Origin of the sequence: Streptomyces sp. NPDC006552, from assembly GCF_040611655.1 — a bacterium.
GTDB lineage: Bacteria > Actinomycetota > Actinomycetes > Streptomycetales > Streptomycetaceae > Streptomyces.
Map to the genome: position 1 here is coordinate 115344 of NZ_JBEXOS010000001.1, position 56433 is coordinate 171776.

The window sequence follows — 56433 nt, forward strand, 5'->3', positions numbered from 1 at the left end:
GAACGTGGGGGAGGAGTGGGCCGAGCGGGCCATGGCGCAGGCCCCCGCGGGGCCGTGGCGCGCGCTGCTCGCGCACGCCGCGACCGCCACGGCGGCCAGGCCCACAGCCGCGTGGGACAGGGCCGCGCGCGCCCTCGTCGAGCCGCTCGGCGCCGACGTCGTGCGGACGGCCGTGCTCGGCTGGCTCCCGCTCGTCGGCCGCCCCCGCACCTTCGCGTTCACCACCGCCCGGCACGGGCCCGACGCGAACCACACCTTCGACCCCTACAACGCCAACGCGCTGCGCGGCCTCACCTGGATCCTCGTCCTGCTCCCCGCGCACCCGGACACCGCCCGCGCGCTCGGGGCGCTCGTCGAGACCGCGCTGAAGAAGGTGCCGGGCCTCGGGCCGGTCAACCCGAAGGTGGCGAACGCGGGGGTGAACGCGCTGGCCCGCACCGACGGCGAGGCGGCCCTCGCCGAACTGGCCCGCCTGGCCGCCCGCGTCACGTACAAGGCCACCGTCAAACTCCTCGGGGCCGCCCTGGACACCCGCGCCGCGGCCCTCGGCCTGAGCCGCGAGGAGGTCGAGGAGCTGGCCGTGCCCGCCTACGGACTGACCGGGGCCGGCCACCGCGCGACACGGCTCGGGGACGCCACCGCCCTCCTGGAGATCCAGGGCGCCAGGGCCGTCCTGCGCTGGCGCTCGGCCACCGGCAAGGACCTCAAGTCCGTGCCCGCCGCCGTCAAGCGCGACCACCCCGGCGAGCTGAAAGAGCTGAAGGCCGCCGCCAAGGACATCGACAAGATGCTCGGCGCCCAGGTGGAGCGGCTCGACCGGCAGTTCCTCGCCCGCCGCACCTGGTCCTACGCCGCCTGGCGCGAGCGCTACCTGGACCACCCGCTCGTCGGCACGCTCGCCCGCCGCCTGCTGTGGACGGTCGACGGCACCCCGGCCGGCTACGCGGACGGCGCGCTGCGCACCCTCACCGACGACCCGGTCGAAGGCGGCACCGAGGTCGCCCTCTGGCACCCAGTCGGCCGTGCGCCCGCCGAGGTGCTCGCCTGGCGGGAGTGGCTGGAGCGGCACGCCGTCACCCAGCCCTTCAAGCAGGCCCACCGCGAGGTGTACCTGCTCACCGACGCCGAGCGGGCGACGGGCACGTACTCGAACCGGTTCGCGGCGCACATCGTCCGCCAGCACCAGTTCCACTCCCTGGCCGCGGTCCGCGGCTGGCGCAACAAGCTGCGCCTGTGCGTCGACGACGAGGCGCCGCCCGCCACCCGCGACCTCCCGCAGTGGGGGCTGCGCGCCGAGTACTGGATCGAGGGGGACGGCGAGGAGTACGGCGTCGACACCACCGAGTCGGGCAGCTACCTGCGGCTCCGCACCGACCAGGTCCGCTTCTATCCGATCGGCGCGCCGGAGAACTCGGCGCACTGCTACGGCGGCGAGTACCGCATGCGGCCGCGCGACGGCGCCGGGCCCGTCGAGCCGCTCCCGCTCACCGAGATCCCGCCGCTGGTCCTCTCCGAGATCCTGCGGGACGTCGACCTGTTCGTCGGCGTCGCCAGCGTCGGCAATGACCCGACGTGGCAGGACGGCGGCCCCGGCGGCCGGTTCCGCGCGTACTGGACGTCGTACGGCTTCGGCGAGCTGAACCAGAGCGCCGAGACGCGCCGCGTCCTGCTGGAGCGCCTCGTGCCGCGGCTGGCGATCGCCGACCGGTGCACGATCGAGGGCCGGTTCCTGCACGTCAAGGGCGAGCTGCGGACCTACAAGATCCACCTGGGTTCGGGGAACATCCTGATGACGCCCGACGAACAGTACCTGTGCATCGTCCCCAAGTCGGCCGCCACCCCCGCCGCGGGGACCGGCTACCTGCCCTACGAGGGCGACCGCACCCTCGCCGTCGTGCTCAGCAAGGCACTGCTGCTCGCCAGGGACACCGAGATCACCGACCCGACGATCCTCAGCCAGATACGCCGCTGAAACGGCCGCGGGCCCCGCTCCACCAGGGAGCGGGGCCCGCGGACGGCGGCCGACCGGAAGGTCAGTAGCGGCGCGTGATCAGCGCGCGCTTCACTTCCTGGATCGCCTTGGTGACCTCGATGCCACGCGGGCAGGCGTCCGTGCAGTTGAAGGTGGTGCGGCAGCGCCACACCCCGTCACGGTCGTTGAGGATCTCCAGACGCTGCTCCCCGGCCTCGTCACGCGAGTCGAAGATGAAGCGGTGGGCGTTGACGATCGCGGCCGGACCGAAGTACTGGCCGTCGTTCCAGAACACCGGGCACGACGACGTGCACGCCGCGCACAGGATGCACTTGGTCGTGTCGTCGAAGCGCTCGCGGTCCTCGGCGGACTGCAGCCGCTCACGCGTCGGCTCGTTGCCCGTCGTGACGAGGAACGGCATGACGTCGCGGTACGCCTGGAAGAACGGGTCCATGTCCACGACCAGGTCCTTCAGGACCGTCAGGCCCTTGATGGCCTCGACCGTGATCGGCTTCTGCGGGTTGATGTCCTTGATGAGCGTCTTGCAGGCAAGGCGGTTCTTGCCGTTGATACGCATCGCGTCGGACCCGCAGATGCCGTGCGCGCAGGAGCGGCGGAAGGTCAGCGACCCGTCCTGCTCCCACTTGATCTTGTGCAGCGCGTCGAGGACACGCTCCTTCGGGTCGATCTCCAGCTGGAAGTCGACCCAGCTCGCCTCCGCCGAGATCTCCGGGTTGAACCGGCGGATCCGGAAGGTGACGGTGATGTACGGGGAGTCGGCGAAGCCGGGCTCGGCCGTGCCGGCCGCCTCCGCCTTGTCCATGATCGGGGTTGCCATCAGTACTTACGCTCCATCGGCTGGTAGCGGGTCTGGACGACCGGCTTGTAGTCCAGACGGATGGACTCGGAGCCGTCGTCGCCGACCTCGCGGTACGCCATGGTGTGGCGCATGAAGTTGACGTCGTCGCGGTTCGGGAAGTCCTCGCGGTAGTGGCCGCCGCGGGACTCCTTGCGGGCCAGCGCGGAGGTCGCCATGACCTCGGCCAGGTCGAGCAGGTTGCCCAGCTCGATGGCCTCCAGGAGGTCGGTGTTGAACCGCTTGCCCTTGTCCTGGATCGAGACGTTCAGGTAACGCTCGCGCAGCTCGGCGATCTTCTCGACCGCCGTCTTGATCGTCTGCTCGGTGCGGAACACCATCACGTTGGCGTCCATGCACTCCTGCAGCTCGTTGCGGAGCACCGAGACGCGCTCGGTGCCCGTCGCGTTGCGAAGGCGCTCGACCTGCGCCTCGACCAGCGACGCCGGGTTCTCGGGAAGCTCCAGGAACTTCGCCGTGTGGGAGTACTCGGCGGCGGCGATGCCCGCTCGCTTGCCGAAGACGTTGATGTCCAGCAGCGAGTTCGTGCCGAGGCGGTTGGCGCCGTGCACGGAGACGCAGGCGACCTCACCCGCGGCGTACAGGCCCGGGACGACGGTGGTGTTGTCCGCGAGGACCTCACCGGCGACGTTGGTCGGGATGCCGCCCATGGCGTAGTGCGCGGTCGGCTGGATCGGGATCGGGTCCGTGTAGGGCTCGATGCCGAGGTAGGTCCGCGCGAACTCGGTGATGTCCGGGAGCTTGGCGTCGAGCTGCTCCGGCGGCAGGTGCGTGAGGTCGAGGTAGACGTGGTCGCCCTCGGGACCGCAGCCGCGGCCCTCACGGATCTCCGTGTAGATGGAGCGCGAGACGACGTCACGGGACGCGAGGTCCTTCATGACCGGCGCGTACTTCTCCATGAAGCGCTCGCCGTCCTTGTTGCGGAGGATGCCGCCCTCACCGCGGGCGCCCTCCGTGAGAAGGATGCCCATGCGCCAGATGCCGGTCGGGTGGAACTGGAAGAACTCCATGTCCTCCAGCGGGATCCCGCGCCGGTAGCAGGCGGCCTGGCCGTCGCCGGTCAGGGTGTGCGCGTTCGACGTCACCTTGAAGAACTTGCCGGTGCCGCCGGAGGCGTAGATGACCGACTTCGCCTGGAAGACGTGGATCTCACCGGTCGCCAGCTCGTAGGCGACGACACCGGCGGACTTCTTGACGCCGTCCTCCTCGACGATGAGCTGGTCCAGGACGTAGAACTCGTTGAAGAACTCCACGCCCTCCTTGACGCAGTTCTGGTAGAGCGTCTGGAGGATCATGTGGCCCGTGCGGTCCGCGGCGTAGCAGGACCGGCGGACCGGCGCCTCGCCGTGGTTGCGGGAGTGGCCGCCGAAGCGGCGCTGGTCGATGGTGCCGTCCGGGGTGCGGTTGAACGGCAGGCCCATCTTCTCCAGGTCGAGGACCGAGTCGATGGCCTCCTTCGCCAGGATCTCGGCGGCGTCCTGGTCGACCAGGTAGTCGCCGCCCTTGATCGTGTCGAAGGTGTGCCACTCCCAGTTGTCCTCCTCCACGTTGGCCAGCGCGGCGGCCATGCCGCCCTGCGCGGCGCCCGTGTGGGAGCGGGTGGGGTAGAGCTTGGTCAGCACGGCGGTGCGGCTGCGCTTGGTCGACTCGATGGCCGCGCGCATGCCCGCGCCACCGGCGCCGACGATGACGGTGTCGTACTTGTGAATCTTCACGGGTTCGCTCGCCTCGGCTTTAACGGATGTTCGGGTCGAAGGTGAAGATCACCAGCGTGCCGAGGAGGACAGTGAAGACTGTCGCGGCATAGAGGAGACCCTTCAACCACAGGCGGGTCTGGGGGCGCTCGGCGTAGTCGTTGATGACCGTGCGCAGGCCGTTGGCGCCGTGCAGCATCGCGAGCCACAGCATCAGCAGGTCCCAGCCCTGCCAGAACGGGGACGCCCAGCGGCCCGCGACGAACGCGAAGCCGATCTTGGAGACGCCGCCGTCGAGGACGAGCTGGATCAGCAGGTGGCCGAGGACGAGGACGACCAGGACGACGCCGGACAGGCGCATGAACAACCAGGCGGCCATCTCGAAGTTGCCGCGGCTGCCCTTGCCGGTCTTCGAGGTGCGCTTGCGCGGCGCCTCGATGAACGGGGCCGGGTTGTCGGCGTCGTAGCGCGAGGCGCCCTCGACGGGCCCGACGCCGGACGTGCCGTCCGTCTTGGTGAGGGTGGTGTCAGACATCTCTGGCCTCAGCTCCCGAAGAGTTCGCGGACGGCGTGGCCGAGGACGGGGTAGAGCGCCCCGATCATCAGGACGATCCAGATGCCCACGACGGTCCAGAGCATCTGCTTCTGGTAGCGGGGGCCCTTCGACCAGAAGTCGACGGCGATGACCCGCAGGCCGTTGAGCGCGTGGAAGAGGATGGCAGCGACGAGGCCGTACTCAAGGAGCGCGACGATCGGCGTCTTGTAAGTGGAAACGACGTCGTCGTACGACTCCGGGGAGACGCGGACGAGAGAGGTGTCCAGCACATGTACGAACAGGAAGAAGAAAATGAGGACACCGGTGACTCGATGAGCCACCCACGACCACATGCCTTCCCGGCCGCGGTACAGCGTTCCAGCCGGCACGGAAGAACCCTCCGGGAGCGGGGACTAGGGCCGCGCCGCCACGCCGCCAGGCAGTTTTGGATGCAGCGGTGTCGGTCGGGCCAGCCGGGTACGGTCCACCGGCCGCTCGTCATCGTATCGACGAGTTGTCGGCTCGTTCGCGCGGGGGCCCACCGGTGTGATCAAACAGGCAATCAAACAGGCACGTACGGGCTATCGCCCACGCTCTCCTGGCGTGCGGCGCCCGGTGCGCCGGGGCGCGGGGCGGGCAGGGCGCGGACGAGGCGGGTGATCCGGCCCCGGGCGAGTCGGCGCAGCTCCTCCGCGGCGACCACGCGCTCCTCCTCCGGGTCGTTGCCGAGGCGGTCGCGCAACCCGCTGAGCAGCTGGTCCAGCTCCTCGCCGGGGGCCACGTCGTCCAGGCAGATCACGAAGGAGTGCCCGAAGCGGCTCTCGTACGCGCTGTGCGCCGCGGCCAGCGCGGTGAACGCCGCCGAGTAGGCGGCCGCGCCCGGCACGGACGGCAGCTCCTCGCAGGCCAGGGCCTCGGTGACGGCGCCGGCGGGAAGGTCGTACGCCGCCTCGTCGGCCGCGGCGAGCAGGGCGTCGAGGTCCGGGTAGGGGCGGTGCGCGGTGAGCCGGCGCGCCCAGGCGCGGCTGGCGCAGCAGGCGTACAGGGCGTCCTCGGCGGCGTCGCGACCCAGCGCGTTGAAGTGGGCGAGCCCCCCGGGCGAGGCGGTCGTGGCCGGTATGGGCCGGCGGCCGGGGACGTGACGGGCGCGGTGCGCGGACAGCGGGTGCCTCCGGCTGGACGGGTGGGGGGGGAGTGTGTGGGGCGTGTGCGCGGGGCGCGTGGTGGTGCCGTAACGCTATCCGTGGCTGATTGCGGGTGTCCGACGGATGCGCGAATTTCACCCGGACGGGAGAGTTTGGCGCCGCGGGGTGGACGGGGACGCCGGTGGACGCCGCCCGGGCCGACGCGTCGTGGCCGGTCGCGCAGGTCCCCCCGCCCCCGGGGGGCGGCGGTTACGGTCGGCGGGGACGTGATCGTGAGCGGAGGCGCGTGTGGAGCGGGATCGGAAGGCGCTGTTGGCCGGTGGCGCGGCCGTCGTGGCGGGGGCCGTGGTGGCCGCGGTCGTGCTCTGGCCGGACGGGGGCGGCGGCTCCTCGGGCCGGGCCCCCTCGGACGGCAGGACCGGCGCGTCGAAGGTGTCGCCGTCGCCCTCGCCCAGCCGCTCGTACCCGCTGTCCACGCCCCCGCGGACGATCCCGGCGGTGCGTGACTTCACCCCGGCGCACGGCCCCGGCTGGAGGCCCGGCGGCGGCCGGGTCGTCGTCCGGGACAAGGGCCTGGCCGACGAGGGGCGGCTGATCGCCGGCGAGCTGGGGCTCACCTATGGGGGCGAGGACGCCGAGGCGGGTCCCGGCGACGTCGAACTGGCGCTCGGCGGCGCGCGCCGCGCGGACCAGGAGTCGTACCGGATGACCGTCCAGGGCGGGACCGTCCGGATCGTCGGGCCGAGCGAGGCCGGTGTGTTCTACGGCACGCGCACCCTGAAGCAGGAGGCGCACGGCGGCGCCACCGTGCCCGAGGGCGTGGTCGCGGACGAGCCGGCGAAGCCGCAGCGCGGGTTCATGATCGACATCGCGCGCAAGCACTTCACCTTCGACTGGATCAAGGACCGCGTCCGGGAGATCGGGGACCTGAAGTTCAACCAGCTGGGGCTGCACTTCTCCGACGACCAGTCCTTCCGGATCGAGTCCGACACGCACCCGGAGGTCGTCTCCGCCGAGCACCTGACCAAGGCGCAGGTGAAGGAGATCCTGGCGCTCGCCGCCGAGCGGCACGTGACGGTCGTGCCCGAGATCGACTCCCCGGGCCACCTCGGCGCCGTCATCGACGCCCACCCCGACCTCCAGCTGCGGGACGTGAACGGCGCCGCGCGGCGCGGCACTGTGGACATCTCCAAGCCGGGCGCCGCGAAGATCGTGGACGATCTGCTCAAGGAGTACGCAACGCTCTTCGAAGGCGCGTACTGGCATCTGGGCGCCGACGAATACCAGGCGCTGACGGTCAAGGACCCGCAGGCTTCCTACCCGCAGCTCGCCGCCGCGGCGCGCCGCGCGCACGGGCCGGACGCCCGGGTGCAGGACCTCGCCCAGTCCTGGCTCAACGACCGGGCGAAGACCATGGCCCCCTACGACCGCAGGCTCAAGGCGTGGAACGACGGGTTCTACGCGGGCGGCACCGTCGAGGCCGACAAGAAGCTGGAGGTCGCCTACTGGACCGGCAAGGAGATCGGGGCCCGCGAACCGGTCTCGTACCTGAGCGCCGGACGGAAGCTGACCAACTACAACGACGAGTTCCTGTACTACGTCCTCGGCCAGCCCAACACCTTCACGTACCCGACCGGCCGGCGCATCTACGAGAGCTGGACGCCGCGCGTCGTGCGCGGGACCTCGCCGGTGCCCGCGAAGTACGACGGGCAGATCCTCGGCGGCACCTTCGCCGTCTGGTGCGACCTCGCGCAGGCGCAGACCCAGGCCCAGGTGGCGCGGGGCGTGCGGATGCCGCTGCGGGCGACGGCGCAGAAGCTCTGGGACCCGGGGAAGCCGGAGCTGAGCTGGCCGCGGTTCGTCGCACTGGCCGACCGGCTGCAGAGCTGACCGGCCGACGCGCCGGGCCGGCCGTCCCCGACCGGTCACGGGACCCGAACAGTTGGCGCATTCGGTGGCCAGGGCCCGGGCCGCTGTGGTCTATTCGGCCCAGCCGCGAAGAGACCGGAACGGAGGCACGGAGATGGGCTACTGGGGCTACTACGTGGTGGCCAGGACCGGGCGTCCGCTGACGGAGTTCGACGCGCTGGACGGAGTGCGCGAGGAGCTCACGCTCCTGGAGGAGCGGGCCGGGCAGTGGCAGGTGTGGGAGTGCCCCGGCGGCAGCGGCGACCGCACGCGCGACATCGGCAGCATGAACGCCCTCGCGGCGCAGACCGGCGCGCCCGCCCTGTTCGCGTACGTCATGGACAGCAGGTGCGCGGTCATCGAGGCGGCGGCGCCGGACAGCGGGACGTGGACGGCCTGTCTGGGGCGCGCCGCGGCGGCCACCTTCATCGGCGGGGACGAGCGGGCCCTGGAGGACTACTTCCTGCCGCCGCGGGACGCGGCGGAGCGGGCCGTCACCTGGGCCGCGGAGGGCGGCCTCACGCGCGTGGCGAAGCCGCTCGCCGACGTGCTGGCGGCGCCGGCCGAGCCGTCGGCGGAGGAGCTGTTCTTCCGCTTCCTCGACCGGCTCGGCGTGATCGCGCGCTGAGGCGCTGCCCCCGTGACGTGGGTGCGGGCCGTGCGAGCGTCCGGCCCCCACGGCCCGCACCCACCTCGACCGGGAGCTACGGCGCCAGGTTGGTGCCCAGGCGCGCCGCCGCCGGCGTGCCGAGCGTGGCGTTGTTGAACGTCGTGGTCGACGTCAGCCCGAGGCCCGAGGAATTGCTCGGCACGTACATCAGGGTGCCGTTGCCCGCGTCCTCGCCCGCCGTGCCGATGACCAGGTCGGCGCGGCCGAAGCCGGAGAAGTCGCCGAGGGCGACCGCCGTGCCGAGGTTGTCGTTCGTCTCGGTCGCGCCCGGGACGCCGGAGGTGTCCTGGGTGATGGCGGTCGAGCCGGTGCCGGTCGGCCCGCTCGACGTGCCCTTCAGGAGCAGCGTCGTACCCGCGTCGGCCTGGTTCGAGGTGCGGGTGATGTCCTCGTTCGGGGCGCCGGTCAGGATGTCCGCGTACCCGTCGAGGTCGTAGTCGCCGACCGCGACCGACCAGCCCATCGCGTCGCCGGACTCGCCGGCGCCGGGCACGCCGGACGTGTCCTGGCTGATCGACTTGGCGCCCGTCGAGGTCAGGCCGCTGCCGGCCACGCCCTTGACGAAGGTGACCTGGCCACCCGCGGCCGCGCCGGACTCGGCGACGTAGGGCTGGCCGACGGCGATGTCGTCGACGCCGTCGCCGTTGATGTCACCCGCGGCGATGGAGCGGCCGCCCTTGACGGTCAGCGTGGCCGCCTTGCGCAGGCCGCTCGCACCGCCCTGGTACCAGGTGACGCGGCCGATGCCGGTGGCGTCGCGGTAGTTGAGGGCGACGTCCGCGTAGCCGTCCTGGTTGAAGTCGCCGGCCGCGGCGTCCGCGTAGGCCAGGTCCCCCTCGCCGGTGGTGATGGTGGAGTCGCTGTCCCAGCCGTCGCCGTAGCGGGCCATCCAGGTGCCGCCGAGGCCGGTGGAGGCGGCGAACACGTCGGCCGTGCCGTCCGCGTTGAAGTCGCCGACCGCCACGGCCGAGCCGAACCGGGCGCCGGTCAGGTCGTAGCTCGCGTCCATGTTGATGCCGATGCCGGTCGTGAAGGCCGGTCCGTACACGACCGTGGCCGCGCCGCGGTCCTTGTGGCCCGAGGTGTCGTCCTCGCCGGGCTGGCCGACGACGAGGTCCATGTACCCGTCGCCGTTGATGTCACCGGTCGCGGTGGCCGCGCCGAACTCGTCGCCGGACTCGGCCGCGCCGGGCACGTCCCCGGCCTGCGAGACGAGCTTCTTGCCGGTCGCGCCCGGCCCCGAGAGGGTGCCGGGGACGACGGCGACCTGGCCGCCGTCCGCGCCGCGGGGCACGCCCGCGACGATGTCGGCGGTGGCGTCGCCCGTGACGTTCTGCGAGACGAGGGCGTGCGAGATGCCCGGGGCCGCGGCGAGCGTGCGGATGCGGGAGAGCTTCGGGTACAGGTTCGCGCCCGGGCACAGCGTGGCGTTGGTGTCCTTGTGGCCGAAGACGCGGGGCAGCGTGATGGTCTTGCCCAGGGCGACCTTGTTGCCGTCGACGTTCAGGTCACCGTTGGACGTCAGGGTGACGTTGCTGGTCGCCTTGATGCCGTACTGGCCGAACTTCCAGGCCGCCACGCGGGCGATGGCGTCGAGCGCGGCCTTGGTGGGCTTGGCCGACTCGAAGTTGCCGATGTAGGAGATGCCGACCGTGTCCGTGTTGAACCCGTAGTCGTGGGCGCCGTGCACCGGCAGGTCCATGCCGCCGGTGCGGCCCTCGAAGATCTGGCCGCAGCGGTCGACGACGAAGTTGTAGCCGATGTCGTAGTAGCCCTTGGCGACGTGCTCCTGCTGGATCTGGCGCAGCCGCTCGGCGGACTTGGCGCAGGGGACCTGGTTGTCCACGTCGACGCCGGTGTGGTGGACGACGGCGGCCTTGATCTCCGTGTCGTAGGTCGGCGTCCCGTCGTGGCTGAGGCCGGGGCCCCAGACCGACTGCGGGATGATGACCGGCTTGACGACCGTCGACGGCCGCGGCTCCGGGGGCGTCTCGCTCGGCGTGGGCGACGGGCTGCCCGGGTCGGTGGTGGCCGGCGCGGACGGCGAGCCGGCTCCGTCACCGTCGGGCGGGGTGGTCTGCGGTGCGTCGGGCGAGGGGGCGCCGGACGGCAGGTCCGCGCTGTACGCGGCCGACTTGGCGAGCTGCGCGGCGGTGGGCCCGGTGCCGGGGTCGATCAGCTTGACGTCCATGCCGGCGGGCAGGTCGGAGGCGGTGCCGTCGGCGGCGACCACGCGGACCTCGACGCCGTCGGAGTCGTCCTCGGTCGGCACCGACGCGGTACCGCCCCGGATCGCGGCGCGCTCGGCGCCGTCGGCGTCGTTCGTCTCCTTCGGCAGGGCCGTCCAGGCGCCCCAGGTGCCGCTGGCGGCGTCCCGTGCGCGGAACTGGGCCGTGCCGTCGATCTGGGCGCGGGGATCCTTCCACGTCACCGTGACGGCGCTGAACGTCTTGGTGGAGGTCCGGGCCACGACCTTGCGGTCGCCCTTCGTCTCCATCTTCACCGTGTGGACCGCGGCGGCCCGGCGCTCGGCGCCCTGCGCCGGAGCGGCCTGGCCGGCGGCCATGGCGTACGTCGTCATGCCGGCCCCGCCGAGCACGACCGCACCCACCGTGAGCCACGCCCTGCGTCTGAGACTGAGCGGCTTGTACGCGTGCGAAGTGCGCGCGCTCTGTGCCTTGCCGCGCGATTGTCGCGGGCTCAAATGCCCCACCCCTTGATGAAGTTCACAAAGACCCCACGTGTACCGCGGGTGGAAGTTCTGCTCAGCGAAAGACCATCGAGCGGCGGCAGACGTTGCGCGGATGTGGTGTACGTCACTCGCGCGAGTGGGGTGCCGCAGCGGGGGCCACGGCGCTCGCGGATGCGCTGCGAAGGCGCGCCGCTCCCGTCCGGCGGCCTGTGACGTTTCTGTGCGCCAGGGCGCTGATCGGCATGGAACCCGGCTGCGGACGTGGCGCGTCGGACACGTCGTACGAAGAGGGAAAACGGTTGGGCCAAGGAGCGGAGCCCCGTCGTCCGCGGCTGCGCGACGACGAGCTGGGCGCGGCCGTCGCGCGGGCCCAAGGCGGCGACGAGGCCGCCTTCGCCGCGGCCTACCGCTCCGTCCAACCAGGGTTGTTCGGGTACCTGAGCGGGCTCGTCGGCGCTCGGGCGCAGGACGTCACCGCCGACGCCTGGCAGGAGATCGCCCGCGACCTCACGGCGTTCCGGGGCGACGGTGCCACCTTCCGCGCATGGACCGCGGCGATCGCCCGGCGCCACGCCCTCGATCTGCTGCGCCGGCGCGCGGACCGCCCGCCCGGGCCCGCCGCGGAACCGGACGTGCCCGGGTGGCCCGTCCCGCGCGACCCCGCCGGCCGGGCCGCCGCCCGCGTGCTCGCCCTCGTCGGCGAACTCCCGCGCGCGCAACGGGAGGCCGTGCTGCTGCGGATCGTGGTCGGACTCGACGAGCCCGCGGCCGCGCGCGTCCTCGGCCGGCGCCCGGGCGCGGTGCGCACGGCGGCCCACCGGGGGCTGCGGCGGCTGGCCCGGCGGTTCGACGCGGAGTCGGCCGGGCGCGAGGCGCCGCCCGGGAGCGCCGGGCCGGGGGAGCGCGGCTGAGCTGGAACGCGGGGGCCGCGGCGGGGACTTGGCGCGACGGGGGGGGGCGAGAGCGGGACGGCCGGGGTCGCCACCCCCCACAGGAGAGACCCCGGCCGCCGCGCGTTACGGGTCGCGAGCGGCCCGTACCCTCTTCAGCGCCGCCGGTGCGTTTTCTGTCACACCCCGCTGCGTGACCCAGTAGTTGTCTCTTGTACAAACGTGGACGCGGGGGTGTTTCAGGCCGTAGCGTGCTGATTCGCGCCGGAAGCGCACACCGTTCATTCGGGCACACGGCTTCACCACCGGGGCAGGCAGGGACAGGGAGTGCTGGGGGACGACGCGGAGCTGACCGCCGCGGTGCTTGCGGCACAGGACGGGGACGAGACCGCGTTCCGGACTGTGTACCGCGCCGTGCACCCGCGGCTGCTCGGATACATACGGACGCTCGTCGGCGATCCGGACGCCGAGGACGTCGCCTCCGAGGCGTGGCTGCAGATAGCCCGGGACCTGACGCGGTTCGAGGGCGACGCCGACCGGTTCCGCGGCTGGGCGGCCCGCATCGCCCGCAACCGCGCCCTGGACCACATCCGGATGCGGGGCCGGCGGCCCGCCGTCGGCGGCGACGAGAGCGAACTCACCGGCAGGCCCGCGCCCTGCGACACCGCCGACGAGGCCCTGGAGTCCCTCGCCACCGGTACCGCGCTGCACCTGATCTCCCAGCTCCCGCAGGACCAGGCCGAGGCCGTCGTGCTGCGTGTCGTCGTCGGGCTCGACGCGAAGAGCGCCGCGCAGACCCTCGGCAAGCGGCCGGGCGCCGTCCGCACCGCCGCCCACCGGGGCCTGCGGCGCCTGGCGGAGCTGCTCGGCGCGGACCCCGACGCCGCCCCTTCCCTCGACGCCGTGCCGCTGCCGCGGCAACCCCGTACCCGTGCGGTGACGTCCGCCACTGTGACGCAATCGCGTACGTGGACGCAGAAGGACATGTGATGGCCGACGAGCACGACCAGTGGCTGGACCGCGAGGCGGCGGAGCGCCTGCTGCGCGGGGAGCCATTGCGGGCCGTCGCCGACGACGACGCGCGGCGCGCTGGGCGGCTACTCGCCGCCTTCGACGCGCTGACCGCGCTCGAGACCGGCCCGGACGGTGAACTCCCCGGCGAGGACGCCGCGTTGAAAGCCTTCCGCGAGGCCCGCGCGGTCGGCGCCGTGGAGGACGCGGCGCGCGCGGACGGCGCTGCCCCGGCCGGCCGGCCCGTCCACATCGGCGGCGGACGCTTCGGCGCCGGGCGGCGCGCGGTCGCGGCCGGTGCGCCCGCGCCCGCCGGGCCGGGGCGCGACGGGCGCGAGGCCCGGCCCCGCTGGGGGCGGCCGGTGCGGTTGGCCGTGGCCGGCGCGCTCGCCGCCTGCATGGTCGGCGGGGTCGCCGTGGCCGCCGGGACCGGGGTGCTGCCCACTCCGTTCGGCGGCCGGGACGATCCCTCGCCGGCCGCCACCGTGTCGGGCGTGGCCAGCCCCGACCGGCGGCTCGTCTCCCCGTCCCCGCAGGACCCGGACCGCGCCGAGGTACTGCCCGACGGTTCGGCGACACCGGAGACCACCCGCGCGCCGAGCACGGCCCCCGGCGGCGACGGGAGCCACGAGAGCGGGCCGACGACACGCGTGCCGTCCCCCGGCGCCCCCGCGAGCGGCAAGACGTCCGAGGGGATCGGGCACCGGCTGGTCGAGGCCTGCCACCGCTACCGCGGCGGTGAACTCGGCGCCGGCGAACGGCAGCGGCTGCGCGGCTCCGCCCGCAAGAACGGCCGCGACGCGGATGACCTCGACCGGTTCTGCGACCGCGTGCTGAGCCCGTCCAAGGGCTCCTCCAAGGGCTCCTCCACGCACGGCGGCTCCGGCAAGGGCGCGAAGCATCCGGACAGCTCCTACGGGCTCGGCGGACCGGACGGCCGGGACGGTGGCGATGACGACGACGGCGGCGGCGCGGGCGGCGGGGCCGGTCACGGCGCGGGCGGCCTCGGGCAGGACGGCGGGCACCGACCTATCGCCCCGGCGCCTGCCCGGCCCGCCGCCCCCTCGCCGGCCACCACCCCGGCGCACGGCCGTCCGCACTCCTGAACCGGCCGGCGCGCGACCCCTGTGACCTGCACAGACGCGCTGCGTACGCCGAGCTGCGCAACAGGTGTGACGTTTTCGGAGCGCGCGGCGCAGTACTGAGTGAGCCGACTGGTCATCGGCTGTGCACGAGCCGGGGTTCCCCCCGTACCTTCGGCTCGGTGCCACCGGCGTGGGTGGGACACGTTCCCCCGGTCCCACCCACGCCCCCAACACGCCTCACCAGTAGATGACGACCTTGTCGCCGTTACGGACCTGCGCGAACAGCGTCGCGATCTTCCGCTCGTCCCGTACGTTCACACAGCCGTGCGAGGCGCCGCTGTAGCCGCGGGCCGCGAAGTCCGAGGAGTAGTGCACCGCCTGGCCGCCGCTGAAGAACATCGCGTAGGGCATGGGCGTGTGGTAGATCGTCGACACGTGGTGGCGGGACTTCCAGTACACGTGGAAGACGCCCTCGCGGGTGGGCGTGTACTGCGAGCCGAACCGGACGTCCGTCGTCAGCAGCCGCTTGCCGTCCACGATCCAGGAGACCGTCCGGCTCGTCTTGCTGATGCAGAGCGCGCGCCCCGTCATACAACGCGGGTCCGGTTTCGCCACCGGCCGGCCGGTGCGCACGTACAGCTCGCCGCGGGTCGGCTCGTGCGTCATCCGCAGCAGCCGCTGCCAGGTGACCGTGTCGGTGGTGCCGGTGCGCGGCAGGCCGCGCTTGCCCTGGAACCCGCTGACCGCGGCCGTCGTCGCCGCGCCGTACGTGCCCGTCGGCACATGGGAGAGCCAGGCGACCTGGCGCAGCCGCGCCTGCAACTCCCGCACCTGGCTTCCCTGGTCGCCGGGGGCGAACAGGGTCCGGGCGGCGGGCGCCCGCGTCGCGGACCGGGGCGGTGTGGACGCCCGGTGCTTCTGGGGGGCCGCGGCCGGTCTCGACGCGGAAGGCGCGGAAGGCGCGGAAGGCGCGGAGGGCCCGGACGGCGCGGACGCCGCCGGAGCCGGCAGCCGGTTGCCGTCCGCGTCGACCGTCGCCACCTTGCAGCCGCCGGCCAGGGCCAGCACCCCGGTGGCGGCCAGTGTTGCCCGTATGACAGCTGTCCGCATGACGCCCCCGCCTGTCGGCACCCTTGCTCTGCTCTATGTCACCAGGCATGCTGCCCGCTCCACGGGGGTCGCGAACAGGTCCCGGCCGTCGGGTACCTCCCGAAGCGCGTGAGCGGGACATCGGAGCGGGGCCGTCCACCGCCGCACGCCCGCCGCTACAGTCCGCCACGAGAGGCGACGGTTACCGTCGGGAGTACCACGGACACACCACAGACACACGGTCGGTCGGCAGATCGCTGGAGGCACAACCATGGCGCGCGAATCCGAGTCGGGACTGCCCATCGAGCCGGTGTACGGCCCCTCGGCCCTGGAGGGCTGGGACCCGGGGCGGCAGCTGGGCGAGCCGGGCGCGTACCCCTACACACGGGGCGTCTACCCGACGATGTACACGGGGCGGCCGTGGACGATGCGGCAGTACGCCGGGTTCGGGACGGCCACCGAGTCCAACGCCCGCTACCGGCAGCTGATCGCCAACGGCACGGCGGGCCTGTCGGTCGCCTTCGACCTGCCGACCCAGATGGGCCACGACTCCGACGCCCCGATCGCCTCCGGCGAGGTGGGCAAGGTCGGCGTGGCGATCGACTCGGTCGAGGACATGCGGGTGCTGTTCGACGGCATCCCGCTGGACAAGGTCTCCACGTCCATGACGATCAACGCGCCGGCCGCCCTGCTGCTCCTCATGTACCAGCTCGTGGCCGAGGAACAGGGCATCCCCGCCGACCGGTTGACCGGCACCGTCCAGAACGACGTGCTCAAGGAGTACATCGCCCGGGGCACCTACATCTTCCCGCCCAAGCCGTCGCTGCGCCTGATCGCCGACATCTTCAAGTACTGCCGGGCCGAGATCCCGAAGTGGAACACCATCTCCATCTCCGGCTACCACATGGCGGAGGCCGGTGCCTCGCCCGCGCAGGAGATCGCCTTCACCCTCGCCGACGGCATCGAGTACGTGCGCACCGCGGTCGCCGCCGGCATGGACGTGGACGACTTCGCGCCGCGCCTGTCGTTCTTCTTCGTCTCGCGCACCACGATCCTGGAGGAGGTCGCCAAGTTCCGCGCGGCCCGGCGGATCTGGGCGCGGGTGATGCGCGAGGAGTTCGGCGCGCGCGACCCCAAGTCGCAGATGCTGCGCTTCCACACCCAGACCGCCGGGGTCCAGCTGACGGCGCAGCAGCCCGAGGTGAACCTCGTCCGGGTCGCCGTGCAGGGCCTCGCCGCCGTCCTCGGCGGCACCCAGTCGCTGCACACCAACTCCTTCGACGAGGCCATCGCCCTGCCCACCGACAAGTCCGCCCGCCTCGCCCTGCGCACCCAGCAGGTGCTGGCCTACGAGACGGACGTGACGGCCACCGTCGACCCGTTCGCCGGGTCCTACGTCGTGGAGAAGATGACCGACGACGTGGAGGCCGCCGCCCTCGCCCTGATGGCCCGGGTCGAGGAGCTGGGCGGCGCGGTCGCCGCCATCGAGCACGGCTTCCAGAAAGCCGAGATCGAACGCTCCGCCTACCGCATCGCCCAGGAGACCGACGCGGGCGAACGCGTCGTCGTCGGCGTCAACCGCTACCGCCTCGACGCCGAGGAGCCCTACGAGCCGCTGCGCGTCGACCCCGCCATCGAGGCCCAGCAGGCCCAGCGCCTCGCGACGCTGCGCGCCGAGCGCGACCAGGCCGCGGTCGACGCCGCGCTGGACGCCCTGAAGAAGGCGGCCGAGGGCGACGACAATGTCCTCTACCCGATGAAGGACGCCCTGCGCGCCCGCGCCACAGTCGGGGAGGTCAGCAACGCCCTGCGCGAGGTGTGGGGCACCTACGTGCCCTCCGACGCCTTCTGACCGGCGGGGCGCCACGCGAGTGTGGCCGTGCCTGCGATCGCCCCGCTGACCAGCGATCTTCCGGCAACTGAAACCCCGGGCGGAGTGCCGGCCGGCTGTGCGACACTCCGCTCATGCTGGGTGTCATCGATCTTCCGACCTATCTCGCGGGTACCGTCCTCATCGTCCTCCTGCCGGGGCCGAACTCGCTGTACGTGCTCTCCGTCGCCGCCCGTCGCGGTGTACGCACGGGCTACAAGGCCGCGGCCGGCGTCTGGTGCGGCGACACCGTCCTGATGACGCTGTCCGCCGCGGGCGTCGCCTCCCTGTTGCAGGCCAACGCCGTGCTCTTCGGGATCGTGAAGTACGCCGGCGCCGGCTATCTGACCTGGCTCGCGGTGGGCATGCTGCGGGCCGCGTGGTCGATGTGGCGGACCCGGCGCGAGCGGATCGCCGCCGCGCAGGCCGGCCTCTCCGAGGCGCCCACGCCGCAGGAGCGGCCCTTCCGCCGGGCGCTGGTGATCAGCCTCCTCAACCCCAAGGCGATCCTCTTCTTCATCGCCTTCTTCGTGCAGTTCGTCGACCGCTCCTACGCCTACCCCGCCCTCTCCTTCGTGGTGCTCGGCGCCTTCGCCCAGCTCGCGAGCGTGCTCTACCTGACCGCCCTGATCTTCAGCGGCACCCGGCTGTCCGCCGCCTTCCGCCGCCGCAAGCGGTTGTCGGCCGGGGCGACCTCGGCCGCCGGGGTGCTCTTCCTGGGATTCGCGGTGAAGCTGTCGCTGGCCAGCGTGTAACGGGCCCAGCCGGATGTCTCCACTCCTCTCGAACCGCGTGATCCCCGGCCCCCCGTGGCAGGTGGGCGGGGTCCTCCCGCGTCAGGTGTGGGCACCCGAAATCTCTGCCGCCTCCCTCTCGGGTACGGGAGCGTCATCGCCGCCCGCCAGCTGCCCGCAGCCTTCAGCGCCCCGCCCCCACTCCCACCGCCTCCCCCCACCCCATCTCCGCCAGATACGCCCCCACCCCGCGCCCCGTCTCCCCGGCCCACGCCACGTATCCGTCCGGCCGGATCAGGAACACGCCGGTGCCGTACGCCTCGTACGCCGGGATGTGTGCCGGCCGGATGAAGTCCCGCTCGGGGAGCGCGGGGTCGGGTCCGGCGCCGACGGACAGCAGGGTCCAGTGCGGGCCCCGGAAGGTGTCGAAGAGGCGGAGGCCGCCGCGGTGTCCGTCCGGGGCGCGGTCGCCGGCCCGCAGCGCATTCTCGGCCAGGCCCGTACGGGTCTCGCGGGTCAGCGCCGACGCGCGGTAGCCGATGCCCAGTTGCTGCACCTCTTCGCCGCGTCGCACCGGCCTGCCGCCCGCGCCGGCGCGGTGGATGCGGGTGCTGATGCCGAGGATGTCCGCCGCGACCGGCATCCGCTCCTCCTCGTAGGTGTCCAGGAGCCGCTCGGGGGCGCCGGACAGGACGGCGGCCAGCTTCCACGACAGGTTGTACGCGTCCTGCACGCTCGTGTTCAGACCCTGCCCGCCCGCGGGGGAGTGGACGTGCGCCGCGTCCCCCGCCAGGAAGACCCGGCCCGCGCGGAAGCGGTCCGCCAGCGCCGCGCGCGCCCGGAAGTCCGAGGCCCAGACCACCTCGGCGATGTGCTCCTGCCCGAGCGGTGTCCGAGACGCGAGGAGCTTGGCCACGCCGGCCGGTGAGGTGTCGGGGACCGCCGTCTCGTCCGTGTACTGCGCGGCCAGCTGGAAGAGGCGGCCCGTGTCGGACGGCAGGGGGCAGAACGCCACACCGCCCCCGGGTGCCTTCGGCCACATGTGCCAGTGCGTGTCCGGGACGGGCGCGGCCCGCGTGATCCGCACGTCCGCCACCAGCATCGGCTTGGCGTCGACGGTCTCGCCCGCCATCGCGATGCCGAGCGCCCGGCGCACGGTGGAGCGGCCGCCGTCCGCGGCCACCACATAACCGGCGCGCACGGACGAACCGTCCTCGAACGTCGCCGTCGCCCCCGCGGCGTCCTGCTCCACGCCGCTCAGACAGGCGCCGAAGCGGACCTCGCCGCCCAGCTCCCGCAGCCGTGCGTACAGCACCTCCTGCGTGCGGGCCTGCGGTATCAGCCAGGCGTCCGGGAACGGGACCTGCTCCGTCGGCTCGGTGCGCTTGAGCATGTCCCACTCCTGGCCCGGCTCGCCGCCCTCCCAGAGCAGCATCGTCGGGTACGGGGTGCCCGCCGCGCGGATCGCGTCCAGCACGCCGAGGTCGTACAGCACCTCCTGGGTGCGCGGCTGGAGGCCCTTGCCGCGCGAGCCGGGGAAGAGGGACCGGGCCCGCTCCACCAACAGCGCCCGCACCCCGCGGCGCGCCAGGTCGAGGGCGAGGACCAGGCCGGTCGGGCCCGCGCCCACGATCAGGACATCCGTCGTCGCCGTCTCCGTTCCGGCAGTACGCATCGCCATCACCTCTCCTTAACGCTGTTAAGTGCGATGGGTCGAGCATCCCCTTAACGGCGATAAAGTGTCAAGCGTGGCTGAGCAGACGAACCCGAAAGAGCACGCGCGACCGAAACGGCCCGAGCTCGACGAGCACGCGCAACCCAAGCGGCCCAAGCTCGACAAGGCCCACGTGGCCGACACCGCCCTGGACCTGCTGAACGACGTGGGCCTGGAGGGCCTGACACTGCGCGCCATCGCCAAGCAGCTCGACGTGCAGGCCCCCGCCCTGTACTGGCACTTCAAGAACAAGCAGGCGCTGCTCGACGAGATGGCGACGGTGATGTTCCGGCGCATGACGGAGACCGGCCGGCAGGTCGGGTACGAGCCCTCCGGCAGCTGGCAGGAGCGGCTGGTGCGCGGCAATGGGCAGCTGCGCGACACGCTGCTGCGCTACCGCGACGGCGCGAAGGTCTTCAGCGGCTCACGGTTCACCGGGACCGACCACGGTCGCGAGATGGAGGCGACCCTGCGCTTCCTCGTCGCGGCCGGATTCACCCCCGAGCAGGCCACCTGGGCCAGCTCGACGGCGTACATGTACACGCTCGGTTTCGTCACCGAGGAGCAGGGCGTGCGGCCGCTGCCCACCGAGCGGCGCCCGGGCTACGACGTGGACGAGCGCGCCGAGCTGCTCGCCGAGTACCCGCTCGCCGCCGCCGCGGGCGGACAGCTGTTCGCGGCGTACGACGAGCGGTTCGAGGAGGGGCTGCGGCTGATCGTGGCCGGGATCGAAGCGCGTTACGGAGTGTGCTGAGCGGTGGGCGCCCGGTTCAGCGCCCGGCGCAGCAGGGGCGTCGCCCACGTCTCGACGTAACGGTTCAGCAGCCACGCCAGCGTCAGCATCACGCCGATCGTCGCCGCGAACGTGGCCCATGAGGGCAGCCCCGCACGCCGGTGCAGGATCTCGATCGACACCCAGCCCAGGTGCTCGTGGACCAGGTAGAACGGGTAGGTGAGGGCGCCCGCGACCGAGAGCCACCGCCAGTTGGCCCAGGACGTCCAGCCGAGTGCGATCACGGTCACCGCGGCGAAGCCGAGCGTGATGACCGCCATGATCCCGAACGAGGTGCGGTACGAGAAGAAGTCCGGGTTCGGCGCGTGCCACAGCTGGTCGACGGCGTAGTGCTGCCCGATCAGGTAGCTCACCGCGACGATGCCCCAGGCCGTCACGTCGCGCCGGTCGCGGTGGACCAGGTAGAGGCCGATGCCGCCGATGAAGAACGGCGCGTACTCGGGCATCAGCACGACGGTGAGCAGTGGCTCGCCGCCGGCCTGCGCGAGCGCCGCCGCCAGCGTCCACACCGCGCAGAACAGCACGACGCGGTGGCGGGTCGCGCCCGGCAGGACGACGCACAGGGCGAACAGCGCGTAGAAGCGCAGCTCCGCCCAGAGCGTCCAGCACACACCGAGCACCCGGTCCGCGCCCAACGGCTGCTGGAGCATGGTCAGGTTGACCAGGGCGTCGCTCGGCGAGACCGCCTTGTAGACCACGACCGGCACTGAGAAGACCGCCGTGACCAGCACGATCGCCACCCAGTAGGACGGCAGCAGGCGGGAGGCGCGGGAGGCGAAGAAGGAGCGCAGCGGGCGGCCCCAGCCGCTCATGCAGATCACGAACCCGCTGATGACGAAGAAGATCTGCACCCCGAGGCAGCCGTAGGCGAACCAGCCGTGCAGGGACGGGAACTGGGTGCGCGGCGAGGTCCCCCAGGCATGCGAGACCTCGCCGTCGCGGCCGCCGTAGTGGTACGCCGCCACCATGAGCGCGGCGATCAGCCGCAGGCCGTCCAGGGCGTACAGCCGCGGCAGGACGCGCTTGGCGCGCGCGGGCCCGGCGGCCTGCGGGCCGGCCGCGGGCGTGGCGAGTGCGGTGGGTTCTATGACGCTCATCCGAGTGCGGCTCGCTTGAAGGATCGGGCGCGTCTGGCGACCTTGCGCACCACCGCGTTGCGCGGGATGAACGCGAGCTGGGCCGGGACCGCGCCGGGAAGGGCGAGGGAGGTCAGGCGGCGGCGCTTGAAGTAGCGCCAGGTGTGCGCGTCGAGCCGGGTCGCCAGGTAGCGCTCGGCGGCGGGCCGCAGCTGCGGGTAGATCTTCGACTGCATCGCGAAGCCCACCGCCCGCAGCAGCTCCGTCAGTTCGGCGACGGACAGCGGTGCCTCCTGGGCCTCGACGGCGGTCCGGTCCGAAAGACCGGGCAGCAGCGCGTCGACGATCGTCACCGGGACCCGGTTGCTGTTCTGGTACGGCGCGAGGCGGTCCAGGAGCGTGGACGTGCCGGCCCGGGCCACCGGGAGCCCGTACAGCGCCGACGCGGTGAGCAGCGCCGTGGAGAAGCAGCCGACGACGAGCGCCGGGCGCATCCGCTGGTAGATCACCTCGGCGAGGACCGGGGTGTCCAGGACGGTCAGCTCGACGCCGAGCCGCTCCGCCTCCTTCTCCAGGGTCCGCGACCAGCGGGCCGGAGCCGTGGGGTGCGGCTTGAACACCAGGTGGCGGTGGCCCAGCTCGGCCGCGCCGCGCGCCATCCGCACGTGCAGCTCCTCCTCCTCCTCGGGGGTGAGGATGCCGAGCGCGGAGAGGTACTGGCCGAGCAGCAGCGCCGGCCCGTCCGCGACCGGCGGCAACGCGTCCGCGCTCTCGCCCAGTTCGGCGAGGACCTTGAGGAAGACCTCCGTCGGTACGATCTCGGGCTCGACGCCGAACTCCGTGAGCAGCAGCGGCTTGAGACCCGGGACGAGATCGAGGTGGAGCAGGCGGCGCACCCGTGTGCCGACCAGGGGATCGAGCTTGTTGCGGGTCGGCCCGTAGCTCATCAGGCCGTCCGCGTACACGTCGACGGGCGCGCCCGTGAAGATCTGCGCGACGGCCGTCGCCGGATTGACCTGGATGGACTCCACGGCCAGCTCGACCGCGTCGTCGCCCAGCTCCCACAGCAGCCGCAGGTGCCGCTCCCACAGCGGGAGATCGTCGGCGCGCGGCGACCAGCCGCCAGGGTGGAACGGGGCGATCGCCTCGTTCCAGGACAGGACCGCGTCGAAGCGGTCGCGCAGCCGCTCGAAGCCGGGCATCTCGTCGAGGGCCGGGGTGGTCTCGGGCGTCGCCGCGTTGTTGGCGACCAGCAGGATCGTGCGGTCCGCCGGGGCGAACCGGCCGGCGTCCAGCGCCGCCGCGAGCGTCGCGGTGCCGTACAGGGTGGACGACAGCAGGATGCGAGTCGTGCGCTGGGTCATGCCGCGGCCTCCGCGCTGACCGGGCGGCGGCGCAGCCGGCGCAGCCGCGTGGCGCGCTCGACGTCCATCGAGTCGAGCGCCTCGTCGAGCACCCGCTGCGGCATGCGCTTGAGCGCCGCCGCGCTGAGGGATTTCAATGTGCGCGCCACTTGCGGTTCGAACCTCTCGATGGAGCCCAGATGGTGGGAGATGATGGCGCAGTACGTGCGCACGGCTTTCGGCAGCAGCCGGTCCGCGTCCTTGTCCGCTGCCGTTTCCCGTACGACCTGGTCGAATGCGCGAATGAAATCGAGCTGGCGCACGTCGCCGATCTGGGTGAGCGACGACGCGACGCCGCGCCGGTAGAAAATGCCGAGCTGGCTCACGACGGCGAAGGATTTCGCCTCGCGGTGCAGCCGCCAGATCCACGGCCGGTCCTCCGCGGTGCGCAGCCCGTCGGTGAAGTGCAGCAGCCCAGCGTCGGCGAGGCGCCGGTGGTACATGCCGGCCCACGCGTACGCGTAGTCGACGGAGGTCGAGCGGTCCGCGGGCAGGATCGCCTCCCGCGGGTCGAGGACGACGCCGCGCCTGCCGTGCGGCACCCGGTGCACGGTGCGGGCCCGCGCCGTGCACTGGACATGGTCCGTACGGACGAAGTCGCAGCCCAGGGCCTCGATGGCGGAGAGCAGGCGGGGGTAGTGACCCGGCGCGAGCCAGTCGTCGCCGTCGAGGAACGTCAGGTATTGGCCGCGCGCCGCGTCCAGGCCGGTGTTGCGGGCGGTGGCGAGTCCCCCGTTCTGTTCGTGTCGCACGACGACCGCGCCGGGCAGCTCGCGCTCGGCGCGCGCGAGAATGTCCGGTGTCTCGTCCTTGGAGCAGTCGTCGACGAGAATGAATTCGAAGTCGTCGCGCGCGTTGGCACGCAGACTTCGCAAGGTGTCGGGCGCGTATTGCTGCACGTTGTAGAACGGCACGATGACGGAGAGCTTGACCACGACCGTGACGTTAGGCGGCGGCCCGGCATTCGTCTTGACCGGCAACTTGATGCCAGGTGAACGACGTGTGGCGGGACCGTGAACCGGCCCCTCCCGTCGCCCTTTCCGGGCCCGATTCGCCGTTCGTCGGTGTGCTGTTAACCGTTTGTTGCACTCGGGTTGGGCCGCGGCTCGAAATGGCTTCCTAACTTCGTCGTCGTGCCAGTAAGTACTCCCGAGCAACAGCGGATCGCCGTGCTCGCAGACTCCGACACCCGGTGGAAATGGGGCGCCCTCACCGCGGGCCGCCTCACCTCCGACCGGGCCACCGCCGGCCCCGCCCCGGACGGCTTCCTGCTGCGGGGCCGGGCCACCCCGACCCCCCGCCAGCTGACCGAGGTCGGCGTCCGCGCCGACCGGCTGCGCGAGGTCACCGCGGTGGAGTTCCTGCGGGAGATGGAGCGCGACCCCGCCGCGTACGACGTGGTCGTCCTCGCCCTCGTGGGCGGCGCCGTCCAGGCCGTCCTGCACGGGCTCGCCCACGCCTGGCGCGGCGTGGCCAGGCGGCCCGTCGTGGTCACCGGCTACGTCGGCGTCGTCTACGAGAAGCTCACCGACGGCCTGCTGCTGCGGCACGGCGCGGACGTCGTCCTCGCCAACTCCCGCTACGACGCGGAACGTTTCCGCGCCGTGTACGCAGGCGTCGGCGCGGACGCCGGATCGGTCACCGAGTGCGCGCTGCCCTTCCTCGGCGGCGCCGCCTACGACCCGGCCGCCCCGCACGACCCGTACACGGTGGTCTTCGCCGCGCAGCCGTCCGTGCCGGACACCCCGGCCGACCGGCTCTACCTGCTGGAGCGCCTGGTGCGGCACGCCCGGCAGCACCCGGACCGCGAGGTGCTGCTCAAGCTGCGCAGCAAGCCCGGCGAACACACCACGCACATCGAGGAAGTGCCGTACCAGAAGCTCGTCCAGCGCCTCGAACCGCCGCCCAACTTCCGCCTCGTCTACGGGAACATGGGCGAGGTCCTGGACCGCACGGACCTGTTGGTCACCGTCAGTTCGACGGCCGCCCTCGAAGCGCTGCACCGGCGCGTCCCCACCGCGCTCCTGACCGACCTCGGGGTGCGCGAGGTGCTCGGCAACCACCACTTCACCGGCTCCGGCTGCCTCGTCTCCTGGGACCAGCTCGACGCCGGCACGCTGCCCGAGCCGGACCCGGCCTGGGTCGCCCGGCAGGGCGTCGCCGCCGACGGCTCGTACGAACGCGCCTTCGACGGGGCGCGCGCCAGGGTCACCGCGCTCCTGGCGGCCGACCGGCCGCCGCTGACCCCGTACTACAGCCGCACCACCGCGCCCGGCTATCTGCCGCGCGTCCTCGCCCGCCACCACCTGGCGCCCGACGGCAGCCCGCTGCCCGGCGCGCCCGCCGCCGACAAGGACCCGGGCCCCGTCCGGCAGATCGTCCGCCGGGCCGCCCGCGGCGCCTACCGGCACGGCGTCCAGCGCGTCGCCCCGGTCATCCGGCGGATGGGCGAGTTGTGACCCGGCCCCCGAGGAACTCCCGACCCCCCGAAAGAGAGCCCCAGATGACCGACCCGGAAGCGGGCCAGGCGCCCCCGGTCCGCCGCGTCCTCGCCGTGATCCCCGCCCGTGGCGGCTCCAAGGGCGTACCCGCCAAGAACCTCGCCCCGGTCGGCGGCGTGCCCCTGGTGGTCCGGGCCGTGCGCGAGTGCCTCGCCACCCGGCAGGTCACCGACGTCGTGGTCTCCACCGACGACGCGGAGATCGCGGCGGCGGCGCGGCAGGCCGGCGCCGAGGTCGTCACCCGGCCGCCCGCCATCGCCGGCGACAAGGCCACCTCGGAGGCGGCCGTCCTGCACGCCATGGACGCCCACGAGGCGCTGCACGGCGCGGCCGTGGACGTGGTGCTGCTCGTCCAGTGCACCAGCCCCTTCCTCGCCCACGACGACATCGACGGTGTGGTCCGGGCGATCGTCGAGGACGGCGCGGACAGCGCGCTGACCGTCGCCCCCTTCCACGGCTTCGTCTGGCGCGACGGCTGGGACACGATCGAGGAGCCCGGCGCCCTCGCCACCGAACGGGCCGCCGCGCTCGGCGGCACCGGCACCCTCGTCACCGAGGCGCCCGCCACCAGCGGCGGCTACGGCGTCAACCACGACAAGTCCTTCCGGCCGCGCCGCCAGGACCGCCCCCAGGACCTGCTGGAGACCGGCGCCGTCTACGCGATGGAGGCCGCCGGCTTCCGCCGCAGCGAGCACCGCTTCTTCGGCCGCACCGACCTCGTGCGCACCGACCCCGCCCGGGTCCTGGAGATCGACGACCCGCACGACCTGGCCCGCGCCCGCGCGCTGGCCCCCCTCTTCGACCAGCACCCCCTCCCCACCAGGGAGGACATCGACGCGGTCGTCCTCGACTTCGACGGCACCCAGACCGACGACCGGGTGCTGATCGACTCCGACGGACGGGAGTTCGTCACCGTGCACCGCGGTGACGGCCTCGGCATCGCGGCCCTCCGCAGGAGTGGCCTGAAGCTGCTGATCCTGTCCACGGAAGTGAACCCGGTGGTCGCCGCCCGGGCCCGGAAACTCAAGATCCCGGTCCTGCACGGCATCGACCGCAAGGACCTCGCACTGAAGCAGTGGTGCGAGGAGCAGGGCATCGCGCCGGAGCGCGTGCTCTACGCCGGCAACGACGTCAACGACCTCCCGTGCTTCGGCCTCGTCGGCTGGCCCGTGGCGGTCGCGAGCGCCCACGACGTCGTCCGCGGCGCCGCACGCGCGGTCACCACCGCCCCCGGTGGCGACGGCGCGATCCGAGAGATCGCCAGCTGGATCCTCGGTCCTTCTCTCGACTCCCTCGAAACCAAGTAAGGAACGCACCTCTCATGTCTGCTCCCAACTCCCGCCTCCGCACCTTCGGTTCGCGCACCGCCGGCCCCGGCCACCCCGTCTACATCACCGGCGAGATCGGCATCAACCACAACGGCGACCTGGAGAACGCGTTCAAGCTGATCGACGTCGCCGCCGAGGCCGGCTGCGACGCGGTGAAGTTCCAGAAGCGCACCCCGGAGATCTGCACCCCGCGCGACCAGTGGGACATCGAGCGCGACACCCCCTGGGGTCGCATGACGTACATCGACTACCGCCACCGCGTCGAGTTCGGCGAGGACGAGTACCGCCAGATCGACGAGCACTGCAAGAAGCGCGGCATCGACTGGTTCGCCTCCCCGTGGGACACCGAGGCCGTCGCCTTCCTGGAGAAGTTCGACGTCCCCGCCCACAAGGTGGCCTCCGCCTCCCTGACCGACGACGAGCTGCTGCGCGCCCTGCGCGCCACCGGCCGCACGGTGATCCTCTCCACCGGCATGTCGACGCCGAAGCAGATCCGCCACGCGGTCGAGGTCCTCGGCTCGGACAACATCCTGATGTGCCACGCCACGTCGACGTACCCGGCGCAGGCCGAGGAGCTCAACCTCCGCGTCATCAACACCCTCCAGGCCGAGTACCCGAACGTGCCCATCGGCTACTCCGGCCACGAGACCGGCCTCCAGACGACGCTGGCCGCCGTCGCCCTCGGCGCCACCTTCGTCGAGCGCCACATCACCCTCGACCGCGCCATGTGGGGCTCCGACCAGGCCGCCTCCGTGGAGCCGCAGGGCCTCACCCGCCTCGTGCGCGACATCCGCACCATCGAGGCCTCCCTCGGTGACGGCGTCAAGAAGGTCTACGAGTCCGAGCTCGGCCCGATGAAGAAGCTGCGCCGCGTCGCGGGCGTCGTCGCCGAGTCGGAGATCGCCGTCGCCGCCGGCGAGCCGGTCGGCGTCTGACCCACACCCCCTCGGCGGTCCGGCGTGCGCGTCCACGCCGGGCCGCCTCGGCGTCCCCGGGGAGGGCCGCATGTCCCGCAGTACCCTGTGCTTCGTCGAGAGCCCGGTGCAGCTCCTCAACGTGCTGGAGTGGGCCCACCACGACGGCGCGAAGGCGACCGTGGTGGTGCTCTCGCCCACCGACCCGATGACCCGGGGCCAGCTGCGCCGCATGGCCGAACTCGCCCGCGAGGAAGGGCACACGGTGCGCTGGGAGGAGGCACGCGGCGGCGCGGGCGCCCCGTTCGCGACGGTCGGCGGCCTCGCGGGACCGCTGCGCCGCGCCGAGCGCGTCGTCATCGGCGACCCCTTCTCCCGCTACGTACAACTGCTTCTGACGATCACCCGCGCCCGGGACCTGGTCGTCGTCGACGACGGCACGGCCACCATGGAGTTCATCTCCCAGCTGGCCCGCGGCGAGCGGCTCGTGCGCTGGCACCGGCGCGGCGGCCGGCCGGGCCCGCGCGACCTGGTCTTCGCCCCCGTCTCCGCCTCGGCCCGCCGCCGGCTCACCCCGCGCACCGGCCGCCGCACCGTCTCCGTCTTCACCTCCATGCCGGTGGACGAGGCGCCCGAGGGCGTGACGTTCGCGGCCAACGACTACGCCTGGACCCGGGCCCGCTTCGGCCCGCCGCGCCTGACCCGCGGCGCCGACCTGGTGGGCACCTCCCTCGTGGAGACCGGCGTCGTCGACCTCGACCGCTACCTGGAGGCGGTGCGCGAACTCGCCGCCGCGCACGGCGCCACCCGCTACTTCGCCCACCGCCGCGAGGCCGCCGACAAGCTCCACCGCCTCGCCGGCGAGACCGGCCTCGAAGTGGTCCGCCCCGACCTGCCGCTCGAACTCATCGCCCGCCGCGGCCCCATCGGCCGGACGATCCTCAGCTTCCCCTCGACCGTCGTCCACACCCTGCCGATCGCCTTGCAGGGCACGGGTGTGAAGGTCGCGGTCTGCGAGATCGACCCGGCCTGGCTCAGCCAGGGCGTCTCCGACCACGCCCAGGGCTTCCTCGCCGGAATCGCCGGCTCGGCCCCCGACGTGCGCACGGTCTGAAACGGCCGCCCGGGCCCGGGAAACCCGCTGGCCGGCCGCGCCCGCACCGCCTACCCTCTCCCTCGTGAACAGTCCCGAGTCCGACAGACTCCGGCCACCGGCGCCGCGCCGGTGGCCTGCTCCCGCGCCGCGTCGAGGCAGCCTCCCCGGGCCCCGCCTCCGCTGACGCCTGCCACCGCCGGACCGCCGTACCGCGACCCCTTCCCCTCTCTGTACGGTCACGGAGTCCGCTGTGCCCCTCGCGCTCTACCTCCTCGCCCTTGCCGTGTTCGCGCAAGGAACCTCCGAGTTCATGCTCTCCGGGCTCGGCCCGTCCATCGCCCACGACCTGGGCGTCTCCGTCCCCGCCGCCGGCTCGCTCACCTCGGCCTTCGCCGTCGGCATGATCGTCGGGGCGCCGCTGACGGCGCTGCTCGGGGCGCGCCGCTCCCGCCGCGCCGCCCTCTTCGGCTCCCTGTCGGTCTTCCTGCTCGCCCACGTCGCCGCGGCGCTGACCAGCAGCTACGCCGTGCTGCTCGCCACCCGCGTCGTCGCCGCGCTCGCCAACGCCGCCTTCCTCGCCATGGCCCTCGCCACGGCCGCCGCCCTGGCCCCCGGCGCCACGGGCCGGGCCACCGCGATCCTGCTCGGCGGCACCACCCTCGCCTGCGTCGCCGGCGTACCCGGCGGGGCCCTGCTCGGCCACCTGCTCGGCTGGCGCGCCGCGTTCTGGGCCGTCGCCCTTGTCTGCCTGCCCGCCCTGGCGGCGGTGGCGCGCTCGGTCCCCGCGGAGTCCGGCGCGCGGCCGGGCGCGCGCCACGAACTGCGCGCCCTGCGCCGCCCCCGCCTGCTGACCGCGCTGCTGCTCGGCGCCCTCGTGAACGGCGCGACCTTCTGCACCTTCACCTATCTCGCGCCCCTGGCCACGGAGGTGACCGGGATCGGCGCGGGCCGGGTGCCGGTGCTCCTCGCACTGTTCGGGCTCGGCGCGTTCACCGGCGTCCAGGCGGCGGGCCGGCTCTCCGACGCGCGGCCGCTGCCGGTGCTCGCGGGCGGCGGTGCGGCGCTCCTCGCCGGCTGGGTCCTGCTCGCGCTCACCGCCCAGAGCGCCCCGGTCGCCCTGGTCCTCGCCTTCGTCCAGGGCGCGCTCTCCTTCGCCGTCGGCTCCACCCTGATCGCCCAGGCCCTGGACGCGGCGGCCGGCGCGCCCACCCTCGCGGGCGGCTGCGCGACGGCGGCGCTCAACGTGGGGGCGGCCTGCGGGCCCTGGGCCGGCGGCGCCGTGATCGCGGGCGGCCTCGGGTACCGGGCGGTGCCGGGGGTGAGCGCGGGGCTCGTCGGGGCCGCGTTCGCCGTCGCGGCCGCGGCCCTCGCCGTGACCGCCCGGACCGGGCAGCGTGCCTGCCGGACCGGGGGAAAGAGGAGTCATACCCGTGTCGAGTGATCGACATGCGGACCGGACCGGATTTCTTACCCCAATCTGGCTGAAGTTTTGTTGATCGAGGGACAGTTGGTGCCCTGGGCGCCTTACCCTTCAAAGGGTGAACCAGTTGACGTCCCGAGAGTCCGAGGCCGGCCGGCCGGGGGAAGACGCCCTGGGCAGCGCGCTCGCCGGCGCCCTGCCGGAGGCCCTCCGCGCCGAGCTCGTCGCCTTCCGCCGCGATCTGCACATGCACCCCGAGCTGGGCAATCAGGAGTTCCGCACCACCGCCGCGCTCAAGACCCGGCTCGAACTGGCCGGGCTCCAGCCGCGCGAGTCCGGCATCGGCACCGGCCTCATCTGTGACATCGGGACCCACACCGAGACGGGGGAGTGGGAGGGCGGCCGCGGCATGCTCGCGCTCCGCGCCGACATCGACGCCCTGCCCATTCCGGACACCAAGCTCGGCTGCGCGTACCGGTCCACCGTCCCGGACCGCGCGCACGCCTGCGGCCACGACGTGCACACCACGGTGGTCCTCGGCGCGGGGCTCGTCCTCGCCGAGATGGACCGGCGCGGCGAACTCCCGCATCCGGTCCGGCTGATCTTCCAGCCCGCCGAGGAGGTGCTGCCCGGCGGCGCCGCCGACCTGATCGCGTGCGGTGCCCTCGACGGCGTCCGCAAGATCATCGCCGTGCACTGCGACCCGAAGGTGGACGCGGGGAAGATCGGCCTGCGGTACGGGGCCATCACCTCCGCCTGCGACCGCCTGGACGTCACCCTGGACGGCCCCGGCGGCCACACGGCCCGCCCGCACCTCACCACCGACCTCGTCACGGCCGTCGCCAAGGTCGCCACCGAGGTCCCGGCCGTGGTCGCCCGCCGGGTCGACGCCCGCTCCGGGCTCGTCCTCACCTGGGGCCGCATCGAGTCGGGCCACACGTGCAACGTGATCCCGCAGCACGCCGAACTCTCCGGCACCGTCCGCTGCCTGGACCTGGAGGCCTGGCGCGAGGCCCCGGACGTGGTGCACGGCGCGGTCCAGGAGATCGCCGACCTGTACCGGGCCAAGCCGGTGGTGAACTACGTCCGCGGCGTCCCGCCCGTCGTGAACGACCCGGCGGTCACCGAACTGCTCCGGGAGGCCATGACCGCCCGCCGAGGCGTGGACTCCGTCGAGGGCACGCTGCAGAGCCTGGGCGGCGAGGACTTCTCCTGGTACCTGGAGCACGTCCCGGGCGCGATGGCCCGCCTCGGCGTGAAGTCCCCCGAGGACCGCACCTCCCGCGACCTGCACCAGGGCGACTTCGACGTGGACGAGTCGGCGATCACGGTAGGAGTAGAACTCTTCACGGCGGCAGCCCTCCTGGACGGCGCCGCCTTCTCTGACGCCTGAGCACCAGATCCAAGCCCCTGCGGCGATCGAGCAGCGGGGTCCGGGGCAGGGCCCCGCGACCTCCGCGCCGACCGGCCGGCGCACCCAGCACCCCCAGGGCCACAGGGGCTCACACCCGCCGGCCCCCGGAGGGCATGGCACCGGCACAAATAGATAACGGCGCCCCCGAACCGATGCCCCGCCCCTTCTACGCGCGTTACGCTCCGCCGAACTCAGCGCCCCGCGCGGCGTGTTGACGAAGGAGCACTCCATCATGCGTCGAACTCGCACGTCCCGCCTCACGCCCCTGGCCGTCGCCGTCACCGGCCTGGCCCTCGCCGCCACCGCCTGCGGCGGCACCAGCGCCGACAAGGCGGGCGACGAGGCGAAGGAGAAGAACCTCGGCCTCGCCATCTCCTACGACGTCGGCGGCCGCGGCGACCAGTCCTTCAACGACGCCGCGTACTCGGGCATGGTCAAGGCGGACAAGGAGTTCGGCTACAAGAGCGACGACCAGGAGCCGAGCGACGGCGAGAGCGACGCGGACAAGATCGCGCGCCTCAGTTCGCTGGCCAAGTCCGGCTACAACCCGGTCATAGGCGTCGGCTTCGCGTACGCGCCCGCCGTTAAGGCCGCCGCCGCGAAGTACCCGAAGACCACCTTCGGGATCATCGACGACTCCACGATCGAGGCGAAGAACGTGGCCGACCTCGTCTTCAGCGAGGAGCAGGGCTCGTACCTGGCAGGCGTCGCCGCAGCCAAGGCGACGAAGACGGACACCGTGGGCTTCGTCGGCGGTGTGGACGTGCCGCTCATCCACAAGTTCGAGGCCGGCTACGTGCAGGGCGTCAAGGACACGGACAGCAAGGTCAAGGTGGTCCGACAGTATCTGACCGAGACCGCCGAGGAGGGCGGCTTCTCCAGCCCGGACAAGGGCAAGACGGCCGCCGAGGCGCAGATCGAGAAGGGCGCGGACGTGGTCTACCACGCGGCGGGCCTCTCCGGTCAGGGCGTCATCCAGGCCGCCGCGGGCGCGAAGGTCTGGGCGATCGGGGTCGACTCAGACCAGTACAAGCAGGCGCCGCTGGCCAAGTACAAGGACTCCATCCTGACCTCCGCCACCAAGGACGTCGGGCGCGCCGTCTACGAACTGGCCAAGTCGGTGAAGGACAAGAAGCCGCTGTCCGGCGTGGTCCGGTTCGACCTCAAGGCGGGCGGCGTCGGCATCACCGACACCAACCCGCAGTACCAGCGGATCGCCGGGCTCGCGGACGCCGTCGCGAAGGCGAAGCAGGACATCGTCGACGGCAAGGTGACCGTGGCCACGAAGCCGTAGCCCGCGCCGCCGCAGCACCGGGCGCGCCCCGGATCCCGTACCGGATCCGGGGCGCGCCCGTATGTCCGTACAAGATCGATTCCGGTTGCTTTCAGTACGGACGGATAACGGTCTGCCGGAGGGGGTTCAATGCGCGTTCTACGCGCGTTAATCTGCGGCGAAGCCAGCGCCGTCCGGACCGTCGTCGGTGCTTGTACACAAGGAGCTCATCCCATGCGCCGGGTTTCCCGAATAGCGCTCGCAGGCACTGCGACCGTTGCTCTCGCCGCTTCCCTGTCCGCCTGTGGCGGCACCTCCAGCGACGCCGCAAGCAAGGAGAACGGCGGCAAGTCCAAGGGCATCGCCATCGCGTACGACGTCGGTGGCCGCGGCGACCAGTCCTTCAACGACGCCGCGTACGAGGGCATGAAGAAGGCCGAGCAGGAGTTCGGCTACAAGGGCGAGGACCAGGAGCCGACCGACGGCGAGACGGACGCGGACAAGACCGCGCGGCTGGTCTCCCTGGCCAAGTCGGGCTACAACCCGGTCGTCGGTATCGGCTTCGCGTACGCGCCGGCCGTGAAGGCCGCCGCCGCGAAGTACCCGAAGACCACCTTCGGTGTGGTGGACGACGCGCAGGTGCAGGCGAAGAACGTCGCGGACCTCGTCTTCAGCGAGCAGGAGGCCTCCTATCTGGCGGGCGTCGCGGCCGCCAAGGCGACCAAGACGAACACCGTGGGCTTCGTGGGCGGTGTGGACGTGCCGCTCATCCACAAGTTCGAGGCCGGCTACGTGCAGGGCGCGAAGGCGACCAACCCCAAGGTCAAGGTCGTCACGCAGTACCTGAGCGAGACCGCCGAGGAGGGCGGCTTCTCCAGCCCGGACAAGGGCAAGACGGCCGCCGAGGCGCAGATCGAGAAGGGCGCGGACGTGGTCTACCACGCGGCGGGCCTCTCCGGTCAGGGCGTGATCGAGGCGGCCGCCGCGAAGAAGGTCTGGGCGATCGGTGTCGACTCCGACCAGTACAGCCAGGCGCCGCTGGCCAAGTTCAAGGACTCCATCCTGACCTCGGCCACGAAGAACGTGGCATCGGCCGTGTACAACCTGGCCAAGTCGGTCCAGGATGGCAAGCCCGAGACCGGCGTCATCACCGGCGACCTGAAGTCGGGCGAGGTCGGCCTCGCCGACTCGAACCCGGAGTTCTCCGGTAACGATGCGATGCAGAAGGCGCTGAAGGCTGCCGAGACCGGCATCACCAGCGGCAAGATCAAGGTCAAGAGCAAGCCGTAAGAGCCCGGGTGAACCCTTCGGGCGGACCGCGCACCACCTGCGCGGTTCGCCCGAATTGACCGGCTCGCGTCCACTTCGTACTGCCGAAGGGGCTCTACGCGTGTAGAAGGCCCCCGTCTCCCAGGAGAGTGCGCCATCAACGCGTCCAGCAGCCCGCCGGCCGTCGAACTGACCGGCATCACCAAACGCTTCCCCGGCGTCGTCGCCAACCACGACATCCACCTCACTGTCCGCAAGGGCACCGTGCACGCCCTCGTCGGGGAGAACGGCGCGGGCAAGTCGACGCTGATGAAGATCCTCTACGGCATGCAGAAGCCGGACGAGGGCACCATCGCGATCGACGGCGAGGCCGTCTCCTACTCCTCGCCCGCCGACGCCATCGCGCGCGGCATCGGCATGGTCCACCAGCACTTCATGCTCGCCGACAACCTCACGGTCCTGGAGAACGTGGCGCTCGGCAGCGAGAAGCTCTACGGGATCGGCGCCCGGGCCCGCCGCAAGATCCTGGAGATATCCGACCGCTACGGCCTCGGCGTGCGCCCGGACGTCCTCGTCGAGGACCTCGGCGTCGCCGACCGCCAGCGCGTGGAGATCCTCAAGGTCCTCTACCGCGGCGCCACCACCCTGATCCTCGACGAGCCGACCGCCGTGCTCGTCCCGCAGGAGGTCGACGCGCTCTTCGACAACCTGCGCGAGCTCAAGGCCGAGGGCCTGTCCGTCATCTTCATCTCGCACAAGCTCGGCGAGGTCCTCTCCGTGGCCGACGAGATCACCGTCATCCGGCGCGGCACCACGGTCGGCACGGCCGTCCCCGCCGAGACGACGCCGCGCCAGCTCGCCGAGCTGATGGTCGGCTCCGAACTGCCCACCCCCGAGACCGCCGAGTCGACCGTCACCGACCGGCCGGTGCTCACCGTCAAGGGCCTGCGCCTCGACGCCGAGGGCGGCCGCCCGCTCCTGGACGACATCTCCTTCACCATCCACGCCGGTGAGGTCCTGGGCCTCGCGGGCGTCGAGGGCAACGGCCAGACCGAGCTGATCGACGCGCTCATCGGCCTCGCGGGCGCCGACTCCGGCACCATCGAGCTGGCGGGCGAGGAGATCACCTCCTGGGCCACCCGCAAGCGCCGTGAGCAGGGCATCGGCTACATCCCCGAGGACCGCCACCGCCACGGCCTGCTCCTGGACTCCCCGCTGTGGGAGAACCGCATCCTCGGCCACGTCACCGAGAAGCCGAACGCCCGCGGCGTCCTGCTCGACCTCAAGGCGGCGCAGGCGGACACCCGCCGCATCGTCGAGGAGTACGACGTACGCACCCCCGGCATCGACGTCACCGCGGCCTCCCTGTCCGGCGGCAACCAGCAGAAGCTGATCGTCGGCCGCGAGATGAGCCACCGGCCCCGCTTCCTGATCGCCGCCCACCCGACGCGCGGCGTGGACGTCGGCGCGCAGGCCCAGATCTGGGACCAGATCCGCGAGGCCCGCCGCGAGGGCCTGGCGGTCCTGCTCATCTCCGCCGACCTGGACGAGCTGATCGGCCTCTCCGACACCCTGCGCGTGATCTACCGCGGGCGGCTCGTCGCCGACGCCGACCCGGCCACCATCACCCCCGAGGAGCTGGGTTCGGCGATGACGGGCGCGGCCTCCGGCCACCTGGAACACGTAGAAGAAGCAGCGGCGGCAGCGGATGCGGCCACGGCGCGGCAGTCGAAGGACGAGTCCTGATGGCCATGAAGAACAAGTTCGACAAGGAGCGGCTGCTCCTCGGCGTCTCGGGGCCGGTGATCGCCCTGCTGACCGCCGTCATCCTGACCTCGGTCGTGCTGCTCGCCTCGGGCAAGTCCCCGATCGAGCCGTACAGCATCATGTTCGAGCAGGCGACGTTCTCGGACGTGCAGGTCCTGATCATCAACCAGGCCGGCATGTACTACCTCGCCGCGCTCGCGGTCGCCATCGGCTTCCGCATGAACCTCTTCAACATCGGGGTCGACGGCCAGTACCGGCTCGCCGCCGTCGTCGCCGCGATCGTCGGCGCGAAGGTGGCGCTGCCGGGCTTCGCCCAGATCCCGCTGCTGATCATCGTCGCGATGCTGACCGGCGCCATGTGGGCCGGGATCGCCGGCATCCTGAAGGTGACGCGCGGCGTCAGCGAGGTCGTCGCCACGATCATGCTGAACTCGATCGCCTCCAGCGTCATCGGCTACCTGTACCTGCCGGACGTCTTCGGGGTGCAGGTCGGCAACAACAAGACGACCGGCATCATGCACGAGTCCGGCTGGTTCCCCGGCATCAGCATGGGCGAGGGCGTCGGCGAGATCTACGGCTTCGTCGTCATCGCCGCGCTGCTCGGCGTCGCGTACTGGTTCGTCCTCAACCGCACCCGCTTCGGCTTCGACCTGCGCGCCACCGGCGCCTCGGAGTCGGCCGCCGCCGCCTCGGGTGTCGACGCCAAGCGCATGGTGCTCACCGCGATGCTCGTCTCCGGCGCGCTGGCCGGCCTCGCCGGTCTGCCGCTGCTCCTCGGCGACACGCACACGTACTCGCTCACCTTCCCGACCACGATCGGCTTCCAGGGCATCACCATCGCCCTGCTCGGCCGCAACTCGCCGGTCGGCATCGCCTTCGCCGCGCTCCTCATCTCCTGGCTGGAGAAGGCCTCGCAGGAACTCGACCTGCGCGGCTACGACAAGGAGATCGCGGTGATCATGCAGGGCATCATCACCATCGCCGTCGTCGTCTCCTACGAGGCCGTACGGGTCTGGGGCCAGCGCCGCCAGCAGCGCCGGGTCGGCATCGAACTCGCCGCGGCCGCGGGAGAGAACACCAGCGAACTCAAGAAGGAGGTCGCTGCCTGATGAGCACGGCTACGGTCCTCGACAAGAAGCCCGCGTCGCCGCCCGCACCCGGCGGCCGCCGCACGCTGTCCCTGCCCGTCCTGATGCTCGTCATCGCGGGCGTGCTGGCCCTCACCTCGCTCGTCCGCCTGGTCACCGACGCGGACGGCATCACGAACGTCAGCCAGATGGCGACGGCGCTCCAGCTCGCCGTGCCCATCGGCCTCGCCGGACTCGGCGGCCTGTGGGCCGAGCGCGCGGGCGTGGTCAACATCGGCCTCGAAGGCATGCTGATCCTCGGCACCTGGTTCGGTGCCTGGGCCGGCTACCAGTGGGGCCCCTGGGCCGGTGTGCTGGCCGGCATCGTCGGCGGCGCGATCGGCGGCCTGCTGCACGCGGCCGTGACGGTCACCTTCAACGTGAACCACATCGTCTCCGGTGTGGCCATCAACATCCTCGCGCTCGGCGCCACCCGCTACCTCTCCAACTTCACGTTCGAGGGCGTCGAGGGCGGCACGACCAAGCAGTCCCCGCCGGTCGACTCGCTCGGCACGATCACGGTCCCGGGCCTTTCCGACTGGCTGACGTCCCTGAACGAGAAGCACTGGTTCTTCGTCTCGGACCTCGCGGGGCTCCTCGGCGGTCTGGTGACGAACCTGTCGCCGCTGACGATCGTCGCGGTCGCGCTCATCCCGTTCACCTGGTGGGCGCTGTGGCGCACGGCGTTCGGCCTGCGCCTGCGCTCCTGCGGCGAGAACCCGGTCGCGGCCGAGTCGCTCGGCGTGAACGTGATCAAGTACAAGTACCTGGCGGTCATCGTCTCCGGCGGCCTCGCCGGACTCGGCGGCGCCTTCCTCTCCATCGTCGCCAACCCCTTCTACCTGGAGGGGCAGACGGCCGGCAAGGGGTACATCGGCCTCGCCGCGATGATCTTCGGCAACTGGATGCCGGGCGGACTCGCCCTGGGCGCGGGCCTGTTCGGCTACACCGACAGCCTCAAGCTGCGCGGCGGCACGGAGAACGTGCACGCGCTGCTCCTGCTGGTCGCCCTGCTCCTGGTGCTCGGCGCGGTCTGGATGCTGGTCAAGAAGAAGTACGTCGCCGGTGTGGTCTGCGCCGTCGCCGCCGCCGGCATGGCAGCCTGGTACGCCACCACCGACGACGTGCCGACCCAGCTCGTCACCGCCACGCCGTACGTCGTCACGCTGCTGGTCCTGTCCTTCTCGGCCCAGCGGCTGCGGATGCCGAAGGCGGACGGCCAGCCCTACCGGAAGGGGCAGGGCACGTGACCGACTGGGAGGCGCTCAGGGAAGCGGCCCGCGACGCCATGTCCCGTGCGTACGCGCCGTACTCGGGCTATCCGGTCGGCGCGGCGGCCCTCGTCGACGACGGCCGCACGGTCGCCGGCTGCAATGTGGAGAACGCCTCGTACGGCCTCGGCCTGTGCGCGGAGTGCGGCCTCGTCTCCCAGCTCCAGGCGACCGGCGGCGGCCGGCTGACGCACTTCACCTGCGTCGACGGCAAGGGCGACATCCTGATGCCGTGCGGCCGCTGCCGCCAGCTGCTCTACGAGTTCGGCGGCCCGGAGCTGCTCCTGGAGACCGCCTCGGGCATCCGCCCGCTGGCGGAGCTGCTCCCGGACGCCTTCGGCCCCGAGCACCTGGTCTGACCTGAACCGGCCGACGGCCCCGCCGAGTTGGCGGGGCCGTTCGCACCCACCCCCGGTCTATGCGCGTAGAGTCGCCGACCGCAGGTACCTGGTCCGCTACTGGAAGGAAGTGCCATGGACGTCATCTCCGTCATCCGTACGAAGCGGGACCGCGGGCGGCTCAGCGACGCGCAGATCGACTGGGTCGTCGACGCGTACACGCGCGGCGAGGTCGCCGACGAGCAGATGTCGGCCCTGGCCATGGCCATCTTCCTGAACGGCATGGACCGCGCGGAGATCGCCCGCTGGACGGCAGCGATGATCAACTCGGGTGAGCGAATGGACTTCTCGGTCCTCGCGCGCCCCGCCGCCGACAAGCACTCCACCGGCGGCGTCGGCGACAAGATCACGCTGCCGCTCGCCCCCCTGGTCGCCGCCTGCGGCGCGGCCGTGCCGCAGCTCTCCGGCCGGGGCCTCGGCCACACCGGCGGCACGCTCGACAAGCTGGAGTCGGTCCCCGGCTGGCGCGCGGACATCACCAACGAGGAGATGATGCGCACGCTGGAGGACGTCGGCGCCGTCATCTGCGCGCCCGGCAGCGGCCTCGCCCCCGCCGACAAGAAGCTCTACGCGCTGCGCGACGTCACCGCGACCGTGGAGTGCATCCCGCTCATCGCCTCCTCGATCATGTCGAAGAAGATCGCGGAGGGGACGGGCTCGCTGGTCCTGGACGTGAAGGTCGGCACCGGCGCGTTCATGAAGGAGCTGGCGCAGGCGCGCGAGCTGGCCCGCACCATGGTCGGCCTCGGCGCCGACCACGGGCTGCCGACCGTCGCCCTGGTGACGGACATGAACACCCCGCTCGGCCTGACCGCGGGCAACGCCCTCGAAGTCCGCGAGTCCGTCGAGGTGCTGGCGGGCGGCGGCCCGGCCGACGTCGTCGAACTCACCCTCGCGCTCGCCCGCGAGATGCTGGACGCGGCGGGCCTCAAGGACGCCGACCCGGCGAAGGCCCTCGCGGACGGCTCGGCGATGGACGCCTGGCGCCGCATGATCGCGGCCCAGGGCGGCGACCCGGACGCGGCGCTGCCCACGGCCCGTGAGACCCACGTCGTGACGGCTCCCTCCTCGGGCGTCCTCACCCGCCTCGACGCGATGGGCGTCGGCCTCACCGCATGGCGCCTCGGGGCGGGCCGCTCCCGCAAGGAGGACCCGGTCCAGGCCGCGGCCGGCGTCGAACTCCACGCGAAGCCCGGCGACACGGTGACCGCGGGGCAGCCTCTGCTGACCTTGCACACGGACACGCCCGAGCGGTTCGCGTACGCGCTGGAGGCGGTGGAGGGGGCGTACGACATCGCGCCCGCGGGGACGGAGTTCTCGGCGGGCCCGATCGTGCTGGAATGCATCGGCTGACCCGGCCTGACCTGGAGGGTTCTCGTACGGGTGAACGGGATCGGTGGACCGCCGCCGGTCCCGTCCACCGTGGTGCGGTGGGGCAATGACACGGAACGGCATGTGGCTCGCGCCCCGCGAGGGCGAGTGGGGCGACCTGGTCGACTTCTGGCAGTGCATGGAGTGGCCCGAGGGCAGCCGGGTGGAGATCGTCGAGGGCATCGTCACGGTGACACCGACGGCCTCGGTCCCGCACCACCTCATCGCGGGAGAGCCGCACAGGGCGCTGCACCGTGCCACCCCCGACGAGTGGGGCATCTACCAGAGGCTGTCCATCGCCGTGCCGTCCCGCTGGGGCATGTACCTGCCCGACCTGCTCGTGCTGTCCAAGCAGCGGCCGCTGAGCGGCGGGTACTACGTCCCGGCGGCCCACGCCGAGTCTGCCGTGGAGATCACGTCCGGCCCCAAGGCCGTGCACGAACGGGTCGTCAAACGGGACGCCTATGTCACCGCGGGTATCCCGCTCTACCTTCTGGTCGACCGCTTCGCCCCTGGCGGCCCTACCGTGACCCTCTTCAGCGAACCGCGTGACGGCACCTATCGCGTGCTGGCGCAGACCGCGTTCGGCGACGCAGTCGAACTCCCCGCACCCTTCGAACTCACTGTCAGCACAAGCGACTGGCCCGTGCCCAGCGTCACCCCAGCAACGCCGCCACCCCCACAAGCACCGGCACCGACGCGATCGTCGACAGCAGGATCGACTCGCGCGCCAGGCGCTCGCCCACCCCGTAGTGGCTCGCGTACGTGAACAGGTTCTGGGCCGCCGGGAGCGCCGATGTCACCACGACATCGAGGAGCCGGTCCCCGCGCAGGCCGAAGACGAACGACGCCAGCGCCCACGCCGCCACCGGCTGCCCCACCGCCTTCAGGGCGCTCGACAGCAGCACCGGCACCCGCTCCGCGCCCCGCCCGCCCGGCCACGCGCTCCCGCACAGCGAGATGCCGAACGCGATGAGGATCGCCGGGACCGACATGTTCCCGATCAGTTCCAGCGGGTCGAAGACGGGGGAGGGGACCGTGAGCCCCGTCGCGGAGACCAGGACACCGCAGAGCGCGCCGATCGCGATCGGGTTGCGGAACGGGGTCAGCACCCGCTGCGCCCACGTCTGCCGGGTCCCGGACGCCCGCGCCAGATCGAGGACCGTCAGGGCCACCGGCCCCACCACGATCTGCTGGAAGAGCAGCACCGGCGCCACCAGCGAGGCGTCCCCGAGGACGTACACGGCGATCGGGATGCCGAGGTTCCCCGCGTTCACGTACGACGAGCAGAGCGCGCCCACCGTGGTGCGGCCGGCCCCCCAGCCGCGTACGACCCCCGCCGCGATGAAGACGCCCGCCATGGCCGCCGTGGAGAGGGCCGTGACCAGCAGGCTCGGCGAGAGGATCAGCGACAGGTCCGCCCGGGAGAGCATCGTGAACAGCAGGGCGGGCGTCGCCACATGGAAGGCCAGCTTGGTGAGGACCTCCCGGCCGCCCTCGCCCAGGTGACCGCGCCGGCCGATGACATAGCCGACCGCGATGACGAGGGCGATGACCGCGAACCCGTTGAGAACCCCTTGCACGGCCCCCACCCTCGGGCGTCGGGCGAGCGCCGGTCAACGGTGATCCACTCCGACGTGACCGAGCCCACGCCGCCGCTCCGCACCGGCCGCCGATGAGTTCCGGCGCGCCGCGCGGTCCCCTCTAGGTGGCTGCCTCCTCGTCTCCTCCCGTCGTGGTGGTCGCCGGGCCGATCCGCCCCGGCGACACGCCTCAGCTGTGCGACCGCGTCCGCGCCGCCCGGCAGCGCGCCCCGGCCGGCGATCCGACCGTGATCTGCGACGTCTCCGGGGTGACCGGCACCGACTTCGCCACCGTCGACGCGCTCGCCCGCATGCAGCTCGCCGCCCGCCGGGTCGGGGGCCGGCTGCGGCTGCGCGACCCGTCCCCGGCGCTGGTCAGGCTGCTGACGCTCACCGGGCTCGCCGAGGCGCTGGGCTGCTCAGGCGGGCAGCCGCTCGGGGACCCCGAAGAGCGGGAACCACCGCTTGGAGAGGTCCAGGAAGCAGTGGAAACCGGCGATCCGGCCCTCTGAGATCTCCAGCACCTGGATCGCCCAGGGCACGAACCCGCCGTCGTCCGGGTCCGGCTTGTAGTGGGCGAACGCCGGTGTGCCGTTGGCCAGGACCGGCAGCAGGCGCGAGCCCGCGCAGTCGTGCCCGATCGTCGTCATGAAGCCGGTGATGTCGTCCGTGCCGCGCAGCCACAGGTCGAACGGCGGCATCGTCATGACGGCGTCCTCGGCGAGCAGCTCGGTCAGTGCCTTCATGTCGTACCCCTCGAACGCCGCCACGTAGCGCTCCAGGAGCTTCTGCTGCTCCTCGTCGAGGGGGTCGGCCGTCGCGGAGTCGGCGGGCGGCGCGTCCGCGAGGGTCGCGCGGGCCCGCTGCAGCGCGCTGTTGACCGAGGCGACCGAGGTGTCGAGCAGCTCGGCGACCTCGCTCGCCTTCCAGGCGAGCACCTCGCGCAGGATCAGCACCGCCCGCTGCTTGGCGGGCAACCGCTGCAGGGCCGCGACGAACGCCAGGCGCACCGACTCCCGGGCCACCGCCGCCTCCGCCGGGTCGTGGACCGTCGGCAGCACGCGGGCGTCGGGCATCGGCTCCAGCCACACATTGTCCGGGCGCGGGGTCAGCGCGGCCTGCGCGAGCGGGGCCGACGCCGTCAGGTCCATCGGCCGGGCCCGTCTGTTCCCCGCGTTCAACGAGTCCAGGCAGACGTTCGTCGCGATGCGGTACAGCCACGAGCGCAACGAGGAGCGGCCCTCGAACTTGTCGAAACTGCGCCAGGCCCGCACCATCGTGTCCTGCACGGCGTCCTCGGCCTCGAACGCCGAACCCAGCATCCGGTAGCAGTACCCGGTCAGCTCGACCCGGTGCTTCTCCAGATCGTCGAGACCGGCCTTCGTCGCGGTGTCGCTCATCGTCCAACGCCCCCATCGCCGCTGTGAGTCCCAGCACTCCGCAAGCTACCGCAGCCCACTGACAACGGCGCCCGGACTGGGGAAACGCGCAGGTGGAAGGGGGATGGGCGGAGGGGTCCGGGCCGCTCAGCGCGCGGCGGCCGCCCCGGCCGGCGCCGCGCGGCGCCCGGCCCGGGCCGCGTACGTGCCCCACAGGGTGATCGCGACGACACCGAGGACCGCCGCGGCGCCGAGCCCCACCGTGCCCGCCCAGCCACCCGCGTGGAAGGCGACGGCGCCGACGGCCGAGCCGACGCTGGAGCCGATGTAGTACGCGGACTGGTACAGCGCGGAGGCCTGCGCCCGGCCGTGCGTCGCGGTGTGGCTGACGGACGACGACGCCGTGGCGTGCCCGGCGAAGAAACCCGCCGTGATCAGTACGAGGCCGAGCAGCACCACGGGAAGGTGCGGGACCAGGGCGAGCAGCAGGCCCGCCGTGGTGGTGCCCGCGGCCAGGTACAGGGTGCCGCGCCGGCCGAGTCGCGCGACGAGCCGGCCGGCCGCGGCCGAGGAGACCGTGCCCACGAGGTAGACCAGGAAGATCGAACCGACGACGCCCTGCGGCAGCGAGAACGGGGCGGCCGTGAGCCGGTAGCCGATCACCGTGTACACCGCGCCGAACACCAGCATGAACAGGGCGCCGATCACGTACAGGCGGCGCAGCAGCGGGTTGGCCAGGTGGCTGCCGACCGTCCGGGCCAGCGCGCGGGGGCGCAGCGAGCCCGGCGTGAAGTGGCGCGGCGCCGGCAGCAGCAGCCGGAAGGCGGCCGCGCAGACCACCGCGAGCACCCCGATGGCGCCGACGGCCGCTCGCCAGCCCCACTCCTGCGCGATCCAGCCGCCGATGACGCGGCCGCTCATGCCGCCGATGGAGTTGCCCGCGACGAACAGGCCGATGGCCGTGACCAGCGCCTTCGGCCGCACCTCCTCGGCGAGGTAGGCCATCGCGGAGGCGGGCAGACCGGCCAGCGCCGCACCTTGCAGCACGCGCAGGCCGATCAGGACGCCGAGGTTCGGCGCGAAGGGGACGAGCAGCCCGACGACGACGGCCACCGTCAGGGACGCCGTCATCAGGGTGCGCCGCCCGAACCGCTCGGACAGGGCGCTCAGCGGCAGCACGCACAGCGCCAGCGCGCCGGTCGCCCCGGACACCGTCCAGCTCGCCGCGCTCGCGCTCGCGCCGAAGCCGGCGGAGACGAGCGGGAGCAGCGCCTGCGTCGAGTAGAGCAGCGCGAAGGTGGCGACACCGGCGAGGAAGAGGGCGAAGCTCATCCGGCGGTAGCCGGGCCCGCCCGGGCTCATGCGCGTGTCGGCGCGGTCGTCGGGGGACCGGGGGACGGCGACCGCGTCGGGGGAGGCGGCCGCCGGGCTACTGGCAGCAGGCATGCCCCGAACGTAGGCCTCCTTTGATTCATGCGTCCAATGCATGACCGCCCCATAATCGTTCCCATGAAGCATCAACACAGCTCAGACCCGCCGCCGACCCGCACCGGCGGCCTCTCCGACCGGCCGGGCGAGGAGATCGTACGGTTGCTCGCCCCCCGGCTCGCCTACTTCGCGGGGGTCGCCCGCACCGAGCACGTCACCCGCGCCGCGCACGAGATGCAGGTCCCGCAGTCGACGCTGTCGCGCGCCATCGTCCGGCTCGAACAGGACCTGGGCGTCGACCTGTTCGCCCGCCACGGCCGCACCGTCTCCCTCACCCCCGCCGGCCGTGCCTTCCTCGTCCCGGTCGAACGCGCGCTCGGCGAGGTCGAGAAGGCCGCCGAGTCCGTGCGCGCCGACGCCGACCCCGAGTCGGGCAAGGTCGCCTTCGGCTTCCTGCACACCATGGGGACGGAGACGGTGCCGGGCTTGCTGCGCGCCTTCCGCTCCGACCACCCCCGCATCCGCTTCAGCCTCGTCCAGAACTACGGCGAGGCGATGCTGGAGCGGCTGCGCGCCGGTGAGCTGGACCTCTGCCTCACCTCGCCCGTGCCGGACGCCCCGGACCTGGTCGCCCGCCGCCTCGACGAGCAGCGGCTGCGCCTGGTCGTCCCCGAGGACCACCGGCTCGCCGCCCGCCGACGCGTCCGCCTCGCGGAGGCCGCCGACGAGTCCTTCGTGACGCTCGAACCCGGCTACGGGCTGCGCCGGATCACCGACGACCTGTGCGCGCAGGCCGGGTTCACGCCCCGGATCGCCTTCGAGGGGGAGGAGGCGGAGACGCTGCGCGGCCTGGTCGCCGCGGGGCTCGGCGTGGCCCTGCTGCCGCCACCGGCCGTACCGCGCCCGGGAGTCGTGGAGCTGGCGGTCACCGGTCAGCGCGCGGTCCGCGAGATCGGCGTGGCCTGGCTGGAGGGACATCCGGACACGCCTCCGGTGGCGGCTTTCAAGGCGTTCCTGCTGTCGCGGCGCGGGCGGCTCCTGCCCGGACAGAGCACCGCCGGGTGACCGATACTGGGCGGCGGGGGTGGTGCGCGTGACGGGCGTGGTGGAGGACGACGGCACGAGAGCGGCGGACACGGGGCGGCGCACGCGTCCGCTCGGCCGGATCGGCGCGGGCCTCGTCGTGACCGGCCTGGTGCTGTTCGCCCTGGTGCCGTTCGCCGAGGCGGACAACCGGGCCTACGCGTCGGCGCCCGGCTGCCCGGCCGGCACCCGCGCCGACGACTGCCGGGCGGTGCTCCCGGCCACCGTCGTGGGCAAGGAGACCGACGCCGGCGGCAAGCACCTCGCGTACCGCCTGCGGCTGCGGGACACGGGCGGCTCCGCGCCCACCGAGCACACGGTCCGCCTTCCCGACGCCCCCACCGTCTACGACCGGGTGCGCCGCGGCGACCGGGTCACGGTCACGTACTGGAAGGACCAGGTCCGCGAGGTCCGGACCACGTCCGCCACGCAGAAGGCGTGGCGCTCGCCCGTGCACGACGGGCGGCTGCCCGCGGCGTTCGCCGTGGTGGCGCTGGCGTTCGGGCTCGGGCTGCTCCAGTTCCGGTGGTGGACGCGGCACCGGCCCACCCCGACGGGCGCACCGCAGTCCTGGCAGCCCGCCGTCGGCCTCGTCGCGGCCGCGTTCATGTCGAGCACCGTGCTGTGCGTCATGCTGCTCGGCGCCGACGACGTGGGCGCGGGCCTGCGGTTCGCCGCCGGGGCCGCCGTCGTCGCCGTACCGCTCTCCGTCCTGCTGGGCCGGTGGGCGACGCGCCGCGTCCGCCGGGGCGCGGCCAGGCTCGCGCCGGTCCCGCCCGACGGGCGGCGCGTGCTGGGCGCGGTGGTCCACGGGGACGTGCCCTACAGCCGGTCCGGCTACGGCTACTTGGTGGTCGGGGACGGGCCGCCTGCCGCCACTCCCGACCCGACCGGACACGTCGCCCTCGCCCCGCTCCCGGCGACCCTCACGGTGCGCCGCGTGCGCGGACCCGTCGTCGGCGACCCACCGTTCGACCTCGGCGGCCGGGGCGAGTACACCCTCGTCGTGGAGTGCGCCGACGGCGAGCGGGAGGTACGCGTCTTCGCCGGGCGCAAGCACGCGCCGCGCGTCCTCGGCGCCCTGCTCGCGGCGAGCGGCAGCCCGGTGGACTACCGCCCGAGCGACTGACCGAACCCCGACGCCAGCGGCATCCGCAGCCCCAGCGGGGGCGGCGCCGCGAGCGCGTCCTGGAGCGGGCGGGAGAACGGGCGGCCGAAGAGGGTGCCGAGCATGAAGTCGACCGCCAGCGCGGTCACTTCGGAGCGGTGCTGCGCGAACCGGTGGCCGTCGGAGTGCACCTCGAAGCGGCACACGTCGCGGTTGGCCTTCTTCGCCCGCCCGGCGAGCCGGAACGACAACTCCGGGTCGGCGCGCCGGTCGTCGGTGCCGTGCACGATCAGCACCCGCCGCCCGGCGAGCTGTTTCACCGGTTCGGGCGGGAGCGCGACATCGTCCTGCGGCAGCCAAGGAGCCAGCGCCAGCACGGAGTCGACGGCCGGGTGCCCGCCGGAGCGCAGGGCCGCGCGGCCGCCGATGCCGACGCCGGCGAGGCAGACCGGCACGTCGCCGTAGCGGCGCACCACCTCGTCCGCGGCCCACTCGGCGTCCCGCGCCGGTTCGGCCTGCGCCCCGTTCCAGCCGCGGTAGCGGTAGTGCACGACATGCGTGACCAGGCCCTCGGCGCGTCCGGAGCGGGCGAGCCCGCGCGCGAGCGGCCGCACCGCCGCCGCCGTGAGCGGGGACGGTCTGCGGGTGGACGTCTCCTCGCCCCCGGGCAGCAGCAGCACCACGCCGCCGACCGCCCCGGGCACGGGCCCGACCCCCTTGCCGAGCCTGGCCGCACGGACCGGCGTCGCTTGCTGCTGCATGACAGAACAGTGTCAGAAGCGCCGGTGTACGCCACCTGTCCGCAGGGTCACTGTTACGTATCGGCGGATCACTTTCTCCGCACGGACAGGAGATATCTACGCGCGTAGGAGTTAGAGTGCCGAGATGACGAGCCAGCCCACCGCGCACCCCGACAGCCCCCAGGTCCCGACCTCGGAGCAGATCCGCCGCGCCCCCAAGGTGCTCCTGCACGACCACCTCGACGGCGGCCTGCGCCCCGGCACCGTCGTCGACCTCGCGCGCGAGAGCGGGTACGACGGACTGCCGGAGACCGACCCCGACAAGCTCGGCCTCTGGTTCCGTGAGGCGGCGGACTCCGGCTCCCTGGAGCGCTACCTGGAGACCTTCGCCCACACCTGTGCCGTCATGCAGACGCGCGAGGCGCTCGTGCGGGTCGCCGCGGAGTGCGCCGAGGACCTCGCCGAGGACGGCGTCGTCTACGCCGAGATCCGCTACGCGCCCGAACAGCACCTGGAAGGCGGCCTCACCCTCGAAGAGGTCGTCGAGGCGGTCAACGCGGGCTTCCGTGAAGGCGAGCGCCGCGCCAAGGAGAACGGTCACCGCATCCGCGTCGGCGCCCTGCTCACCGCGATGCGGCACGCCGCCCGCGCCCTGGAGATCGCCGAACTCGCCAACCGCTACCGCGACCTGGGCGTCGTCGGCTTCGACATCGCGGGCGCCGAGGCCGGTTTCCCTCCCACCCGCCACCTCGACGCGTTCGAGTACCTCAAGCGGGAGAACAACCACTTCACGATCCACGCCGGCGAGGCCTTCGGGCTGCCGTCCATCTGGCAGGCCCTGCAGTGGTGCGGCGCTGACCGGCTCGGGCACGGCGTGCGCATCATCGACGACATCCAGGTCGCCGACGACGGCACGGTCGAGCTGGGCCGTCTCGCGAGCTACGTACGGGACCGGCGCGTCCCGCTGGAGATGTGCCCCTCGTCGAACCTCCAGACGGGCGCGGCCAGTTCCTACCGCGAGCACCCGATCGGGCTGCTGCGCAAGCTCCGCTTCCGGGTCACGGTCAACACCGACAACCGCCTGATGAGCGGCACGTCGATGAGCCGCGAGTTCGAGCACCTGGCCGAGGCGTTCGGATACACCCTGACGGACTTCGAGTGGTTCACCGTGAACGCGCTCAAGTCGGCCTTCATCCCGTTCGACGAGCGGCTCGCGATGATCAACGACGTCGTCAAGCCGGGCTACGCCGAGCTGCGGGCGGAGTGGCTCTTCCATTAGAGGGTGCGGTCAACGTGGGGTTGACGCCGAGCGGAGTCTCGCCGTCCACCCTTCGCCGCGCCCACCTCGCCCACCTGACCTGCGGTTCCTTGGTCCGGGACGGAGGAGGTGCGGACCGGTGGCGCGGGGGTCGGCAGTAACTCATGGAGGATCCGGCGTGTTTGCCGGGCACGCAACCGCATCCCCCAGGAAGCAAGGAACAGAAGACCCCATGAAGCAGTCTGCTGCCAAGACCCTCGGTGTCGCCGCTCTCGGTGCCGCCTTCGCCGTCGCCGCCGCCGGTGCCGCGAACGCTGCTCCGGCCCTGCCCGACGCCGCCGGGGCCGTCAACGGCCTGACCTCGGGCCTGCCCCTCGAGCAGGTGACCGGCTCCCTGCCCGCCGGTGGCCCCCAGGCCCTGGCCGGCGCGCAGAACGCCCTGGGCCACGGCCTGACCGCCGCCCAGCCCGTCGTCGAGAAGCTCACCGACGGCGGTGACCCGGTCAAGGGGCTGCTCGGCGGTCTGCCCACCAACTCGCTGCCCACCAAGGGCCTGCCCGTCGGTGGCGGCCTGCCGGCCCTCGGCTGACCCGGCCCCCGGCACGGCGAAGGGGCGCACCCGGCGAACCGCGGGTGCGCCCCTTCGTGCCGTCCGGCGCGCGCCTCACCAGGCCCGGCGCGCCTTGTCCTCGCTCGGCAGCAGGACCCACAGCACGAGGTAGAGCAGGAACTGCGGGCCGGGCAGCAGACACGACAGCAGGAAGATCACGCGCATCGTGGTCGCGGAGGTGCCGAAGCGCTGGGCCAGCGCTGCGCACACTCCGCCGATCATCCGTCCGTTGCTGGGGCGGGCCAGGGCGGTCATGGTGGGCTCCTTCGCGAACCGTCGTCATCGGGTGGCTACGTATCCGACGGTACGGGCACGAAGGGGGCAAAGCGTCAGCTCACGGGGCGATGCCGACCCTGGGAATCGTCGGGGTCGGACCCTGAGCCGGCTCCTGCCGCAGGAGGGGAGCGGCCCCGGCCCTGCGGCGGAGCCGGGTCCGCAGCGCGGGCACCACGGCGGCGTGCGCGAGGGCCACGCCCACGGTGTTCAGCAGCAGCGAGTCGATGTCCACGACCTGTCCGGGCACCCCGGTCTGGAGCAGTTCGATACCGAGCGAGATCAGCGCGCCGGCCGCGACCGTGCGCACCAGCGACCCCCACACGGAGACGGCGAGCCGGCCCCCCGCGAGGGGCAGCAGCACACCGAGCGGGGCGAGGAGCGCGAGGCCCTCCCCGATGCGCTCGGCGCCCGCGCGCCAGCCGAGGGCCAGATCCGCCCGGATGCCCGCCAGCGGGTGCAGGTTCGCGGCGCTGACCCACGGGACGTCCAGGGGCCGCAGCGTCACCCAGGCGACGAGCAGAAGATGCACGGCCAGGAGGGCGAGTCCTGCCGTACGGAAGCGGATGACGGCCCCCTGGCCGTCCGAGCTGTGACGCGGCACGATCCCCAAGACGCCGGGGGCGGGACGATCGGTTCCGGGGGCCCGGGGATGACCTGGGTCACCCCGGCCCCGGCCGCTAACCGACCGTCTCGGCGGGGGCGGGCGCTATCCCGGGCCGGGCCTTCACCGCGTCCGAGCACTCGTAGCCGCGCAGCGGGTCGTCGCCGGGGCCGCCCAGGACCACCTGCTCGCTGCCGTTCGTCATCATCTTGCTGTTGGCGAAGGTGCAGACGATCTGGGCCAGGGCGTACGGCGACAGGTCGTCGGGGAGCTTGTTCAGGCGCAGCGCGTCCGCCGGCTCGCCGTCCCGGGGGCCCGAGATTTTCGTCCCCGCGGTGACGTCCGTGGTGTACCCGGCCTCCTTCTCCTCGGCCGACAGCGGCTCGGCCAGCTGCGCGAGGAGCTCCTGGGCGACGCCGACCCGGTCCGAGGTCCGGTCGTGCCGCACGGTGACGGTCCGGTCGACCGTGACCAGCTGCGAGGTACAGACCAGGAAGACCTGCACGCCGAACTCACCGGCCGCGCGGGGCACCCCGGTCGCGCCCGACAGAGCGCAGCCCACGCGGGTGGGCGCCGCGCCGAACTCCGTCGGCACCTCTGTGGAGCGGATCCCGCACCCGGCCAGCAGCACCGCCGTGAGCCCGAGCAGCCCGCACAGCCGTCCCCGCAGCCTCACGTGACGACACCGCCTTCCCTGGAGTCCTTGGCGCCGCCCGGCTCGTCGGCGGCGCCGGTGTCGTCGGCGTAGCTGTCGCTGTCACTGTCGCCGCCGCCCTGGAGCGGGGCGGCGTCCACCGGCAGGCGCAGCGTGAAGACGGCGCCGCCCTCCGGGGAGTTGGCGGCGGTGATCCCGCCGCCGTGGACATGGGCGTTCTCCTGGGCGATGGAGAGCCCCAGGCCGCTGCCCTCGGAGCGCGGCCGGGAGGCGCTCGCCTTGTAGAACCGGTCGAAGACGTGCGGCAGGACGTCCTCGGGGATGCCGGGCCCGTGGTCGCGTACGGCGATGACGAGCTGCCCGTCCTGTCCCGGCTCCGTCGTCACGGAGACGCGGACCGGGGAGCCGCCGTGCTTGAGCGCGTTGCCGATGAGGTTGGCGAGGATGACGTCGAGGCGGCGCGGGTCGAGCCGGACCAGGTTGCCGCGCTCGGCGTCCAGCTCGACGGCGTCCAGCCAGGCGCGGGCGTCGATGCAGGCGGTGATCTGGTCGGCGATGTCGACGGTGTCCACGACGAGCCGGGCGGTGCCCGCGTCGAAGCGGGTGACCTCCATCAGGTTCTCGACGAGGTCGTTCAGGCGCCGGGTCTCACTGACGACGAGCCGCACCGCCGGCTCGATCATGGGATCGACGGAACCGGTCTCCGCGTCCAGCTCCTCCTCCAGGACCTCGGTGACGGCGGTGATCGCGGTCAGCGGCGTGCGCAGCTCGTGCGACATGTCGGCGACGAACCGGCGCGAGGCCTCGTCGCGCGCGCTCATGTCGGCGACCTTCTTCTCCAAATTCTCGGCCGTCTTGTTGAACGTGCGGGACAACTCCGCGAGTTCGTCCGTCCCCGACACGCTCAGCCGGGTGTCGAGCTTGCCCTCGCCGAGCCGGCGCGCGGCGATCCCGAGCCGGTGCACCGGCTTGAGCACGGTCGTCGACGCGGCCTGCGCGAGCAGCGCGGAGCCGATCAGCGCGAGCGCGGTGGCGATCCCGAGCGACCAGGCCAGGGAGTTGAGATCCTTGGCCTCCGGCTCCAGCGACTTGAGCAGGTACCCGGTCGGCCCGCCGGCCACCTTCGCGCCGCCCACCAGGTACGGCGTGCCGTCCTGCGTGGTCCGCTGCCAGTACAGGTGGTAGGCGTCCCTGTTCTTCCCGGTGACCGGCTGCTTCTCGGTCACCGCGTCCCGCAGCGAGCGCGGCACGTCCGCGACCGTGAAGGCGTCGAGATCCGAATTGCCCACCACCTCGCGGCCGTTCTCGTCCGTGCCGATGAGCAGCACGCTGAAGTGCTGGCTGCTGTCGGCCATCAGGTTCGCCGCGTGCTGCAACTCGCCCTGGGTGGGATGCTCGGGCAGCACGGCGGCCCGGTTCTGCATCTCCTGCTGGAAGTCGCTGAGCGTCGAGTCCTGGGTGCGCGTCAGCACGGCCTCGCGGTTGAGCCAGTACGCGATGCCCGACGCGGAGACCGCGGCGGTCAGGGCGACCAGCGCGAAGACCACGACGAGCCGCAGCCGCAGGCTGGTGAAGCGCAGGCCGGCCGGGGCCGCCTTGCCCGCCGCGCCCGGCCCGCTCTGCTTGTCGTGCTTGTCGCGCTTGCCGTGCGGCTCGGTCACTGAGGGGAGTCCAGCCGGTAGCCCACGCCGCGCACGGTACGGATCAGCGTCGGCGAGGACGGCACGTCCTCGACCTTCGCGCGCAGGCGCTGCACACAGGCGTCCACGAGCCGCGAGTCGCCCAGGTAGTCGTGCTCCCACACCAGGCGCAGCAACTGCTGGCGGGACAGGGCCTGTCCGGGCCGCCGGCTCAGCTCCAGGAGCAGCCGCAGCTCGGTCGGGGTCAGCTGGAGGTCCTCGCCGTTCTTCGTGACGGTCATCGCGGCGCGGTCGATGACCAGGGAGCCGAACGACGCCGCGTCGTTGGCCTCCCGCTCACCACGGCGCAGCACCGCGCGGATCCGGGCGTCCAGGACGCGGCCCTGGACGGGTTTGACCACGTAGTCGTCGGCGCCGGACTCCAGGCCGACCACCACGTCGATGTCGTCGCTGCGCGCGGTGAGCAGGATGATCGGCAGCTGGTCCGTGCGCCGGATGCGCCGGCACACCTCGAATCCGTCGATGCCGGGCAGCATCACGTCGAGGACGATCAGATCCGGCCGCTGCTCGCGCAACAGCTTCAGACCGTCCTCGCCGGTGGCAGCGGTGGCCACCCGGTGACCCTGGCGGGTAAGTGACAGCTCCAGGGCCGTACGGATGGCGTCGTCGTCCTCGATCAGCAACAGGGAAGGCACAGGCGCCATTCTGGCCCATGGGAGGCCTTTAGTTCGACCGAAGGAGCCCTCCCACACCTGACCCGCACAGCCGGACCCGCTGTGACAGGTCTGTGACAGTCGACGGACACCGTCGAGAAGTCGCCCCGGCAAGCTTTTGGTCATCGCAGCGAAAGACCGCGATACGCAAGGAACGAATGACGGAAGTACCGGACTCCACGACGGGGGGCGCGAGATGAACACGCTGCACAGCACCGCATCGAACGCAGTGGTCACGCGCCTGCACGACCTGGGCCGTACGGAGCGTCATGAGAAGTCCGGTGCCGTGAGCGGGCGGGGGTGCGCTCGCGGCGCCGGGCGTCAGCACACCGTCCTGATGACGGTGGTCGACGCACCGCAGGCGGTGACCGACGAGGTCGCTCACGGGGGAGCGGCGTACAGGGAGGGTTCGGGGGAGCAGCGCCCGTCCTTGTCGGAGGCCGAGTTCACGGCCTACGTCCAGGAGCGGCGCGCCTCCCTGTACGCCACCGCCTACCACCTCACCGGTGACCGGTTCGAGGCCGAGGACCTGCTCCAGAGCGCGCTGTTCTCGACGTACCGGGCCTGGGACCGGATCAGCGACAAGGCCGCGGTCGGGGGCTACCTGCGGCGCACCATGACCAATCTGCACATCAGCGCGTGGCGCCGCCGCAAGCTGAACGAGTACCCGACCGAGGAGCTGCCGGAGACGGCCGGCGACACGGACGCGATGCGCGGCACGGAACTGCGCGCGGTGCTCTGGCAGGCGCTGGCCCGGCTGCCCGAACCGCAGCGCACGATGCTCGTCCTGCGCTACTACGAGGGCCGCACCGACCCGGAGATCGCCGAGATCCTGGACATCAGCGTCGGCACGGTGAAGTCCAGCATCTGGCGGTCGCTGCGGCGGCTGCGCGACGACGAGGTCCTGAGCTTCGGCCGGGACCAGGAGGAGTGCTTCGGGGAGCTTGTCGCCTGAGGCGCCATTCCCTCCGGGGGGAGGGAGGGCCCTGTTCGGGGGAGCGGGGTTCCTTTTTGAGGGGGAGCGGCGGCCGGGGGATCACGGGGGAGCGCCGCCGGGGGGGATGAGCGGGACCAGTAGGCCGGGGGGGCCTTCTGGTCCCGTCTCGTCTGTGCCGGCGCGTTCGCGGGTGCCGGTCCGTCGTGGCTGGTCGCGCAGTTCTCCGCGCCCCTTTGGGGCGCTCATGCTCAGGAGGCTGCCCGGGCCTTCACGCATCTTCCCGCCGCGGCCGCCGCCAGCCGGCCCAGGGCTTCTTCCTTGCCGCAGGGGTGGGCGCCGAGCGCCGTGAGGCGGGCCACGATGGCGCGTTCGGCGCGCATCAGCCGCCAGCCGCGCCGCAGCAGGAACGGGGTCGACTTGCGGCCCTCCTTCAGGTCGCGCAGGAGGCGGCGGCGGAACGTCGTCGAGGGGCGGCCGCGCAGACACAGCGCGTCGGCCAGCACGCCGAGTTCGCGGCAGCGCGCCACGATGTCCGCCGCGAAGATGCCCTCCGCGATGAACAGGGGCGTGCGCCCGATGTCGAGCGCCTCCTCGCCCACCCGTGCGCTGGTCGCGAGGGAGTAGACGGGCACCTGCGTGCGCCCCCGCTCGCACAGGGCGACGATCGCGGCGAGCGCCGCCTCCGTGTCCCAGGACGCCGGCGAGTCCCAGTCGATGTCCGAACTGCCCGGCACCAGCGGCAGCGTCGGGTCGTGGGCCTCTTTGTAGAAGTCGTCGAGACACAGCACGGGCAGCCCGGAACGGGCGGCGAACGACGACTTTCCGGAGCCGGAGGGTCCGGACAGCAGGACGACCCGGGTCGGTATCGGGGGATGCGCACTCACGAGAGACCAGTGTGCGCCATGGACGCGCCTCTGCCGAGCCCGCGTGGTGGCGATGTGGCACGCACCACGTCAACTACGCTTGGTGGTTCTGTCGTCACCCGGCGTTCTGCCGCACCCCGCTCGACCGTCCCCACCGCACCGAAAGGTCCAGGCGCACAGATCATGGCCCGACACGCAGTCCGCAAGAACCCGACGCCGTCCTCCGGCACCCGTCGCGCCCTGTTGCGGGCCGGCCTGACCGTGACCGCCGCGGGCGCGGCCGTCGCCGCGGGGGCCGCGGGCGCGAGCGCCGAGCCGCTCGCCCCGAGTGACCCCGGCTCGCCCGTCCAGGTGCTGACCCAGGCGGTCGACTCCGCGACCACGTACGGCCTCGGCCCCGTCAAGAACCTGAAGATCGACCCGCTGGCCGGTACCGGCGCCGACCCCCTGGACAACGCGGTGGGCACGCAGGTAGCCGACTTCCGGCCGGTCAGCACCGGGGCGCTCACCGGCCCGCTGACGACCGGCAGTTCGCTCGCCGAGCTGCCCGTCGTCGGCGCCGTGTCGGGCGTCCTGCCCGGCTGAGCCGGGCCTCACTCCTGCCGGGCGGGCGCGGCGCGCGAGCGCAGCGGCGCCTCGCGCACCGCCCAGGCCACGGCGAACGCCACCGCGCACAGCGCCGCCACCCCGAGCGCCACGCCGTGCAGCCCGTCCACGACACTCGCCCGGAATGCCGCCGGGCGGGTCCCCTCCCGCACCCGCCCGGCGAAGACCGAACCGAGCACCGCCACCCCGAGCGACCCGCCGACCGTCCGCAGCAGGGTCTGGGTGCCGCCCGCCGCGCCGATGTCCCGCGGCTCCGCGCTGTTCATGGTGAGCAGCAGCGCGGGCTGCAACAGGCAGCCGAGACCGGCGCCGAGGGGCAGGGTGAGCGCCGAGGCGGCCCATGCCGCGGTCCCGGTGCCGAGCAGCAGCAGGGCGAGCGCGCCCGCCAGTGCCAGCGCGCCGCCCACGACCGGGTAGTGCCGGTAGCGCCCGCCCGCGGCCACCCGGCGGCCGATCAGCAGCTGGGCGGCGATCATGCCGAGCATCAGCGGAAGCAGCAGCAGCCCGCTGCGCGTGGCAGACGTCCCGCGCACGAGTTGCATGTACTGCGGCAGATAGGCGGCGGCCGCGAGCAGGGCCGCGCCGGAGACGAAGCTCAGCACCTGCGCGAGCGTGAAGTTCCGGTCGCGGAACAGGCGGGGCGGGA

The 56433-nt window shown here is 72.7% G+C and carries 52 protein-coding genes (2 of these 52 running past the window's edge); 30 read left to right on the forward strand and 22 right to left on the reverse strand.

Annotation, left to right across the window (positions count from 1 at the left end; genetic code table 11):
• Positions 1-1972: the 3' portion of a DUF4132 domain-containing protein gene (locus tag ABZY33_RS00470; protein WP_356489189.1), read on the forward strand. 497 nt of this gene lie to the left of the window's left edge; 1972 of the gene's 2469 nt are visible here — the last part of the coding sequence; the start codon falls outside the window, past its left edge; its stop codon occupies positions 1970-1972.
• 61 nt (positions 1973-2033) lie between these two features.
• Here the strand turns inward: ABZY33_RS00470 and ABZY33_RS00475 are convergent, their stop codons facing one another.
• The 5 genes from ABZY33_RS00475 to ABZY33_RS00495 all read right to left on the reverse strand — a co-directional run bounded on the left by ABZY33_RS00475 (position 2034) and on the right by ABZY33_RS00495 (position 6198).
• Positions 2034-2810, reverse strand: coding sequence for a succinate dehydrogenase iron-sulfur subunit (locus tag ABZY33_RS00475; RefSeq protein ID WP_356489190.1), 777 nt, complete (start codon positions 2808-2810; stop codon positions 2034-2036).
• A complete protein-coding gene (gene sdhA / locus ABZY33_RS00480; protein ID WP_356489191.1) occupies positions 2810-4564 on the reverse strand; it encodes a succinate dehydrogenase flavoprotein subunit in 1755 nt (584 codons plus the stop codon). The genes ABZY33_RS00475 and sdhA overlap by 1 nt, the downstream gene beginning before the upstream one ends.
• A 19-nt stretch (positions 4565-4583) precedes the next feature.
• The gene (locus tag ABZY33_RS00485) at positions 4584-5078 is read right to left on the reverse strand and encodes a succinate dehydrogenase hydrophobic membrane anchor subunit (RefSeq protein WP_356489192.1); all 495 of its coding nucleotides are present in this window, start codon (positions 5076-5078) and stop codon (positions 4584-4586) included.
• An 8-nt stretch (positions 5079-5086) separates the two neighbouring features.
• On the reverse strand, positions 5087-5467 hold the full coding sequence (gene sdhC, locus ABZY33_RS00490) for a succinate dehydrogenase, cytochrome b556 subunit (protein ID WP_356489193.1): 381 nt from the start codon (positions 5465-5467) through the stop codon (positions 5087-5089).
• Between the two features lie 173 nt (positions 5468-5640).
• The gene (locus tag ABZY33_RS00495; protein ID WP_356489341.1) at positions 5641-6198 is read right to left on the reverse strand and encodes a 2-oxo-4-hydroxy-4-carboxy-5-ureidoimidazoline decarboxylase; all 558 of its coding nucleotides are present in this window, start codon (positions 6196-6198) and stop codon (positions 5641-5643) included.
• Positions 6199-6511: 313 nt separating this feature from the next.
• Here ABZY33_RS00495 and ABZY33_RS00500 point away from each other — a divergent pair, with 313 nt between their 5' ends.
• Complete coding sequence (locus ABZY33_RS00500) at positions 6512-8113, forward strand: glycoside hydrolase family 20 protein (protein WP_356489194.1); 1602 nt, start codon at positions 6512-6514, stop codon at positions 8111-8113.
• Positions 8114-8246: 133 nt separating this feature from the next.
• Positions 8247-8759, forward strand: coding sequence for a hypothetical protein (locus ABZY33_RS00505; protein WP_356489195.1), 513 nt, complete (start codon positions 8247-8249; stop codon positions 8757-8759).
• 76 nt (positions 8760-8835) lie between these two features.
• Here the strand turns inward: ABZY33_RS00505 and ABZY33_RS00510 are convergent, their stop codons facing one another.
• Positions 8836-11382: an N-acetylmuramoyl-L-alanine amidase gene (locus ABZY33_RS00510; protein WP_356489196.1), complete on the reverse strand. Its 2547-nt coding sequence runs from the start codon at positions 11380-11382 to the stop codon at positions 8836-8838.
• Positions 11383-11792: 410 nt separating this feature from the next.
• Between ABZY33_RS00510 and ABZY33_RS00515 the strand changes: the two genes are divergently transcribed.
• The 3 genes from ABZY33_RS00515 to ABZY33_RS00525 all read left to right on the forward strand — a co-directional run bounded on the left by ABZY33_RS00515 (position 11793) and on the right by ABZY33_RS00525 (position 14500).
• A complete protein-coding gene (locus ABZY33_RS00515) occupies positions 11793-12404 on the forward strand; it encodes an RNA polymerase sigma factor (RefSeq protein WP_356489197.1) in 612 nt (203 codons plus the stop codon).
• A gap of 306 nt (positions 12405-12710) precedes the next feature.
• Positions 12711-13373, forward strand: coding sequence for an RNA polymerase sigma factor (locus ABZY33_RS00520; RefSeq protein ID WP_356489198.1), 663 nt, complete (start codon positions 12711-12713; stop codon positions 13371-13373).
• Entirely contained in the window at positions 13373-14500 is a 1128-nt protein-coding gene (locus ABZY33_RS00525) for a hypothetical protein (RefSeq protein WP_356489199.1), read from the forward strand. Before ABZY33_RS00520 ends, ABZY33_RS00525 begins: the two co-directional genes overlap by 1 nt.
• A 216-nt stretch (positions 14501-14716) precedes the next feature.
• Here the strand turns inward: ABZY33_RS00525 and ABZY33_RS00530 are convergent, their stop codons facing one another.
• Positions 14717-15589, reverse strand: coding sequence for a L,D-transpeptidase family protein (locus ABZY33_RS00530; RefSeq protein ID WP_356489200.1), 873 nt, complete (start codon positions 15587-15589; stop codon positions 14717-14719).
• A gap of 250 nt (positions 15590-15839) precedes the next feature.
• Here ABZY33_RS00530 and ABZY33_RS00535 point away from each other — a divergent pair, with 250 nt between their 5' ends.
• Both ABZY33_RS00535 and leuE read left to right on the forward strand, forming a co-directional pair.
• Entirely contained in the window at positions 15840-17420 is a 1581-nt protein-coding gene (locus ABZY33_RS00535; protein WP_356489201.1) for a methylmalonyl-CoA mutase family protein, read from the forward strand.
• Between the two features lie 113 nt (positions 17421-17533).
• The gene (gene leuE / locus ABZY33_RS00540; RefSeq protein WP_356489202.1) at positions 17534-18193 is read left to right on the forward strand and encodes a leucine efflux protein LeuE; all 660 of its coding nucleotides are present in this window, start codon (positions 17534-17536) and stop codon (positions 18191-18193) included.
• 163 nt (positions 18194-18356) lie between these two features.
• On the opposite strand, the gene ABZY33_RS00545 is transcribed toward leuE, so the two are convergent.
• Positions 18357-19853 carry an FAD-dependent monooxygenase gene (locus ABZY33_RS00545; protein WP_356489203.1) on the reverse strand — a complete coding sequence of 499 codons (1497 nt, stop codon included), beginning with the start codon at positions 19851-19853 and terminating at the stop codon, positions 18357-18359.
• Between the two features lie 166 nt (positions 19854-20019).
• Here ABZY33_RS00545 and ABZY33_RS00550 point away from each other — a divergent pair, with 166 nt between their 5' ends.
• Positions 20020-20640, forward strand: a complete 621-nt coding sequence (locus ABZY33_RS00550) for a TetR/AcrR family transcriptional regulator C-terminal domain-containing protein (RefSeq protein WP_356489342.1) — start codon at positions 20020-20022, stop codon at positions 20638-20640.
• Here the strand turns inward: ABZY33_RS00550 and ABZY33_RS00555 are convergent.
• From ABZY33_RS00555 to ABZY33_RS00565, 3 genes are read right to left on the reverse strand one after another with little or no spacing between them, the layout of a single operon-like run.
• A complete protein-coding gene (locus ABZY33_RS00555; RefSeq protein WP_356489204.1) occupies positions 20625-21776 on the reverse strand; it encodes an acyltransferase in 1152 nt (383 codons plus the stop codon). The genes ABZY33_RS00550 and ABZY33_RS00555 overlap by 16 nt on opposite strands.
• A complete protein-coding gene (locus ABZY33_RS00560; RefSeq protein ID WP_356489205.1) occupies positions 21773-23119 on the reverse strand; it encodes a polysialyltransferase family glycosyltransferase in 1347 nt (448 codons plus the stop codon). The genes ABZY33_RS00555 and ABZY33_RS00560 overlap by 4 nt, the downstream gene beginning before the upstream one ends.
• Positions 23116-24093, reverse strand: a complete 978-nt coding sequence (locus ABZY33_RS00565) for a glycosyltransferase family 2 protein (protein WP_356489206.1) — start codon at positions 24091-24093, stop codon at positions 23116-23118. Before ABZY33_RS00565 ends, ABZY33_RS00560 begins: the two co-directional genes overlap by 4 nt.
• Before the next feature lie 198 nt (positions 24094-24291).
• Between ABZY33_RS00565 and ABZY33_RS00570 the strand changes: the two genes are divergently transcribed.
• From ABZY33_RS00570 to ABZY33_RS00635, 14 genes are all read left to right on the forward strand, one after another.
• A complete protein-coding gene (locus tag ABZY33_RS00570) occupies positions 24292-25617 on the forward strand; it encodes a DUF6716 putative glycosyltransferase (RefSeq protein ID WP_356489207.1) in 1326 nt (441 codons plus the stop codon).
• Positions 25618-25661: 44 nt separating this feature from the next.
• Entirely contained in the window at positions 25662-26966 is a 1305-nt protein-coding gene (locus tag ABZY33_RS00575; RefSeq protein WP_356489208.1) for an N-acylneuraminate cytidylyltransferase, read from the forward strand.
• Positions 26967-26980: 14 nt separating this feature from the next.
• On the forward strand, positions 26981-27922 hold the full coding sequence (locus tag ABZY33_RS00580; RefSeq protein ID WP_356489209.1) for an N-acetylneuraminate synthase family protein: 942 nt from the start codon (positions 26981-26983) through the stop codon (positions 27920-27922).
• 70 nt (positions 27923-27992) lie between these two features.
• Positions 27993-29015, forward strand: a complete 1023-nt coding sequence (locus ABZY33_RS00585) for a hypothetical protein (protein ID WP_356489210.1) — start codon at positions 27993-27995, stop codon at positions 29013-29015.
• Between the two features lie 232 nt (positions 29016-29247).
• On the forward strand, positions 29248-30438 hold the full coding sequence (locus ABZY33_RS00590) for a Cmx/CmrA family chloramphenicol efflux MFS transporter (RefSeq protein ID WP_356489211.1): 1191 nt from the start codon (positions 29248-29250) through the stop codon (positions 30436-30438).
• A 97-nt stretch (positions 30439-30535) separates the two neighbouring features.
• The gene (locus tag ABZY33_RS00595) at positions 30536-31810 is read left to right on the forward strand and encodes an amidohydrolase (protein ID WP_356489212.1); all 1275 of its coding nucleotides are present in this window, start codon (positions 30536-30538) and stop codon (positions 31808-31810) included.
• A gap of 253 nt (positions 31811-32063) precedes the next feature.
• Positions 32064-33125 (forward strand): BMP family ABC transporter substrate-binding protein, encoded by a 1062-nt coding sequence (locus ABZY33_RS00600; protein WP_356489213.1) that lies wholly within the window; start codon positions 32064-32066, stop codon positions 33123-33125.
• 213 nt (positions 33126-33338) lie between these two features.
• On the forward strand, positions 33339-34394 hold the full coding sequence (locus tag ABZY33_RS00605) for a BMP family ABC transporter substrate-binding protein (RefSeq protein WP_356489214.1): 1056 nt from the start codon (positions 33339-33341) through the stop codon (positions 34392-34394).
• A gap of 135 nt (positions 34395-34529) precedes the next feature.
• Complete coding sequence (locus tag ABZY33_RS00610) at positions 34530-36119, forward strand: ABC transporter ATP-binding protein (RefSeq protein ID WP_356489343.1); 1590 nt, start codon at positions 34530-34532, stop codon at positions 36117-36119.
• Between the two features lie 5 nt (positions 36120-36124).
• Positions 36125-37249, forward strand: a complete 1125-nt coding sequence (locus ABZY33_RS00615) for an ABC transporter permease (RefSeq protein ID WP_356489344.1) — start codon at positions 36125-36127, stop codon at positions 37247-37249.
• Positions 37249-38517 (forward strand): ABC transporter permease, encoded by a 1269-nt coding sequence (locus tag ABZY33_RS00620; protein WP_356489215.1) that lies wholly within the window; start codon positions 37249-37251, stop codon positions 38515-38517. The genes ABZY33_RS00615 and ABZY33_RS00620 overlap by 1 nt, the downstream gene beginning before the upstream one ends.
• Entirely contained in the window at positions 38514-38897 is a 384-nt protein-coding gene (locus ABZY33_RS00625; protein WP_356489216.1) for a cytidine deaminase, read from the forward strand. The genes ABZY33_RS00620 and ABZY33_RS00625 overlap by 4 nt, the downstream gene beginning before the upstream one ends.
• Positions 38898-39011: 114 nt before the next feature.
• The gene (locus ABZY33_RS00630) at positions 39012-40289 is read left to right on the forward strand and encodes a thymidine phosphorylase (RefSeq protein ID WP_356489217.1); all 1278 of its coding nucleotides are present in this window, start codon (positions 39012-39014) and stop codon (positions 40287-40289) included.
• A gap of 85 nt (positions 40290-40374) precedes the next feature.
• Positions 40375-41076 (forward strand): Uma2 family endonuclease, encoded by a 702-nt coding sequence (locus ABZY33_RS00635; RefSeq protein ID WP_356489218.1) that lies wholly within the window; start codon positions 40375-40377, stop codon positions 41074-41076.
• Here the strand turns inward: ABZY33_RS00635 and ABZY33_RS00640 are convergent.
• Entirely contained in the window at positions 40964-41890 is a 927-nt protein-coding gene (locus ABZY33_RS00640) for an AEC family transporter (protein WP_356489219.1), read from the reverse strand. The two genes, ABZY33_RS00635 and ABZY33_RS00640, sit on opposite strands and share 113 nt — an antisense overlap.
• A gap of 152 nt (positions 41891-42042) precedes the next feature.
• Between ABZY33_RS00640 and ABZY33_RS00645 the strand changes: the two genes are divergently transcribed.
• Positions 42043-42402, forward strand: a complete 360-nt coding sequence (locus ABZY33_RS00645; RefSeq protein ID WP_356489220.1) for an STAS domain-containing protein — start codon at positions 42043-42045, stop codon at positions 42400-42402.
• Here ABZY33_RS00645 and ABZY33_RS00650 read toward each other — a convergent pair.
• Both ABZY33_RS00650 and ABZY33_RS00655 read right to left on the reverse strand, forming a co-directional pair.
• Positions 42310-43290: a sigma-70 family RNA polymerase sigma factor gene (locus tag ABZY33_RS00650; protein ID WP_356489221.1), complete on the reverse strand. Its 981-nt coding sequence runs from the start codon at positions 43288-43290 to the stop codon at positions 42310-42312. The two genes, ABZY33_RS00645 and ABZY33_RS00650, sit on opposite strands and share 93 nt — an antisense overlap.
• A gap of 126 nt (positions 43291-43416) precedes the next feature.
• Positions 43417-44715: an MFS transporter gene (locus ABZY33_RS00655; protein ID WP_356489222.1), complete on the reverse strand. Its 1299-nt coding sequence runs from the start codon at positions 44713-44715 to the stop codon at positions 43417-43419.
• Positions 44716-44778: 63 nt separating this feature from the next.
• On the opposite strand from ABZY33_RS00655, the gene ABZY33_RS00660 reads away from it, so the two are divergent.
• Positions 44779-45762 (forward strand): LysR family transcriptional regulator, encoded by a 984-nt coding sequence (locus ABZY33_RS00660; protein ID WP_356489223.1) that lies wholly within the window; start codon positions 44779-44781, stop codon positions 45760-45762.
• Between the two features lie 28 nt (positions 45763-45790).
• Positions 45791-46909, forward strand: a complete 1119-nt coding sequence (locus ABZY33_RS00665) for a hypothetical protein (RefSeq protein WP_356489224.1) — start codon at positions 45791-45793, stop codon at positions 46907-46909.
• Here ABZY33_RS00665 and ABZY33_RS00670 read toward each other — a convergent pair.
• The gene (locus ABZY33_RS00670; RefSeq protein ID WP_356489225.1) at positions 46891-47649 is read right to left on the reverse strand and encodes an alpha/beta hydrolase; all 759 of its coding nucleotides are present in this window, start codon (positions 47647-47649) and stop codon (positions 46891-46893) included. The two genes, ABZY33_RS00665 and ABZY33_RS00670, sit on opposite strands and share 19 nt — an antisense overlap.
• A 124-nt stretch (positions 47650-47773) precedes the next feature.
• Between ABZY33_RS00670 and ABZY33_RS00675 the strand changes: the two genes are divergently transcribed.
• The gene (locus ABZY33_RS00675; RefSeq protein WP_356489226.1) at positions 47774-48907 is read left to right on the forward strand and encodes an adenosine deaminase; all 1134 of its coding nucleotides are present in this window, start codon (positions 47774-47776) and stop codon (positions 48905-48907) included.
• Between the two features lie 211 nt (positions 48908-49118).
• On the forward strand, positions 49119-49475 hold the full coding sequence (locus ABZY33_RS00680) for an ATP-binding protein (protein ID WP_356489227.1): 357 nt from the start codon (positions 49119-49121) through the stop codon (positions 49473-49475).
• Between the two features lie 75 nt (positions 49476-49550).
• On the opposite strand, the gene ABZY33_RS00685 is transcribed toward ABZY33_RS00680, so the two are convergent.
• The 5 genes from ABZY33_RS00685 to afsQ1 all read right to left on the reverse strand — a co-directional run bounded on the left by ABZY33_RS00685 (position 49551) and on the right by afsQ1 (position 53363).
• Positions 49551-49751: a PspC domain-containing protein gene (locus tag ABZY33_RS00685; RefSeq protein WP_356489228.1), complete on the reverse strand. Its 201-nt coding sequence runs from the start codon at positions 49749-49751 to the stop codon at positions 49551-49553.
• 79 nt (positions 49752-49830) lie between these two features.
• Positions 49831-50376, reverse strand: coding sequence for a VanZ family protein (locus ABZY33_RS00690; RefSeq protein WP_356489345.1), 546 nt, complete (start codon positions 50374-50376; stop codon positions 49831-49833).
• Positions 50377-50449: 73 nt separating this feature from the next.
• A complete protein-coding gene (locus ABZY33_RS00695; protein ID WP_356489229.1) occupies positions 50450-51049 on the reverse strand; it encodes a hypothetical protein in 600 nt (199 codons plus the stop codon).
• Complete coding sequence (locus tag ABZY33_RS00700) at positions 51046-52608, reverse strand: HAMP domain-containing sensor histidine kinase (protein WP_356489346.1); 1563 nt, start codon at positions 52606-52608, stop codon at positions 51046-51048. Before ABZY33_RS00700 ends, ABZY33_RS00695 begins: the two co-directional genes overlap by 4 nt.
• A gap of 77 nt (positions 52609-52685) precedes the next feature.
• Positions 52686-53363 (reverse strand): two-component system response regulator AfsQ1, encoded by a 678-nt coding sequence (afsQ1, locus tag ABZY33_RS00705; protein WP_161300939.1) that lies wholly within the window; start codon positions 53361-53363, stop codon positions 52686-52688.
• Positions 53364-53577: 214 nt separating this feature from the next.
• On the opposite strand from afsQ1, the gene ABZY33_RS00710 reads away from it, so the two are divergent.
• Positions 53578-54336, forward strand: a complete 759-nt coding sequence (locus tag ABZY33_RS00710) for a SigE family RNA polymerase sigma factor (RefSeq protein WP_356489230.1) — start codon at positions 53578-53580, stop codon at positions 54334-54336.
• Positions 54337-54566: 230 nt separating this feature from the next.
• On the opposite strand, the gene ABZY33_RS00715 is transcribed toward ABZY33_RS00710, so the two are convergent.
• On the reverse strand, positions 54567-55202 hold the full coding sequence (locus tag ABZY33_RS00715; RefSeq protein WP_356489231.1) for an ATP-binding protein: 636 nt from the start codon (positions 55200-55202) through the stop codon (positions 54567-54569).
• A gap of 162 nt (positions 55203-55364) precedes the next feature.
• Between ABZY33_RS00715 and ABZY33_RS00720 the strand changes: the two genes are divergently transcribed.
• Positions 55365-55766, forward strand: a complete 402-nt coding sequence (locus tag ABZY33_RS00720) for a hypothetical protein (RefSeq protein ID WP_356489232.1) — start codon at positions 55365-55367, stop codon at positions 55764-55766.
• 8 nt (positions 55767-55774) lie between these two features.
• Here the strand turns inward: ABZY33_RS00720 and ABZY33_RS00725 are convergent, their stop codons facing one another.
• On the reverse strand, positions 55775-56433 hold the 3' end of the coding sequence (locus ABZY33_RS00725) for a DHA2 family efflux MFS transporter permease subunit (protein ID WP_356489233.1). It continues 799 nt past the right edge of the window; 659 of the gene's 1458 nt are visible here — the last part of the coding sequence; the start codon falls outside the window, past its right edge; the stop codon is at positions 55775-55777.

Bases quoted from the DNA above. Each gene is read 5' to 3' on its own strand.
- ABZY33_RS00720 (WP_356489232.1), top strand. From the start codon at position 55,365: ATGGCCCGACACGCAGTCCGCAAGAACCCGACGCCGTCCTCCGGCACC.
- ABZY33_RS00660 (WP_356489223.1), top strand. From the start codon at position 44,779: ATGAAGCATCAACACAGCTCAGACCCGCCGCCGACCCGCACCGGCGGC.
- ABZY33_RS00680 (WP_356489227.1), top strand. From the start codon at position 49,119: ATGAAGCAGTCTGCTGCCAAGACCCTCGGTGTCGCCGCTCTCGGTGCC.
- ABZY33_RS00635 (WP_356489218.1), top strand. From the start codon at position 40,375: ATGACACGGAACGGCATGTGGCTCGCGCCCCGCGAGGGCGAGTGGGGC.
- leuE (WP_356489202.1), top strand. From the start codon at position 17,534: ATGCTGGGTGTCATCGATCTTCCGACCTATCTCGCGGGTACCGTCCTC.
- ABZY33_RS00655 (WP_356489222.1), bottom strand. From the start codon at position 44,715: ATGCCTGCTGCCAGTAGCCCGGCGGCCGCCTCCCCCGACGCGGTCGCC.
- ABZY33_RS00530 (WP_356489200.1), bottom strand. From the start codon at position 15,589: ATGCGGACAGCTGTCATACGGGCAACACTGGCCGCCACCGGGGTGCTG.
- ABZY33_RS00485 (WP_356489192.1), bottom strand. From the start codon at position 5,078: ATGTCTGACACCACCCTCACCAAGACGGACGGCACGTCCGGCGTCGGG.
- ABZY33_RS00710 (WP_356489230.1), top strand. From the start codon at position 53,578: ATGAACACGCTGCACAGCACCGCATCGAACGCAGTGGTCACGCGCCTG.
- ABZY33_RS00475 (WP_356489190.1), bottom strand. From the start codon at position 2,810: ATGGCAACCCCGATCATGGACAAGGCGGAGGCGGCCGGCACGGCCGAG.
- ABZY33_RS00600 (WP_356489213.1), top strand. From the start codon at position 32,064: ATGCGTCGAACTCGCACGTCCCGCCTCACGCCCCTGGCCGTCGCCGTC.
- ABZY33_RS00560 (WP_356489205.1), bottom strand. From the start codon at position 23,119: ATGACCCAGCGCACGACTCGCATCCTGCTGTCGTCCACCCTGTACGGC.
- ABZY33_RS00630 (WP_356489217.1), top strand. From the start codon at position 39,012: ATGGACGTCATCTCCGTCATCCGTACGAAGCGGGACCGCGGGCGGCTC.
- ABZY33_RS00620 (WP_356489215.1), top strand. From the start codon at position 37,249: ATGAGCACGGCTACGGTCCTCGACAAGAAGCCCGCGTCGCCGCCCGCA.
- ABZY33_RS00510 (WP_356489196.1), bottom strand. From the start codon at position 11,382: ATGACGACGTACGCCATGGCCGCCGGCCAGGCCGCTCCGGCGCAGGGC.
- ABZY33_RS00545 (WP_356489203.1), bottom strand. From the start codon at position 19,853: ATGGCGATGCGTACTGCCGGAACGGAGACGGCGACGACGGATGTCCTG.
- ABZY33_RS00670 (WP_356489225.1), bottom strand. From the start codon at position 47,649: ATGCAGCAGCAAGCGACGCCGGTCCGTGCGGCCAGGCTCGGCAAGGGG.
- ABZY33_RS00535 (WP_356489201.1), top strand. From the start codon at position 15,840: ATGGCGCGCGAATCCGAGTCGGGACTGCCCATCGAGCCGGTGTACGGC.
- ABZY33_RS00650 (WP_356489221.1), bottom strand. From the start codon at position 43,290: ATGAGCGACACCGCGACGAAGGCCGGTCTCGACGATCTGGAGAAGCAC.
- ABZY33_RS00575 (WP_356489208.1), top strand. From the start codon at position 25,662: ATGACCGACCCGGAAGCGGGCCAGGCGCCCCCGGTCCGCCGCGTCCTC.
- ABZY33_RS00675 (WP_356489226.1), top strand. From the start codon at position 47,774: ATGACGAGCCAGCCCACCGCGCACCCCGACAGCCCCCAGGTCCCGACC.
- ABZY33_RS00505 (WP_356489195.1), top strand. From the start codon at position 8,247: ATGGGCTACTGGGGCTACTACGTGGTGGCCAGGACCGGGCGTCCGCTG.
- ABZY33_RS00580 (WP_356489209.1), top strand. From the start codon at position 26,981: ATGTCTGCTCCCAACTCCCGCCTCCGCACCTTCGGTTCGCGCACCGCC.
- ABZY33_RS00615 (WP_356489344.1), top strand. From the start codon at position 36,125: ATGAAGAACAAGTTCGACAAGGAGCGGCTGCTCCTCGGCGTCTCGGGG.
- ABZY33_RS00585 (WP_356489210.1), top strand. From the start codon at position 27,993: ATGTCCCGCAGTACCCTGTGCTTCGTCGAGAGCCCGGTGCAGCTCCTC.
- ABZY33_RS00605 (WP_356489214.1), top strand. From the start codon at position 33,339: ATGCGCCGGGTTTCCCGAATAGCGCTCGCAGGCACTGCGACCGTTGCT.
- ABZY33_RS00525 (WP_356489199.1), top strand. From the start codon at position 13,373: ATGGCCGACGAGCACGACCAGTGGCTGGACCGCGAGGCGGCGGAGCGC.
- ABZY33_RS00685 (WP_356489228.1), bottom strand. From the start codon at position 49,751: ATGACCGCCCTGGCCCGCCCCAGCAACGGACGGATGATCGGCGGAGTG.
- ABZY33_RS00555 (WP_356489204.1), bottom strand. From the start codon at position 21,776: ATGAGCGTCATAGAACCCACCGCACTCGCCACGCCCGCGGCCGGCCCG.